The sequence below is a fragment of the Maridesulfovibrio ferrireducens genome, from assembly GCF_900101105.1.
Classification (GTDB): domain Bacteria; phylum Desulfobacterota; class Desulfovibrionia; order Desulfovibrionales; family Desulfovibrionaceae; genus Maridesulfovibrio; species Maridesulfovibrio ferrireducens.
Genome location: NZ_FNGA01000007.1, coordinates 57,672 through 115,342, shown reverse-complemented (window position 1 = coordinate 115,342; position 57,671 = coordinate 57,672). Strand labels below are relative to the sequence as shown.

54 protein-coding genes (2 of these 54 cut by a window edge) are annotated in these 57,671 nt (G+C 41.2%); 39 read left to right on the top strand and 15 right to left on the bottom strand.

The window, feature by feature from the left end:
* The 5 genes from tig to BLT41_RS17050 all read left to right on the top strand — a co-directional run.
* Positions 1-950, top strand: partial view of a trigger factor gene (gene tig / locus BLT41_RS17070; RefSeq protein ID WP_092163433.1) — the 3' portion only. Its footprint begins 358 nt before the window's first position; 950 of the gene's 1,308 nt are visible here — the last part of the coding sequence; its start codon lies off the left edge, out of view; its stop codon occupies positions 948-950.
* A gap of 285 nt (positions 951-1,235) precedes the next feature.
* Complete coding sequence (gene clpP / locus BLT41_RS17065) at positions 1,236-1,844, top strand: ATP-dependent Clp endopeptidase proteolytic subunit ClpP (protein WP_092163430.1); 609 nt, start codon at positions 1,236-1,238, stop codon at positions 1,842-1,844.
* A gap of 6 nt (positions 1,845-1,850) precedes the next feature.
* Positions 1,851-3,101: an ATP-dependent Clp protease ATP-binding subunit ClpX gene (clpX, locus tag BLT41_RS17060; protein WP_092163428.1), complete on the top strand. Its 1,251-nt coding sequence runs from the start codon at positions 1,851-1,853 to the stop codon at positions 3,099-3,101.
* A gap of 219 nt (positions 3,102-3,320) precedes the next feature.
* Complete coding sequence (lon, locus tag BLT41_RS17055) at positions 3,321-5,774, top strand: endopeptidase La (RefSeq protein ID WP_092163427.1); 2,454 nt, start codon at positions 3,321-3,323, stop codon at positions 5,772-5,774.
* 145 nt (positions 5,775-5,919) lie between these two features.
* Positions 5,920-7,077: a serine hydrolase domain-containing protein gene (locus BLT41_RS17050; RefSeq protein ID WP_092163425.1), complete on the top strand. Its 1,158-nt coding sequence runs from the start codon at positions 5,920-5,922 to the stop codon at positions 7,075-7,077.
* Here the strand turns inward: BLT41_RS17050 and BLT41_RS17045 are convergent.
* The 3 genes from BLT41_RS17045 to BLT41_RS17035 form a co-directional block, all read right to left on the bottom strand.
* Positions 7,067-7,372 carry a hypothetical protein gene (locus BLT41_RS17045; RefSeq protein ID WP_092163424.1) on the bottom strand — a complete coding sequence of 102 codons (306 nt, stop codon included), beginning with the start codon at positions 7,370-7,372 and terminating at the stop codon, positions 7,067-7,069. The two genes, BLT41_RS17050 and BLT41_RS17045, sit on opposite strands and share 11 nt — an antisense overlap.
* A gap of 194 nt (positions 7,373-7,566) precedes the next feature.
* Positions 7,567-7,875, bottom strand: coding sequence for a hypothetical protein (locus tag BLT41_RS17040; RefSeq protein WP_092163421.1), 309 nt, complete (start codon positions 7,873-7,875; stop codon positions 7,567-7,569).
* Between the two features lie 261 nt (positions 7,876-8,136).
* A complete protein-coding gene (locus tag BLT41_RS17035) occupies positions 8,137-9,465 on the bottom strand; it encodes a M23 family metallopeptidase (protein WP_092163419.1) in 1,329 nt (442 codons plus the stop codon).
* A 290-nt stretch (positions 9,466-9,755) separates the two neighbouring features.
* Between BLT41_RS17035 and hysB the strand changes: the two genes are divergently transcribed.
* The 3 genes from hysB to hysD all read left to right on the top strand — a co-directional run bounded on the left by hysB (position 9,756) and on the right by hysD (position 12,917).
* Positions 9,756-10,700 (top strand): NiFeSe hydrogenase small subunit, encoded by a 945-nt coding sequence (gene hysB, locus BLT41_RS17030; RefSeq protein ID WP_092163416.1) that lies wholly within the window; start codon positions 9,756-9,758, stop codon positions 10,698-10,700.
* A 24-nt stretch (positions 10,701-10,724) separates the two neighbouring features.
* Positions 10,725-12,182, top strand: a complete 1,458-nt coding sequence (gene hysA / locus BLT41_RS17025) for a NiFeSe hydrogenase large subunit HysA (RefSeq protein WP_092163412.1) — start codon at positions 10,725-10,727, stop codon at positions 12,180-12,182.
* Between the two features lie 261 nt (positions 12,183-12,443).
* Positions 12,444-12,917, top strand: a complete 474-nt coding sequence (gene hysD / locus BLT41_RS17020; protein ID WP_092163409.1) for a NiFeSe hydrogenase maturation protease — start codon at positions 12,444-12,446, stop codon at positions 12,915-12,917.
* Between the two features lie 57 nt (positions 12,918-12,974).
* Here hysD and BLT41_RS17015 read toward each other — a convergent pair whose 3' ends face one another.
* Positions 12,975-13,412, bottom strand: coding sequence for a CBS domain-containing protein (locus BLT41_RS17015; protein ID WP_092163406.1), 438 nt, complete (start codon positions 13,410-13,412; stop codon positions 12,975-12,977).
* Between the two features lie 366 nt (positions 13,413-13,778).
* Between BLT41_RS17015 and BLT41_RS17010 the strand changes: the two genes are divergently transcribed.
* The 19 genes from BLT41_RS17010 (at position 13,779) to BLT41_RS16920 (ending at position 31,896) form a co-directional block, all read left to right on the top strand.
* Complete coding sequence (locus tag BLT41_RS17010) at positions 13,779-14,423, top strand: protein-L-isoaspartate(D-aspartate) O-methyltransferase (protein ID WP_092163403.1); 645 nt, start codon at positions 13,779-13,781, stop codon at positions 14,421-14,423.
* Between the two features lie 23 nt (positions 14,424-14,446).
* On the top strand, positions 14,447-15,406 hold the full coding sequence (locus BLT41_RS17005) for a DUF368 domain-containing protein (RefSeq protein WP_092163401.1): 960 nt from the start codon (positions 14,447-14,449) through the stop codon (positions 15,404-15,406).
* 53 nt (positions 15,407-15,459) lie between these two features.
* Entirely contained in the window at positions 15,460-16,350 is an 891-nt protein-coding gene (locus BLT41_RS17000) for an Mrp/NBP35 family ATP-binding protein (protein ID WP_092163398.1), read from the top strand.
* A gap of 136 nt (positions 16,351-16,486) precedes the next feature.
* Positions 16,487-17,032 (top strand): CDP-diacylglycerol--glycerol-3-phosphate 3-phosphatidyltransferase, encoded by a 546-nt coding sequence (gene pgsA, locus BLT41_RS16995; RefSeq protein ID WP_092163383.1) that lies wholly within the window; start codon positions 16,487-16,489, stop codon positions 17,030-17,032.
* 40 nt (positions 17,033-17,072) lie between these two features.
* Positions 17,073-17,351 carry a hypothetical protein gene (locus BLT41_RS16990; protein ID WP_092163382.1) on the top strand — a complete coding sequence of 93 codons (279 nt, stop codon included), beginning with the start codon at positions 17,073-17,075 and terminating at the stop codon, positions 17,349-17,351.
* 9 nt (positions 17,352-17,360) lie between these two features.
* Positions 17,361-17,687, top strand: a complete 327-nt coding sequence (locus tag BLT41_RS16985) for an FtsB family cell division protein (protein WP_092163381.1) — start codon at positions 17,361-17,363, stop codon at positions 17,685-17,687.
* Positions 17,671-18,534, top strand: a complete 864-nt coding sequence (locus BLT41_RS16980; RefSeq protein WP_092163371.1) for a tetratricopeptide repeat protein — start codon at positions 17,671-17,673, stop codon at positions 18,532-18,534. The genes BLT41_RS16985 and BLT41_RS16980 overlap by 17 nt, the downstream gene beginning before the upstream one ends.
* Before the next feature lie 88 nt (positions 18,535-18,622).
* Positions 18,623-19,423, top strand: a complete 801-nt coding sequence (locus tag BLT41_RS16975) for a hypothetical protein (RefSeq protein WP_092163369.1) — start codon at positions 18,623-18,625, stop codon at positions 19,421-19,423.
* Between the two features lie 89 nt (positions 19,424-19,512).
* Complete coding sequence (fbp, locus tag BLT41_RS16970; RefSeq protein WP_092163366.1) at positions 19,513-20,529, top strand: class 1 fructose-bisphosphatase; 1,017 nt, start codon at positions 19,513-19,515, stop codon at positions 20,527-20,529.
* Positions 20,529-21,605 (top strand): tRNA (adenosine(37)-N6)-threonylcarbamoyltransferase complex transferase subunit TsaD, encoded by a 1,077-nt coding sequence (gene tsaD, locus BLT41_RS16965; protein ID WP_092163363.1) that lies wholly within the window; start codon positions 20,529-20,531, stop codon positions 21,603-21,605. Before fbp ends, tsaD begins: the two co-directional genes overlap by 1 nt.
* Before the next feature lie 208 nt (positions 21,606-21,813).
* Positions 21,814-22,134, top strand: a complete 321-nt coding sequence (trxA, locus tag BLT41_RS16960) for a thioredoxin (protein ID WP_092163361.1) — start codon at positions 21,814-21,816, stop codon at positions 22,132-22,134.
* Positions 22,135-22,138: 4 nt separating this feature from the next.
* Entirely contained in the window at positions 22,139-23,062 is a 924-nt protein-coding gene (trxB, locus tag BLT41_RS16955) for a thioredoxin-disulfide reductase (RefSeq protein WP_092163352.1), read from the top strand.
* Positions 23,055-23,786 (top strand): outer membrane protein assembly factor BamD, encoded by a 732-nt coding sequence (locus BLT41_RS16950; RefSeq protein WP_092163350.1) that lies wholly within the window; start codon positions 23,055-23,057, stop codon positions 23,784-23,786. The genes trxB and BLT41_RS16950 overlap by 8 nt, the downstream gene beginning before the upstream one ends.
* A gap of 196 nt (positions 23,787-23,982) precedes the next feature.
* The gene (locus BLT41_RS16945) at positions 23,983-24,795 is read left to right on the top strand and encodes a histidinol dehydrogenase (protein ID WP_092163348.1); all 813 of its coding nucleotides are present in this window, start codon (positions 23,983-23,985) and stop codon (positions 24,793-24,795) included.
* Positions 24,796-24,851: 56 nt separating this feature from the next.
* Positions 24,852-26,903, top strand: coding sequence for an elongation factor G (fusA, locus tag BLT41_RS16940; protein WP_092163345.1), 2,052 nt, complete (start codon positions 24,852-24,854; stop codon positions 26,901-26,903).
* 93 nt (positions 26,904-26,996) lie between these two features.
* Positions 26,997-27,500 (top strand): DUF2062 domain-containing protein, encoded by a 504-nt coding sequence (locus BLT41_RS16935; RefSeq protein ID WP_092163343.1) that lies wholly within the window; start codon positions 26,997-26,999, stop codon positions 27,498-27,500.
* Positions 27,501-27,675: 175 nt separating this feature from the next.
* Positions 27,676-29,964: a chemotaxis protein CheA gene (locus BLT41_RS16930; protein ID WP_092163341.1), complete on the top strand. Its 2,289-nt coding sequence runs from the start codon at positions 27,676-27,678 to the stop codon at positions 29,962-29,964.
* Positions 29,958-30,821 carry a CheR family methyltransferase gene (locus tag BLT41_RS16925; RefSeq protein ID WP_170830406.1) on the top strand — a complete coding sequence of 288 codons (864 nt, stop codon included), beginning with the start codon at positions 29,958-29,960 and terminating at the stop codon, positions 30,819-30,821. Before BLT41_RS16930 ends, BLT41_RS16925 begins: the two co-directional genes overlap by 7 nt.
* 7 nt (positions 30,822-30,828) lie before the next feature.
* Positions 30,829-31,896, top strand: a complete 1,068-nt coding sequence (locus BLT41_RS16920; RefSeq protein ID WP_092163339.1) for a protein-glutamate methylesterase/protein-glutamine glutaminase — start codon at positions 30,829-30,831, stop codon at positions 31,894-31,896.
* A gap of 104 nt (positions 31,897-32,000) precedes the next feature.
* On the opposite strand, the gene BLT41_RS16915 is transcribed toward BLT41_RS16920, so the two are convergent.
* Entirely contained in the window at positions 32,001-32,345 is a 345-nt protein-coding gene (locus tag BLT41_RS16915) for a DUF190 domain-containing protein (RefSeq protein WP_092163335.1), read from the bottom strand.
* A gap of 43 nt (positions 32,346-32,388) precedes the next feature.
* Positions 32,389-32,769, bottom strand: a complete 381-nt coding sequence (gene crcB, locus BLT41_RS16910; RefSeq protein WP_092163326.1) for a fluoride efflux transporter CrcB — start codon at positions 32,767-32,769, stop codon at positions 32,389-32,391.
* 73 nt (positions 32,770-32,842) lie between these two features.
* Here crcB and BLT41_RS16905 point away from each other — a divergent pair, with 73 nt between their 5' ends.
* The 4 genes from BLT41_RS16905 to aat all read left to right on the top strand — a co-directional run bounded on the left by BLT41_RS16905 (position 32,843) and on the right by aat (position 37,150).
* Positions 32,843-33,421 carry a class IV adenylate cyclase gene (locus tag BLT41_RS16905; protein WP_092163325.1) on the top strand — a complete coding sequence of 193 codons (579 nt, stop codon included), beginning with the start codon at positions 32,843-32,845 and terminating at the stop codon, positions 33,419-33,421.
* Positions 33,422-33,547: 126 nt separating this feature from the next.
* Entirely contained in the window at positions 33,548-33,856 is a 309-nt protein-coding gene (clpS, locus tag BLT41_RS16900; protein ID WP_092163324.1) for an ATP-dependent Clp protease adapter ClpS, read from the top strand.
* A gap of 6 nt (positions 33,857-33,862) precedes the next feature.
* Positions 33,863-36,205: an ATP-dependent Clp protease ATP-binding subunit ClpA gene (gene clpA / locus BLT41_RS16895; protein ID WP_092163323.1), complete on the top strand. Its 2,343-nt coding sequence runs from the start codon at positions 33,863-33,865 to the stop codon at positions 36,203-36,205.
* A 219-nt stretch (positions 36,206-36,424) separates the two neighbouring features.
* Positions 36,425-37,150 carry a leucyl/phenylalanyl-tRNA--protein transferase gene (aat, locus tag BLT41_RS16890; protein WP_092163321.1) on the top strand — a complete coding sequence of 242 codons (726 nt, stop codon included), beginning with the start codon at positions 36,425-36,427 and terminating at the stop codon, positions 37,148-37,150.
* Positions 37,151-37,228: 78 nt separating this feature from the next.
* Here the strand turns inward: aat and BLT41_RS16885 are convergent, their stop codons facing one another.
* Entirely contained in the window at positions 37,229-37,720 is a 492-nt protein-coding gene (locus tag BLT41_RS16885) for a hypothetical protein (RefSeq protein WP_092163318.1), read from the bottom strand.
* A gap of 103 nt (positions 37,721-37,823) precedes the next feature.
* Between BLT41_RS16885 and uvrB the strand changes: the two genes are divergently transcribed.
* The 5 genes from uvrB to BLT41_RS16860 all read left to right on the top strand — a co-directional run bounded on the left by uvrB (position 37,824) and on the right by BLT41_RS16860 (position 45,659).
* Positions 37,824-39,830: an excinuclease ABC subunit UvrB gene (gene uvrB / locus BLT41_RS16880; protein WP_092163316.1), complete on the top strand. Its 2,007-nt coding sequence runs from the start codon at positions 37,824-37,826 to the stop codon at positions 39,828-39,830.
* 27 nt (positions 39,831-39,857) lie between these two features.
* Positions 39,858-40,895, top strand: coding sequence for a potassium channel family protein (locus BLT41_RS16875; RefSeq protein ID WP_092163315.1), 1,038 nt, complete (start codon positions 39,858-39,860; stop codon positions 40,893-40,895).
* 82 nt (positions 40,896-40,977) lie between these two features.
* Complete coding sequence (locus BLT41_RS16870; RefSeq protein ID WP_092163313.1) at positions 40,978-42,825, top strand: BRCT domain-containing protein; 1,848 nt, start codon at positions 40,978-40,980, stop codon at positions 42,823-42,825.
* A 42-nt stretch (positions 42,826-42,867) separates the two neighbouring features.
* Positions 42,868-43,644 (top strand): 4-hydroxy-tetrahydrodipicolinate reductase, encoded by a 777-nt coding sequence (gene dapB / locus BLT41_RS16865; protein WP_092163311.1) that lies wholly within the window; start codon positions 42,868-42,870, stop codon positions 43,642-43,644.
* Between the two features lie 149 nt (positions 43,645-43,793).
* The gene (locus tag BLT41_RS16860) at positions 43,794-45,659 is read left to right on the top strand and encodes a potassium transporter Kup (RefSeq protein WP_092163308.1); all 1,866 of its coding nucleotides are present in this window, start codon (positions 43,794-43,796) and stop codon (positions 45,657-45,659) included.
* A gap of 31 nt (positions 45,660-45,690) precedes the next feature.
* Here the strand turns inward: BLT41_RS16860 and BLT41_RS16855 are convergent, their stop codons facing one another.
* The 4 genes from BLT41_RS16855 to BLT41_RS16840 all read right to left on the bottom strand — a co-directional run bounded on the left by BLT41_RS16855 (position 45,691) and on the right by BLT41_RS16840 (position 49,348).
* Positions 45,691-46,065 (bottom strand): Hpt domain-containing protein, encoded by a 375-nt coding sequence (locus tag BLT41_RS16855; RefSeq protein ID WP_244512321.1) that lies wholly within the window; start codon positions 46,063-46,065, stop codon positions 45,691-45,693.
* Between the two features lie 12 nt (positions 46,066-46,077).
* Positions 46,078-47,505 (bottom strand): RtcB family protein, encoded by a 1,428-nt coding sequence (locus BLT41_RS16850; protein ID WP_092163306.1) that lies wholly within the window; start codon positions 47,503-47,505, stop codon positions 46,078-46,080.
* 76 nt (positions 47,506-47,581) lie between these two features.
* Positions 47,582-48,013: an ACT domain-containing protein gene (locus BLT41_RS16845; RefSeq protein WP_092163302.1), complete on the bottom strand. Its 432-nt coding sequence runs from the start codon at positions 48,011-48,013 to the stop codon at positions 47,582-47,584.
* A 27-nt stretch (positions 48,014-48,040) separates the two neighbouring features.
* Positions 48,041-49,348 (bottom strand): phenylacetate--CoA ligase family protein, encoded by a 1,308-nt coding sequence (locus tag BLT41_RS16840; RefSeq protein ID WP_092163296.1) that lies wholly within the window; start codon positions 49,346-49,348, stop codon positions 48,041-48,043.
* Between the two features lie 455 nt (positions 49,349-49,803).
* Here BLT41_RS16840 and rsfS point away from each other — a divergent pair, with 455 nt between their 5' ends.
* From rsfS to BLT41_RS16820, 3 genes are read left to right on the top strand one after another with little or no spacing between them, the layout of a single operon-like run.
* The gene (gene rsfS / locus BLT41_RS16830; RefSeq protein WP_092163290.1) at positions 49,804-50,184 is read left to right on the top strand and encodes a ribosome silencing factor; all 381 of its coding nucleotides are present in this window, start codon (positions 49,804-49,806) and stop codon (positions 50,182-50,184) included.
* 30 nt (positions 50,185-50,214) lie between these two features.
* Entirely contained in the window at positions 50,215-51,747 is a 1,533-nt protein-coding gene (gene gpmI / locus BLT41_RS16825) for a 2,3-bisphosphoglycerate-independent phosphoglycerate mutase (RefSeq protein WP_092163287.1), read from the top strand.
* A gap of 2 nt (positions 51,748-51,749) precedes the next feature.
* Positions 51,750-51,992, top strand: a complete 243-nt coding sequence (locus BLT41_RS16820; RefSeq protein ID WP_092163285.1) for a hypothetical protein — start codon at positions 51,750-51,752, stop codon at positions 51,990-51,992.
* An 81-nt stretch (positions 51,993-52,073) separates the two neighbouring features.
* Here BLT41_RS16820 and BLT41_RS16815 read toward each other — a convergent pair whose 3' ends face one another.
* The 4 genes from BLT41_RS16815 to BLT41_RS16800 all read right to left on the bottom strand — a co-directional run.
* On the bottom strand, positions 52,074-54,332 hold the full coding sequence (locus BLT41_RS16815; RefSeq protein WP_092163283.1) for a carboxyl transferase domain-containing protein: 2,259 nt from the start codon (positions 54,330-54,332) through the stop codon (positions 52,074-52,076).
* 9 nt (positions 54,333-54,341) lie between these two features.
* Positions 54,342-55,760, bottom strand: coding sequence for a biotin carboxylase N-terminal domain-containing protein (locus tag BLT41_RS16810; RefSeq protein ID WP_092163281.1), 1,419 nt, complete (start codon positions 55,758-55,760; stop codon positions 54,342-54,344).
* 413 nt (positions 55,761-56,173) lie between these two features.
* Complete coding sequence (locus BLT41_RS16805) at positions 56,174-56,773, bottom strand: tetratricopeptide repeat protein (RefSeq protein WP_244512320.1); 600 nt, start codon at positions 56,771-56,773, stop codon at positions 56,174-56,176.
* A 174-nt stretch (positions 56,774-56,947) separates the two neighbouring features.
* Positions 56,948-57,671 carry the 3' portion of a Y-family DNA polymerase gene (locus BLT41_RS16800; protein WP_092163278.1) on the bottom strand. Its footprint extends 548 nt past the window's final position, so the window shows 724 of its 1,272 coding nt (coding positions 549-1,272); the start codon falls outside the window, past its right edge; the stop codon is at positions 56,948-56,950.

Below are 57,671 nucleotides of genomic sequence, written 5' to 3'. Positions count from 1 at the left end.
ACCTCGGCCTTGCTGTTGATGAAGAACGTGCGGAAGTTGCTGAAAGTGAACTGAAAGACGTTGAAACAAGACTTCTTCAGAATATGGCTACAATTGCACCTATCGACGATGATCGTCCTGCAAAAGACGGCGAACTTGCTTCTGTCACTTTCTCTGCTGAAATGGACGGACAGCCTATTCCCGGTGTTCAGGCTGACAACTTCGACCTTCCCATCGGTGAAGGACATTCTTTGATAGAATTTGAAGAGTACGTAAAGACTCTTAAGTCCGGCGAATCCGGACAGACTGATATTACTTTCCCTGATGATTTCATCAACGCTGAATTAGCAGGTAAGACAGCAACTATGAAAGTTACTGTTCATGCAATTAAAGAGCGTAAAATGCCTGAATTGACTGATGAGATCGTTAAGCAGATCGGTGGTTTTGAATCCGTTGATAAAATGCGCGAAATCATTAAACAGTCTTACACCGCTAATCGTAAACAGCTTTGTAAGAGCGCCGCTCTGACCAAACTGATCAGCAGCATTGTTAAGGATCTTGACTTCCAGCTTCCTCCTTCTCTTCTTGCCGACCGCACAGACCGTATGGTTGCTGACGTTATTACCCGCGCTGAACGTGCAGGACGCAGCTTTGAATCTATTGGTAAGAGCATGGAAGAACTTCACGCAGAACAGGCCCCTCTTGCTGAAGAAAGTGTCCGCACTGAAATCTTCCTTCTTACTGTTTCCAACCGTGAAGAACTCACCGTTGAGCCTCAGGAAGTTGAGGGAGCTCTTCAGCAGATTGCTCAGCAGACACGTCAGGACTTAAATACTGTTAAGTCTTATTATGAAGAAAATAATCTTCTTATGCCTCTGAAAGATAGACTTCTTGCTGATAAAGCTGCTGAGTTCATCTACGAAAATGCAAGTGTTACTGAAGTAGAACCTGAAACAAAGGGTGATAAGTAATACTTACGTTTTGCTATAGACAAAAAATGGCGGCACGGTTTACAAAAACGTGCCGCCTTTTTTCTTTATCCGGGAAAAAGGTTGTCTATGATCGTATATCTCGTTAACTACTGAAATTAGAAAGGGCTGAAATCGGTTTTGTTCCGATTTATACTTGTACTTGGGCTTTCAAATGATTAGAATATTTTTTTGGTAAAATGGCCCTTATGGAGGGTGGTTGAATTCATAATTGTGAGAATTTTACCCTTCTTAATTATATTACATTTCTTCTCCCGGGAGATATTGATGTCTGGAACTATACCTATTGTTATTGAAACTACCGGACGCTCTGAACGCGCTTACGATATTTACTCACGCCTTCTAAAAGACAGAATTATAGTACTTGGAAGCGCGATTGATGATCATGTTGCAAGTGTTATTTGCGCACAGTTACTTTTTCTGGAATCGGAAGATCCTGAAAAAGAAATTTATATGTACATCAATTCCCCCGGCGGGTCCGTAACTGCCGGCTTGGCAATTTATGATACCATGCAATACATTTCAGCACCTGTAGCAACCCTTTGTATGGGGCAGGCTGCAAGCATGGGCGCATTTCTTTTATGTGCCGGAGAGAAAGGAAGTCGCTATTCTCTGCCGAACAGTCGTATCCTTATTCATCAGCCTTTGGGCGGTGCACAGGGACAGGCTACTGATATTGAAATTCAGGCGAAAGAGATTCTTAGACTAAAGGCGAACCTGAATGCCATCATGGCTGAGAACACAGGAAAGAGCCTTGATGAAATTCAGAAAGATACGGATCGCGACTTTTTCATGTCAGCCGAAGAGGCCATTGAGTATGGTCTTATTGATAAAGTTCTAACTTCGCGTGGCAAACTTGAAGCCAAGGAAGGTTAATTCCTGATGAGTAAAGATAAAAAAGGTTCAGGACAGGACCTTCATTGCTCCTTTTGTTCTAAATCTCAGGATGAGGTTCAGAGACTGATTGCCGGACCTGATGTTTATATCTGTGATGAATGTGTTCAACTTTGTAATGACATCATGGCACAGGAAGCGGTTAGCGAGGAGTTTGATGCAGGAAATCTGTTGTCTCCTCAAGAAATTAAAGAATTGCTTGATGAATATGTTATCGGACAGGACCATGCTAAAAAGATTTTGGCGGTTGCAGTTCATAATCATTACAAGCGTGTATTTTATACTAAATCAGGTACTGACGATGTTGAAATTGATAAAAGCAACATCCTTTTAATCGGCCCTACCGGATCTGGTAAGACTCTGTTAGCTCAGACTCTCGCAAGAGTTTTAAAAGTACCTTTTGCAATTGCTGATGCTACAACTCTCACCGAAGCAGGTTATGTTGGTGAAGATGTTGAAAATATTCTTGTTCAGCTTTTGCAGAATGCTGATTATGATATTGAATCAGCTTCCCGCGGAATTATCTATATCGATGAAATAGACAAAATATCCCGTAAGGGTGACGGCCCGTCTATCACTCGTGATGTTTCCGGTGAAGGCGTTCAGCAGGCATTGTTGAAAATAATTGAAGGAACCGAAGCTAATATTCCTCCCAAGGGCGGGCGTAAGCATCCTCAGCAGGAATTTATCAGACTTGATACTTCGAATATCCTATTTATTCTCGGCGGTGCTTTTATCGGGCTTGACTCGATTGTACAGCAGAGATTGCAGGGATCCGGAATCGGTTTCGGAGCAAATGTTGAATCCAAAAAAGAAGTGGGTATCAGCGAAATGTTCCGTAAATCAGAACCCGCTGATCTCGTTAAATTTGGTTTAATTCCTGAATTTGTTGGTCGTATTCCTGTTCAGACAGCTCTGTCAGAGTTGACTGAAGAAGACCTTGTACGCATTCTTCAGGAACCTAAGAACGCATTGATTAAACAATACAAAAAAATGTTTGATCTGGATGGCGTCCGTTTGACTTTTACAGCGAATGCTCTTGTCAGCATTGCCAGTCTGGCTGTTAAAAGAAAAACAGGTGCCCGTGGTCTTAGAAATGTTCTTGAATCAATCATGCTTGATATAATGTATACACTTCCTTCCCTCACTGGAGTGAAAGAGTGTGTTATCAACAAAAGTGTGGTTGAAACGGGAATGGAACCCTTGCTGTTCTTTCAAAATGAAGTAAAAAGTGCATAAACTTCTCAGCGCCTCCAGTCGATAAAACTGGGGGCGCTTTTTTTTAGTTCGCCCGCCTTGATCAATTTTCTATATAATTTTTTCAATTTTTGTTATTTATTGATATTGCAATAAATATTCGTTTTTCGGTTTGACAAAACTGTTGTGGGTATTATTTCAAGTTCTTAAAGGTTTATAGTTAATTTTGAAAACTTTTCCAGATTAAAAGCAGGAGGATAAATGTCGTCCACAATATTCGAAGGTGGCAACGAATCCGCCGAAAAAAATATTCTTCCAATGATGTCACTACGGGAAGTAGTAATGTTCCCGCGTTCTATAGTACCTCTTTTTGTAGGGCGCGAAGCATCTATAAAAGCCATTGAAGAAGCTATTTCGGAACATGACAAAAAGATTTTTCTTGTCACCCAGGAATTTCCAGAGAAGGAAAAACCTGAGCCTGAAGACCTTTTCAGGGTCGGTACTGTAAGTAAAATTCTCCAGATGCTCAGACTTCCTGACGGCACAATTAAAGTCCTTTTTGAAGGTCTTTATCGTGCACAGTGGGATCCTCAGGCTGACGGGAAAACTTTTGATGATGTTTTTCCTCTGGTCAGTCTGGAAACGATTGAAGATCTTCCGGCTGATGTAAATGTTACAGAGGCGCTTGTCCGTTCTGTTCACAGCGCTCTTGAGAGCTTTGGAAAAGTTAATAAAAAGTTGGCTCCTGAAACTGTTCTTGCTATTTCGACCATTCGAACAGCTGGAAAGTTAGCTGATTCAATCATGCCTCATCTTAAAGTCGAGTTTGCCAAGAAGCAGGTTATTCTTGAAATGACAGATCCGCTTAAGAGGCTTGAGGCTGTTTATGAACTTTTGCTGGGCGAAATTGAAATCGTTTCCATCGAAAAGCGTGTGAAAAATCGCGTGAAAGGGCAGATGGAAAAGAACCAGCGTGAATATTATCTTAACGAACAACTCAAGGCCATCAACAAAGAGATGGGACGCGAGGATGATCCGCAGTCGGAAGCTCAAGCTCTTGAAGAACAACTTGACGCTAAAAAGATGGACGATGAATCCCGCGAGCGCGTTCGTAAAGAAATTAAAAAACTTCGCCAGATGGCTCCTTCTTCCGCAGAATACACAGTTGTCCGTAACTATGTTGACTGGATTATGGAGCTGCCTTGGAACGATTATAAAAAAGTTGAACTTAATATTGCAGAAGCCCGCAAGATTCTGGATGAAGATCATTATGGTCTTGAGAAGCCGAAAGAGCGCATCCTTGAATATATGGCTGTTCAGTCTCTTGTTGAAACAATAAAGGGACCGATTCTCTGTTTTGTAGGTCCTCCCGGAGTTGGTAAGACTTCTATCGCCCGTTCCATTGCAAGAGCTATGGATCGTGAGTTTGTTCGTCTGTCTCTCGGTGGAGTGCGTGATGAGGCCGAGATCAGAGGTCATCGCCGTACATATGTCGGAGCGCTTCCCGGTAAGATCATTCATTCACTCAGACGTTGTGAATACAGCAACCCCGTTATCTGTCTTGATGAAGTTGATAAAATGAGCACTGATTTCAGAGGCGATCCTTCTTCTGCATTGCTTGAAGTTCTTGATCCTGAGCAGAACGGAACCTTTAGTGATCATTACCTTGATTTGGACTATGACCTTTCAAAGATCTTTTTCATAACTACTGCTAATGATCTGAATTCTATTCCGGGTCCGTTGCAGGACAGAATGGAAATTATACGTCTTCCGGGGTATCTTGAAACTGAAAAAGCTCAAATAGCCAAGAAGTTTCTTATGCCTAAACAGATCTCTGAGCACGGTTTAAAAACTGATAATATTGCTGTTTCTGATAGTGCTATGCTTGAGATTGTCCGTACATATACAAGAGAAGCCGGTGTTCGAAGTCTTGAACGCGAGATTGCTAAAATATGTCGTAAGACTGCAATGAAGATTGTTGAGGCTGACGATAAAGCTCAGAATATTCATGTCACAAAAAATAATCTTGCAAAGATACTGGGTGTTCATAAATTCAGTCATGGCTTCAGTGAAGAAAAGTCTCTTATAGGTGTTGCAACTGGACTGGCTTATACTCAGGTCGGTGGCGAAATGCTTATGGTTGAAGTCGTTCTTATGCCGGGTAAAGGGAAAGTTGTTATCACCGGGAAGCTTGGCGAAGTTATGCAGGAGTCTGCACAGGCAGCTCTTTCATATATCCGCTCACGCTCGGACCTGTTCGGTTTGAAGCCTAACTTCCATGAGAAGATAGACATTCATGTTCATGTTCCCGAAGGGGCAACCCCTAAAGACGGTCCTTCTGCGGGGATTACTCTTTGTACAGCGATGGCGTCAGCGTTTTTGAACGTGCCGGTGCGCCACGATCTAGCCATGACAGGTGAGATTACGTTGCGTGGACGAGTCCTTCCCATCGGGGGGCTTAGAGAAAAGCTGCTTGCCGCTCATAGAGGACTTTCAAAGGTAGTTCTTATTCCTGCTGAGAATGAAAAAGATCTTAAGGAAGTTCCAGATACAATTTTGAAAGATCTGGAAATTATCCCGGTTGAAAATATGGATCAGGTTTTAAGTCATGCTCTTGAAAGTCTGACGGCGGAAGAATTATTCAGAGGAAAGAATAACATTACTCCTATCGCCTTGACTCTTATAAAGGAGGAGTATCAGCCTCCTACTCATTAATTTATATCACTTAAATTGTTTGTGTGAAGGGTGTTCTCTTAAAGGGAGCACCCTTTTTTTATAAGCATTTTTTAACAGGTTTATTATTAATCTTAGTTTGTGTTAGTGTGAGAAGAAAGGTGAATTGATATAAAAAAGATAAATTATGAATCACATAAAATTAAAAAAGATAATTGTAACATTCATTTTTATCATAGCACTTGGGATAGCTGTGCGGACTGCTGTTTTAGCTTCTACAAGTGCGACTGATCGTAATGAACTTGAAACAGTTTTTAAGGGTGCTGTACAGGAGCTTCATATTCCGGGAGGGGTTATGTTTATTCGTAGTCCTACCGGAGAGCGATGGACTTTTTCTGCTGGCGTAAGGACTATCAGCCGTGGTGGGCCATTGGTTCCCATGACTTCTAAGTTGAAATTCAGAATAGGAAGCATAACTAAAACATTTGTTGCGTCAGTAATGCTCATGCTTGTGCAGGAAGGAATTGTAAGTCTTGATACGATTGTGCGTGATGTTTTGCCCGGAGTTATCGAAGGGGATGATAAAATTACAATTCGTCAGCTTTTACAAATGAGAAGCGGACTCGGAAATTTTTCAACCAATAAATTATTTTTAAAAAAATTTAGAAAACAGCCTTGGAAATCATGGTCTCCTGCCGAACTACTGTCTTTTAGTCCTGAGAAAAAATCTAGATTAGTTTCTAATGTTTCCTTCGATTCAAGTTATTCTTTTGAGTACAGTAATTCAAATTACGTTGTGCTTGGCTTAATTATTGAAAAACTCACCAAAGACAAAATTGAAAATCAGATATACCGCAGAATTTTGAAACCATTGAAGCTGAAAAATACGTCCTTTCCAACCCGCAGTTCCAGTTTGTCCGAGCCTTACGCAAAAGGGTATGATTTCAATCCGGTAACTGGCGAAGTTACTAACTTGAGTCAGAGAATTAATCCTTCGTGGGCATGGTGTTCTGGAAACGGTGTTTCAACGGCACAAGATATAATGAAATGGCTTGTGGCTTATTTAAGCGGTTTCAAAATTGATGATAGTTTATTGAGTGAGCAGATGAAACTGATTCCGACAGGGTTTTCGGGCGTTTCGTATGGTCTTGGAGTAATGAGTAAGCATGGAGCCATTGGTCATAATGGTAATTATGCAGGAATATACACTTCAATTGCATGTAGATTCAGAGATTATGATTTTGTTATTTTAACAAATGGCCAATCAACCGGAGGAGGGAGTAATGCCACAGCCGAGTCCGTTTTTTGGCAGGTTGTTAATAATTCGGGTTTTTTCAAAAACTAAAACTTAGTCCCACCCCAACGTCACGTCCTTTTTTTTCAGGGGAAATCCTCTGATTGTTTTTCGGTGTGTTTTCGTTATGTTCAAAAAGGAGTCCTGCGCTAACACCTTCTGATATTTTAACATCATCGTGCGGTTTAAATTGTTTTTCAATATTATTTTTCATTAGAGATTTTTTATTATTTGAATCTTGTTTAACGGTTAAATCATTTCCCAGATTAATTTCAGCGGCCTGAACTTGAATTGCTGCTATGGATAGAATTATGGATATTATTAAAGTAATGGTGAATTTAGACATATGATATTTTTCTTGAGTTGGTATAAAATTGATATAATTTTTTGTTTCATTATTAATTTAAGAAATATGAGGCATTAGTACAAAATCAATAAATTTAAAGTATGAATAATGAGAATTATAATATTCTATAATGTTTTCGTTGTAAATGGGTGCTCATTAACACGGCGGGGAGCACGTAACCAATTCGAATTTGTTTAAAAGCTGAAACTGAATCCAAGTCCAAGGCCGAATCCCTGTTTCTCTGGGGTATAGCTCTGACTGTTTTCAGGAATATTCGAATCAAGTCCGAAGATGAACCCGGCGCTTACTCCCTCAGATATGTTAAAACTATTAGTAACTTTAGAGTTATTAGTTAAACGACTTGTATTGCGGGAATTGTTTTTTTCAGTATCAAGCTTGATAGTAAGCTCTTTCCCCGCATAACGTTCTGCAGCCTGAATTGAGGCTGTAGTCAGTCCTACAAGTATAATAGCTGTTATGATTATGATGATCGTTTTCCACATAAAATCACCTTCCTTTTATGGGGCGCGGAAAAATGTTCTGAGACCTCCTTTCTGTATATGATTGATACAAGAAACAGACCGTTTTGGTATAAAACTAATAAATTTAGGGAGTGCGAAATGGGGATTTTTTTTAAGGGAAAAAAGTGCACTGATAATTCTAAATTCAGGAAAACGGATCTGGATTGTAATGTAAAAAAAGAGCCTGAAGACTAAGGTCTTCAAGCTCTTTTTTTGTAGCATTATGTTTTAATAATTAACTATTTAGTTTGATGGCTGGTCCATTTTACTGGTGATATTGTTTTTTATCCATGTTGCGTCCCACCATTCATATGGATTGACGGGAATTCCGGAACAAATAACTCCATAGTGGAGATGATCCCCACCGGCCATACCGGTTGCTCCTGTTTTTCCTATTATCTGTCCGGAGTCTACGACATCTCCTACAGCAACGTCGATCTGGCTGAGGTGTGAGTACAGAGTTTGCAGTCCTAAGCCGTGATCAATAATTACTGCATTTCCATATATCCCGAAGTCCTGAGCGGCCAGAATAATGCGTCCTTTGTTAGCCGCTGGAATAGGAGCATGCCTTGTGCTTGCGAGGTCTATTCCCAAATGAGTCTGGTTATCTATTTTTTTGCCATTGTGCAGGTAGGTTCTACGATCTCCAAAGCTGGCACGTGATGCGGAATTCGGCAATCTTAAGAATCTATTTTCAAAGAGAAAGGTCGGAGAGGTATCGAGCCCGAGTTTTCGTAGTTCAGCTCTGTTGGTTACACGTAATTCGCGATTAACTTTCAGAAAGAGATCTACCGGATTTGTAACTCCCGGGAAACTGCTTTCAAATTGAGGCATTTTTGTGCTCAAAAAGCGGTCTGAAATATTAATGTTGTCGTGTTTATATTTTTTTGCGTTCGTATGATACCAAAAGGTGCTGGTTCTTTTGTTTTTGGCTGCATCTTCAGCTATTAAAACTGGATTGAAGGTTTTCACATCAGAGTAAAACGGCATGGCAAAAAGGCACGCATATTCGCCGTTAGGCTGTTTATACCCCGGGAAAAAATCATCTCCCGACTTCACGCCTGTTTTCATTGGAGTTTCATCAAGTGTATAAAGAATCAAAGCGCAGCCGCCTTGAGTCAGGTTATGAGTGCTTGTCTGTACTGTTATTTTGGGGGCAATGGTATCAAGCGTGTAGTTGCCTCTGGCAATAATTGCATTTCCGCTGCCGAATCCGGCAAGCGAGCTGTCTACAGCCCATACAGCAATCTCAAAATCACCTTGTTTAATTTGTTTTTTCTTGATTATGATTTCTTGATTATAATCAAAAGTTCCTTTCGGCAGAGTTTGTTCCTTAAGAGTGGTTTTCTTTTTGCCTTGGGTTAAAACAATTTTTACAGCTTTAAGACCTGACTTTACATCATCTATGTTAACTGTGATCGGCGTTGTAAAAGTTATAAAGCCATTGTCCGGGGTTATTGTAATTTGTGGCGCGTCTGTATCTTTATATAATAGATATGCTCCTCCACTGAGAAGCCCTAAAGTTATAATCAATATTATGAACGGAACCACTCGACTCTTGTTTCTTGCCATTACGTATCCTTTAGTTCGTTAATTAAGTCTGAAAAAAATGAGAATCTGTTTAACAGTGTTACTCTAACAGCAAACAGGTGGTTTGTTCAATGTACAACATTGGCAAGTTTCAGCACGCCTATTAGTGCTATAGATTTATCTGATGGCTTTGTTAAATTTGTATTGGTATATTGTTGACGTAAAACTCTGGAGTGTGTATGTGATATTAAAAAATAAAGTCAATGTGACGCTATTTTTTAGTAAGTAAGGACAGCGCCTTACTAGCGCCGGCAACTACCAAGGAGGTAGGGATGAGTTTGACCAGGCGAGATTTCGTGAAATTGTGCACAGGAACAGTGGCTGGCTTTGGGATTTCCCAGATGTTCAACCCGAGCGTTGTGCAAGCACTTGAGAAGTTTGTACCACATGTATTCTGGATACAGGGACAGGGCTGTACCGGATGTTCGGTTTCACTTCTAAATTCAGTGCATCCTTCCATTGCGAAGGTTTTGCTAGATGTAATTACACTCGATTTTCATCCGACCATTATGGGGTCTGAAGGTGAAGTTGCTTGGGGACACATGACAGATGTGGCTAAAGAGCAGAAGGGTAAATACATTGTTATTTTTGAAGGATCAGTACCAGTGGCAGAAAATGGCCACTATTGTATCCTCGGTGAAAAAGACGGCAAAGAGTATACCATGCTTGAGACTACTCTTGAAATGGCCAAGAACGCTGCCGTTGTTGTTAACGTCGGTACTTGTGCTGCTTATGGTGGTATTCCTGCTGCTGAAGGTAACGTTACTGGATCTACTTCCGTAACAAAAGTACTTGCTGATAACGGTATTAAGACTCCAGTAGTCAATGTTCCCGGTTGTCCTCCACATCCTGATTGGATGATTGGAACTCTTGTTTACGCTATTAATGCGATTGAAGAGAAAGGACTTGAAGGCGGACTTGGTGAAGTTGTCAAAATTCTTGACTCCGAAGGGCGTCCTACACCTTTCTTTGGCGAAAACATTCATGACAATTGTCCTTATCTTTCTAAATTTGATGAGGATGAATTTTCTAAAGTTTTCACTGATAAAGAAAACTGTCGTTACGAACTCGGCTGTAAAGGCCCGAGCGCTAATGCCGATTGCTTTAAACGCAAATGGAATGGCGGTGTTAACTGGTGTGTAGAGAACGCAGTATGTATTGGTTGCGTGGAACCGGGTTTTCCGGATGAGATGTCCCCATTCTACGAAGCCGGTTAATAGCTAATAGGAGTATTTTTCCTAATGTCAAAATCAAGTACACCCGCTAAAGACGGGAAAATAAAGATTGCCATTGACCCGGTTAGCCGGATTGAAGGTCACCTCAAAGCTGAGGTTGTTGTTAAAGACGGGAAAGTTGTAGATGCCTGGCTTTCAGGTGGTATGTATCGCGGTTTTGAGAATATTCTAGTTGGTCGCGATCCTCGCGATGCAGCTCAGTTGACTCAGAGACTTTGCGGTGTATGTCCTACAGCTCATTCAACCGCAGCTTGTTTAGCTCTTGATGATGCTTGTGGCGTCAAACTCACCAAAAATGGTAGAGTCACAAGAAACCTCATCTTTGGTGCTAACTATCTGCAGTCTCATCTTCTGCATTTTTATCATCTTGCAGCTTTGGATTTCGTTAGAGGACCAGGCAAAGCGCCTTTCGTTCCTCGTTTCGATCAGCCAGATCTTCGTTTGGATGAAAAAACCAATGCAGTAGCAGTTGATCAGTATATTAAGGCTCTTGAAATTCGTCGTATCTGCCATGAAATGGTAGCTCTCTTCGGTGGAAAAATGCCTCATGTTTCTGGTCAGGTTGTTGGTGGAACTACTGAAATTCCTACTAAGGAAAAGCTTGCAGAATATGCCAGCCGCTTCAAAGAAGTTAGGAAATTTGTAGCTGAAACCTATCTACCTACCGTTTATCTTATCGGATCTGTTTATAAAGATCTCTTTAAGATCGGTGGTGGTTACAAGAACTGTATGTCATACGGTGTATTCCCAATGGACGAAGAGGGTTCTAAGACTCTCATCGATTCCGGTGTATACATTGATGGTAAAGATGAGAAATTTAACCCTGCTCTTATTAAAGAGTTTGTTAAATACTCATGGTTCGAAGACTCTTGTTCAGATCTCCATCCGAGCAAAGGTAAGACCATTCCGGATGTTCACAAAGAAGGAGCTTACAGCTTCATCAAAGCTTCTCGTTACAACAAGAAGCCTGTTGAAGTTGGTCCTCTTGCTCGTATGTGGATACACAATCCAGAACTCAGTGATATCGGTAAAAAACAGCTTAAAGACCTTTACGGTATCAAAGCTGTCAAATTCCGCGATCTCGGAGAAGATCTTGCATTCTCTCTCATGGGTCGTCACGTTGCACGTGCTGAGGAAGCTCTCATTGTTGCTGATGCAATCAATGATACTTGGCTCAAGGAAATTAAAGCCGGCGAAGATACATACGTCGAGTCTAAAGTTCCTGTAACTGGTGAAGGTATCGGATTCACTGAAGCTCCTCGCGGATCTTTGCTGCATTACATAAATATTCAGGATTCTAAAGTAGCTAACTACCAGCTTATGCCTGCTACTCTCTGGAACACAAACCCTCGTGATGACATGGGGCAGCGTGGACCTGTTGAGGAAGCTCTCATCGGTTGTCCAGTTCCAGACACTGGAAGTCCTGTAGACATATCAAGGATCATTAGATCCTTTGATCCATGACTAGGCTGTGCCGTGCACGTGTTGCACGCAGACACTGGTAAGAAAACTGTTCATCACATTCAGGAAGGATGCTAGGTTAGCTGGTATAACCATAGCGGGGACGTAGTCCCGTATTTTCTATAGTGAGAACTATTTCAGGATCATAATAGCTCCCGGGCGCAGGAATTATCCCGTGTCCGGGAGTTTTCTTTTACATTATTTGTCCTGAGTTGTTGATATAACTGAGAAAAGTTTTATTGAATCGTTTCAAAGGATTAAAAAATGAAGAAGCTACTTGTTTTGGGGGTGGGAAATATTCTACTCATGGATGAAGGCGTTGGCGTTCATGCCATTGAGGCTTTGCGCAAAGAAGAATGGCCTGAAAATGTTCACATGGTCGATGGCGGAACATTCACACAGGATCTTTTTCATGTACTGGAAGGGTATGATGGCCTTCTGGTGCTTGATATTGTTCACGCAGGAGAGGCTCCCGGAACAGTCTATATGTTTGAAGAAGATGATCTCATTCAAAATGATGATCAACGTTTATCTTTACACGATATTGATTTGATTGATTCTTTGCACATGGCAGAGATGGTAGGGAAAAGGCCAAGAATGCGCGTTATCGGTATGGAACCTAAAAGTTACACCGATTGGGGTCTGGAAATGACTCCTGAAGTTCAAAAAACATTCCCGCATTTTTTGGAAGTTTCAAGAAAAGAAGTGAATAGATTTATTGAAGAATTCAATAGTTGATTGAATTATAGGCGGTCCCGGAAGATAACAGCCGGGACCGCCTTTAATATTAGTATTTTACTCTTCGGTTTGTTCTAAAGCTTCCATAAGGCTTATAGTCAGCTTCAAGAAGTCTGCTTCAGTCAGAATACCTGTCAGTTCACCTACTTCATTTACCACGGGTAAACATCCGTATTTGTGGTTAAGCAGCAAGTACGCAGCCTCTTTCAGCAGTGTTTCTGAGGTAACGGTCTTAATACCGGTTCTCATTATTTCCCCTACGGGAATACCTGAGTCAATTTCACCCTGAGTTGTGGGATCAATTCCTGCTAAATGTGAAATAGTTGCTCCAAGTATGTCTCTGTGGGTAATCAGGCCGATAAAAACACTCTTTTCGTTTACGATCGGGATATGTCTGATTCTTTGTAGATCCATCAAGGAGCGGGCCATTCTCAAGGTGTCATTTTCATTGAGAGTGAACAGTTTGTTTGTCATCAGATCAGTAACTTTCAGCATGTGATCCTCCTTTTCCTTACCTATAATCTCTCTTTATGAACCTTTTGTGTCAAGAGGCGTATGCATAAAATTGAAGTTTAAATGGTTGGATGCTGTATTCTGGTTGACTTGCCCGGTAAAATCTGATTTGCAACTGCGAACGATAAAATTTAAGTTGGCACAGGTTAGAAGCTTGATGTCTTTAAGTTTCTGACGTTTATTATATAGTATTTTGATAATACCTCAAAACTGAGGGCTAACATAAAAATTTTTGCAGACGGTCGATTTAGGGAGAAATAGAGTTTTAGTTAATAATATTATAAGCTAACTCTGTTTTTGTTTTATTGATAATGTTTGTTTTGAGGCAAAACCTCATCGGGGGAGAGTGTGCGGATTGATCCAAAGTTCAGCAGAACTAAAATGGTTGAAGAGCAGATTGTAGCCCGTGGTGTGGTTGATCAAAATGTTTTATCAGCTATGCGTAAAGTTCAAAGGCATCTTTTTGTGCAGGGAGCTCTTGCTGACAGGGCATATGCAGACAGTGCTCTTCCTATCGGGGAAGGGCAGACTATTTCTCAGCCGTTTATTGTTGCTTACATGTCGGAACTTTTACAGATTCAGTCCGGACATAAAGTTCTGGAAATTGGAACCGGTTCTGGATATCAGGCAGCAGTTCTGGGTGAAATGGGTGCTGAAGTTTATTCCGTTGAAAGAATACGTAAGCTTTTTATTGCCGCGCGAACTCTTCTTTTTGATTTGAGATTTTTTAATATTCGTCTAAAACTTGATGATGGTACAATGGGATGGCCTGATGAAGCTCCTTTTGATCGGATTATAGTTACAGCCGGTGGGCCGGAAATACCTCAGTATTTGATAGATCAGCTTGCCGATCATGGCAGAATGGTTATACCTGTTGGGAACGAAAAGAGAAGACAGCAACTTATTCTGGTTACAAAGGAAGACGGTAAAGTCACAGAGACAGATATGGGCGGATGTGCATTTGTTGATCTTGTGGGGAAACAGGGCTGGTAATCGGGTATTTTGTTGGAGAATAAATGAATTTAATTCAAGCATGGAACAACGGTCCCGGGCCAAACTCTATTCGTGAGTATCTGATTTTGATGCTCAAGGGATTGTGTATGGGAGTTGCCGACATTATTCCGGGAGTATCCGGCGGAACAATGGCCTTCATCACAGGTATCTATGATCAATTGATAGATTCCATCCGTTCATTTAATGGAACCTTCATTAAGAAATTAGTTACATTTGATTTGATAGGCGCTGTGGCTGTGCCTCATTTGAAATTTATAATTCCACTCCTTTTCGGCATTGTTCTGGCCATGGTTTCAATGGCCCGCATAATTCATTCTCTTCTTGGCAGTCACCCGGTTCAAGTTTGGTCTCTCTTTTTCGGGCTTATTGCTTCTTCTATTTTGGTGGTAGGCCGGAGAGTCGGTAAGTTTTCCTTTAAAAATATTTTATCCGGTGCACTCGGGGCTATTTTCAGTTTCGTTCTGGTCGGATTGATTCCTGTTACGACTCCTGATACTTTGTGGTTTGTTTTTATATGCGCTTCAATATCTATTTGTGCCATGATTTTGCCGGGAATAAGCGGGGCCTTTATTCTGTTGCTGCTCGGTAAATATGAGTACATCACAGGAGCACTTCGAAATCCGGCAAGTCCAGAAAATACAGCTATCCTGATAGCATTTGTATGCGGGTGCGCTTGTGGAATTTCTCTATTTTCTCGCGTTCTTCATTATTTTCTTGAAAAGCACCATGGTATTACGATCAGCATCCTTACAGGATTTATGGCTGGTGCCATGCGTAAAATATGGCCGTGGAAAGAAGTTCTTGATTCAGTTGTCATTCGCGGTAAGACTTATGTCTTGAGTGAAGCAAATATTTTGCCTCCCGCTTATAATGAGGAGTTTGCGACGGCTGTTGGATTAATGGTTGTCGGCTTTGCATTTGTAATAATTTTGGAATGGATATCTTCAGCTCAAAGGAGCTGATTTGGGTCGGGAGTAATTCTCCCTTAAGTTAAATACACAACAAAGGTATAAAAATGAGTTCATCATGTGGATCCTGCTCAACAGAAAAGAAAGAGGGCGATAAACCAAACGCTGCTCATGCTCTTCAGAATGAGTTAATTTCTTCTACCTTGAAGAGAATTAAATACAAAATTTTTGTTATGAGCGGAAAGGGCGGAGTTGGTAAAAGTTCTGTGGCAGTTAATATTGCTGCAGCCCTTGCGGATAAGGGATTTAAAGTCGGTATTCTGGACGTTGATATTCATGGTCCAAGTGTACCGCATTTGCTTGGAATCACCGGGCAGCTTGAAGTTGAACGTGGAAACCTCGTTGTTCCCAAGAAAGTGAATGATAACCTCCATGTTGTTTCAATGGAATCTTTGCTTAAAGACCCTGATCAGGCTGTTCTTTGGCGTGGTCCTATGAAAACTTCCGCTATCAGACAATTTATTTCGGACGTTCAGTGGGGAGATTTGGACTTTCTGGTTATTGATTCCCCTCCAGGAACCGGTGATGAGCCAATGACTGTGCTCAAGACTATTCCGGAGTCTTTAGCTGTTGTTGTAACTACTCCACAGGAGATTTCTCTTGCGGATGTAAGGAAAGCTATTAATTTTCTTCAGTATGCCAAGGCTAATATCATGGGCGTTGTAGAAAATATGAGCGGCCTTATTTGTCCTCATTGTCATGAGCAGATAGATCTGTTTAAAAGAGGCGGCGGTGAGCAGTTGGCTGAAAAATACGGATTGCCTTTCCTTGGTGCAATTCCTCTAGATCCTACAGCTGTTGTTGCAGCGGATCTCGGTAAACCTGTTGTTCTTCTTGAAGAGAGCTCTCCCGCTAAAACAGCATTCAGAGATGTTGCTGATAAAATAGCAGAGGCTGCTGAAAGTAGTTTGGAAATTGCTTCCAGCACTCACTCTTAGGTTTTTATAGACGATTTTAGTTGCAGGGAGTTTAAATGACAATCTCCCTGCAATTTAAAATCAGGCCATCCTTCAGGGTATAGTTTATAAAGCTAATGAGCTCTGATTAAATGTATTTACCGAATCGGGACACGCTATGATCAATCTCGCTAATTCCCTTACTCTTGGACGTATTCTTACGGTGCCAGTTCTCGTGGCTCTTCTTTATTTTCCTAGTAAGATCACGATGTTTTTAGCTGCGTTGCTGTTTTTTTTGGCATCGTTAACTGATATTTTTGACGGAATGATCGCACGTCGGCAAAATCAGGTTACGACTCTGGGCAAATTTCTTGATCCATTGGCTGATAAGCTTTTGATCAGTTCTATTTTAATTATGCTAACTCAGCTTGGTTATGTAGATGCGTGGATAACTGTTGTTATTATTTGCCGCGAACTGATTATTACAGGATTACGTGCTATTGCTATGGATATGGGGTTGGTTCTTGCCGCGGATAATTTCGGTAAGATGAAAACAATTGCTCAAAGTCTGGCTTTAGGACCGCTATTGTTACATTATCCTTATTTCGGAATAGATATGCATGCCCTGGGAACTCAGATTCTTTACGTAGCATTAGGATTGACTGTGTTTTCTGCTGGTAATTATATGTACAATTTGCATAAAATTTGGTTAACTAACGAATAATTTTTTAAAAGCAAATAAATAATACTCAGCTAGGTGCATCATGAACCGTACTGAACGACATAATCTTGTGCTCAGGCTCAATAATTGTCTTGAGACTATTCTTGAACTTGAGCAGGAGTTGGAAAAGCTTGATTTGAACCGTAATTTTCTTGAGGAACTTGAGCTTCTTAAGGATTTTATGCAAAAGGTGGAGAAGGTTCAAGTTAGTGAGGACGATGTTCAGAGAATTGAAACAGCTACAGGCAGTTTTTTGAAAGAACTTAAAGAACCTCTTAGTCAACTTGATTCATCTAATAAACTTTTTATGCGTCTACAGTAGGAGCTTATAGTGCTGAGGCGTAGACTTTTGCTGGGCCTTCTGGTCTTAATAAATGTTGTGTTACTCTTACGGCTGGGTCTTAGCGAGCAAGGGGTTTTCGGGTACCTAGAGTTAGATAGAAAGGTGCAGGAACTTGAACTTAAAATTGAAGATGCAGACAGTCGCACTCTTGAGTTAAGCAGAGAAATTCGACGGTTGAAATCTGATAGAGCTTATCAGGAAAAGATTATCCGCAGCCGGATGAATTATGTTAAAGAGAATGAATTGTTATATATTTTCCCCGATTCCGGGAAGCTAAAGCCACAGGGAGAAACCTCAGATGCAAAGCAAAATTGAGTGGTATCAGGAAGTTTTGGCACTTGAACCCAGCTCTAAAGTTTTTTTCCCTTTAGCTCGCCTCTATGTTGAAATCGGTAATCTTGAGAAAGCTGTAACCTCACTTAGAATGGGCCTTGATAGGCATCCTGATTATCTCGAAGCTCGTTTGTTACTTGTTGAAACTCTTACCAAACTCGGTAGAGATTCAGAAGCAAAAGCTGCAGTTGCACCGCTTACCAGACTTTTTTCTTCATACCCCTCATTTTGGAAAATGTGGGGAGATTCTGTTGCTGAAGGAAATACTGATGTCGCTGGAGCGATGGCATTTCTTTTTTCAGCGCTTCACGGCACTCCTTTGTCCTGGGCTGACGTTATGTCTGAAGGGATCAGGAAATTGACAGGTATCGGGGGGGCTTCTACAGATAGCGGGCCGTCTGATACTGCTAAAGGCGTTTGTTCAGATTCTAAAGAAACTGATGTTCTTGCTGATAGTGAAATTCTGTCGCGTGAAATAGAGCAGGCTTCTGCCGATGTTGAAGTTGATGGTGAAATTGATGACGATTCACTGACCAGCCATGTTGTTATGGATAGTCTGAGGACTAGGACTATGGCTGATGTATTAGCTTCTCAAGGTGAACTGGTGGGAGCTTTGGATATCTACCGCGATCTTCTTGCTAGCGCCGATGTTTCTCATAAAGATGAACTGCTTATGATTATGGCTGATATCTCTTCTCGAATCAGTACTGAACAAAATCATTGTAGTGGTGATGATTGTGATGATCCATATGTTAAACACGCTAAAAGTAAATTGATGAGTACTCTTGAGCTTCTTGCCGAACGACTTGAAGCCAGAGCAACCCGTTAATTTCCTTTCTTTTTATTTTTAAATTATTTAAAAATCAATTTTATATAAAAATGCCGTTTGATTTAATTATTCGGTATTCGGGTTAAATATGAGATTTAAAAATTCAGTGCGATTTGTCGCACTTTTTGCTTTTTCCATTTTGATGATATTTGCCGGAGGCTGTGATTACGGAAGTAAAGTCTGGCATGATGCACAGGACACCGTTAATCCTAATCCTACAATCGATCTACAATCCGCAGGTATCGAAAATCCTGATGATAATAAGCTGGCTCTTTTGTTTACTCCAGTGGATGAAAAAATTCTTTCGTTGACTTCTTTTCTTTCCAATATAGATTCCCATCCTGACGAAGATTGGTTTAAACTCTTATTTATGCGTTTTCCTTGGATCACCGGTGTCTTCACTGTTGATGAAGAAGCAAATATGCTGGTTAAATTGCCGGAAGAAAGCATTAAGCCGTTTAAGCCCGGACCGCTGGTTGAATATGAGGGGGACTGGTCTGAGATAAAAATGAAGTCTTTCATTAGTTATTCAGAATTCGGTCCTGAGATGTATCTTTGTATACCTTTTTTTAAAGATGCTGATTTTAAAGGATTGGTAGTCGTTCACTTTGATCCAAGAATTTTGCTTAACTTTTGTCCTGCTCCTCAGAAATTGATAATTATGCAGCCTGATGGCGGCGGTATATGGACTGGAGATGAGAATTTAGACAAAGAAGCTTTTTTAAAGATAGATTGGGATGCACTTCTTGATGAAGACGTTCATGGGGTTACTAAAGTAGGCGAAGTCAGATATGTTTGGCTGTCACGCTATGTTAGTGATACTCAGATAATGTATGTTACGAAGGCTGTCTCAGAATCTGATGAAGATGACGGATTTTTGATTTTCTAAAGTTGTTTAGTGATGTATATTCTAATTTGTTTCTATCTAATTAAATCACTGAACGACCGTGCACCAGGGACATTCCTTAAGGAGGATAAATGACCCAGCAGATAACAGTCACTGAACACCTTTTATTGCATCAAAAGCAGATTCCAGGTGCTACAGGACAGTTTACGCATCTTTTTAATGAGCTAGTTCTTTCGGCTAAAATTATATCACGGGAAGTTAACAAAGCTGGCCTTGTTGATGTTCTAGGGTTTACCGGAGAAATTAATGTTCAAGGCGAGGAAGTTAAAAAACTCGATGAGTACGCGAATCGAATTTTAATTCATCGGATGGCTCGATCTGGAGTCCTCTGTGCGATGGCTTCTGAAGAAAATGCCGATATCATTGATATTCCTCACGGCTTGCCTCAGGGAAGCTATATAATAATTTTTGATCCACTCGATGGGTCTTCAAATATTGATGTTAATGTTAATATTGGAACTATTTTTTCGATTTATCGTCGTAAAAGTAAAGTGGGGACTCCTGTACAATCCTCTGATGTACTTCAGTGTTGTGACGAACAGGTAGCTGCCGGATATATTTTATACGGCTCGTCTACTATGCTTGTTTTTACTACAGGAGATGGAGTTCACGGTTTTACACTTGATCCGGGTGTAGGTGAGTTTCTGCTTTCGCATCCTAATATTAAAATTCCTGAAATCGGAAAAATATATTCAGTAAATGAAGGTTATTGGCCTTATTGGAGTGAAGCAACTAAGAAGGTTGTTAACCATTTCAAATCCGCTGATAATGTTCACGGACACCCATACAGTCTGCGCTACATAGGCTCTTTAGTTGCTGATTTTCATCGCAACCTGATCTATGGCGGTGTATTTATGTATCCGGCTGATCACAGAGAACCTTCTAAGCCTGTTGGTAAACTCAGGCTTATGTGTGAAGCTGCGCCTATGGCTATGCTTGTTGAGCAGGCTGGTGGCATGGCTACAGATGGAACGAAGCGCATTCTTGATATTGTTCCTCATGAGCTTCATCAACGAGTTCCTCTTTTCATTGGTTCAAAACACGAAGTTTCAATTATACGTGATATCTATGAGGGGCAGGACGGCTAATGCTATGTCTTGGAATTGAAAGTTCTTGTGATGAAACCGGACTGGCATTGGTGCGTGACGGAAAATTTATTGCCGAAAAATTGGCTTCTCAGGTAGATGTGCATGCTCTTTTTGGTGGCGTAGTTCCTGAAATTGCTTCTAGGGAGCATTTGAGAGCTTTGCCGGCTTTGTATAATGAACTTATGCAGGAGCAGTCACTTACGGCTGATGATATTGATGTCGTAGCCGTAGCCCGTGGTCCCGGACTTCAAGGGTGTTTGCTGATGGGGTTGAACTTTGCAAAAGGTCTGGCTCTTTCTACCGGCGCAACCTTGATAGGTGTTAATCATCTCTGGGCGCATCTGACCGCAGCCGGTCTTGAGCAGGAGTTGCAATATCCTTCGCTCGGATTGCTGGTTTCCGGAGGCCATACTCATATTTATCTTATTAAAAGTTCGTCCGAGTTTATCCTTTTAGGTCGAACTCTTGATGACGCCGCTGGCGAAGCCTTTGATAAGACTGCAAAATTGTTAAACATTCCTTATCCTGGCGGTAAGATTGTTGATGATTTGGGCCGAGCTGGCAATCCTGACCGTAAAATGTTTCCGACTCCTTATATAAAAAATGATAATCTGGATTTTAGTTTTAGCGGATTGAAAACAGCTGCAGCTCTTTATGTTCAAGCTAATCCGGAATTGCGACTTTCTACCATGGGTATTCCTGATTCAGAAACAGAAGATCCGGAAATAGTAAAACGAAGAAATGATATGTTTGCATCCTTTAATTACTCGGTAGCAAAAACTCTAAGTGTAAAAACTGTGCGGGCGCTAGAGCGTAATAAAGGCGTTAAGTCACTTATTGTTGCCGGAGGGGTTGCCGCTAATTCTGTGGTTCGTACCGTCATGGCTGAAGTTGCTCGCAAATTTTCTATTCCTCTTGTTTTGCCTTCGCCTAAATTTTGTACGGATAATGGTGCAATGATAGCTTTTTCCGGGTATCTTTTGGCTAAAGAAGGTTTCAGGCACGGTTTCGATCTTGAGGCTATTCCCAGAGGACGTGTGGTTCCCGAAGATTGGACACGTGTTGCAGAAATGTAGTTCAGGTATATTGCCATTCTCTCTATAGGTAGTTATCTTAACGATACTATACGAGTGCGATAGTTGGATACTGCTTGACACTTTGACCAACGATAATTAAATTTCATAATTGAGTTGGGGCCTTAAGCCTCCACTTCAGAAATTAAAATTCGATGTAATCTCTTCGCAAGGGATATTATTACTGAAATACTAAAACAAGGAGTACGTCATGGCTTTACAGGTAACCGATTCTAATTTTCAAGAAGAAGTTCTAAATAGTGACAAGCCTGTTCTGGTTGATTTCTGGGCGCCTTGGTGTGGACCTTGTCGCGCAATGGGTCCTGTAATTGACGAACTCGCTGAAGAGTTTTCCGGACAGATTAAAATTTGTAAGATGAATGTTGATGATAATCCTTCATCTCCCGGTAAGTATGGTATTCGCGCTATTCCTACTCTTATTCTCTTTAAAGATGGAGAAGTTGTTGATCAGACTACAGGAGCTGTTTCTAAAAGCAGTATCAAGGAAATGATTACCAGCAAGGCTCTTTAATTTCATGAAGTCTTATGACGCCATTGTTATCGGGGGCGGCCCAGCCGGAATGGCGGCCGCCCTTTATCTCGTACGGGCAGGTGTAAAAATACTTGTCGTGGAGAAGCTTGCGCCTGGTGGTCAGATGCTTCTCACTGAAGAGCTTGAGAATTATCCCGGTTTTCCCGGAGGCATCAAAGGTTACGAACTTGCTGACTACATGGCTGAACATGTTCAACAATATCCCTTTGATAAAATATATGACGAAGTTCGAGAGATTATTCCGGGGAAGGATTCTCACGAGATTGTGGTTGATGGTGTTCATTTTAAGGCCAGAGCAATCATTATTGCTACCGGTGTGGTTTTTAGAAAGCTCAAAGTTCCGAATGAAGAAAAACTTCTCGGGCGTGGAGTTTCATATTGCGCACTATGCGACGGTAATTTTTATAAAAATAAAGTTGTTGCTGTTGTCGGCGGTGGAAATTCTGCTCTTGAAGAGTCACTTTACCTTGCAAGGCTTGTAAAGAAGCTTTATCTCATTCACCGCAGGGATGAGTTTAGAGGGTTGAAGTGTTATCAGGATAAATGCAACGCAGACCCTACAATTGTTCCGGTTCTAAATTCCGTAGTATCCCGCATTGTCGGAGATAACGAAGTGGTAGGTATCGAAGTTAAGGATGCTGTTACCAATGAATATTCTGTTTTAGATGTTGATGGTGTGTTTATATTTGTTGGATTTAATCCTCTAAGTACTTTTTTTCCTGTGGAGCTTCAATTGGATCATTCCGGTTTCATTAAAACAACTTGTGAAATGGAAACCAATATCCCCGGCATATATGCGGCTGGAGATATACGGTCCAAAAATTGTCGGCAGGTAGTTACCGCAGTAGGTGACGGCGCAACTGCGGCAACAGCAGCTTTTGCGTATTTGGAACATAATGATGCGTAATAGAATATTTTGTTTTGTTTTGTTTTGTATTTTGATTTTCAGCACCACCGGATGTGGTGTTATCGATTACTATTTTCTTCCTAAGCCCGACGATACTGCGCAGGAACTTTATGAAGCCGGTGTAGAATCCATGAAGGATAAAGATTATACCAATGCTTCCGATTTTTTTGCGAAGTTAAAAGATCGTTATCCTTTCAGTCCGTTCACAGTAAAAGCTGAAATCAGCCTCGGTGATGCGTATTACCTTGATGGTAAATTTTTTGATGCTTCGGAAGCTTATAAAGAATTTGCAGCTCTTCACCCAGGTAACGAAGAAATTCCATATGTCCTTTTTCAAATAGGACTCAGTAACTTTTCGTTGTTCAGTTCAATAGATAAGCCTCAGCATAGTGTGAGCGAAGCTCTTGAATATTTTTATCGAGTTGAAGAAGCTTACCCTGACAGTGAGTACGCAACTGCGTCAAAAGATTATATTGTAAAATGCAGACGGGCTCTTGCGGATCAAGAACTGTTTATTGCGGACTTTTTCTGGAGATCAGCTAAATTCGGCGCTGCGTGGAAAAGATATGCCTTTGTAGTACGTAATTTCAAAGATCTTCCTGAAGTGCGCAAGTATGCTATAAAGCAGGCTGAAATGTCGTATTATGAATATCAGAAAACGCTTTCCCAGGCTGAAAGGGAAAAATTACAAGGTACTTGGAAGGAACTTGTAGATTGGTTGTAATTATACCCTTAAATTAATCGTAGTTTGTAATTAGAATGTATTTACCCGGCTGACTTTTGTCTGTCGGGTATTTTTTTAGCAATTTTATCTCATTGTTTTACTGAATTTTTAAGTCTATATTTGTTGCCAAGATGATCCTTTAGGTTTTCACGCCTATAATCTTTAAAAGAACTTAAATGTAGCAGGCTGATAAATTATGACCGAAGATAACTTTGCTTTTCCTGAATGGCTGGATGATTTTCAAATTACTGATGAAGTTTTTGCTGTAGCCTATGAGGCTGTTTTGCCTCCTCAAAGAGCTTGGATGAAAAAGACAATTGCTCAGGTTTATGCTGTCAATTCTCCTGATTCACCGCAAAGCAAGTGGACCGTAAATACATGGAAGGGCGGTTTTGAAACTGAGATAGCAAATTCGCCGCTTGATTGTGTACTTATGCTTGTTGACAAGGGAGCTACTTCCGCAGTTAGAATTCTTGCCGCACTTGCCCCCGCTTTAGCGGTCGGGGTTCAGAATATTTTAGTTGTCTTCGTCGGAGAAGGGGAACTTTCTCAGCCTGTTTTGACGGGGTTTGAACTTGCCGGGCAGGAAGCTGTTGTTTCGCTCTCCGACGATAAATTCTCAGAGCTGATTTCGTTTGTATATGAATCAGAAGTGTCAACCGCAATTCTTGATCTCAGATCATGCCCGACTGATCTCAGCTATTCTGAGAACGTACGATACTGGCGGGCTCCGAATATTTCGGTTATTTCAATCTGCGCGGACGAAGATGGTCCTGATATGGACGTTGTTAAGTTTGCTCACCCTGATGTGACAATCGAAGAAACGACAATAGAAGACCTTGCTGAATCCGGCGGAGACGTCGCAATTGTTCCTGCGGAACTTATAGGGGAAGCTTTGGTTGATTTTAAAATGGTACTTTCTCATGAGCAGGAAGGTTGCTGGATGTGGAATAATCTTACAGACCGATTCTTTAGAAAAGATTCTGTAGCGCTGGCTGTTTGTTTATAGACAGTACATGGTTTAATCTTTTTATTTGATAAGATTTTTATCTGGAAGGTAATTTTATGAGTGATAACTCTGATTTTTCTGCAAAGAGTATTGAAAAAATACGAAATATTGGAATTATTGCACACATAGATGCCGGTAAAACAACTGTTACCGAGCGTATGCTGTATTTTTCAGGCAAAATTCACAGACTGGGTGAGGTGCATGAAGGCACAGCCACGATGGATTATATGCCGGAAGAACAGGAGCGCGGAATTACGATTACTTCCGCTGTAACTGCTTGTTTTTGGGGTAAAAATACAATCAATATAATTGATACTCCCGGGCATGTCGATTTTACTATAGAAGTGCAGCGTTCACTTAGAGTTCTTGATGGCGCTGTCGGTGTTTTTTGCGCTGTCGGGGGTGTTGAGCCGCAGTCTGAAACCGTTTGGCGGCAGAGTGAAAATTTCGGAGTTCCAAAGCTTGTTTTCATAAACAAAATGGACAGGCTCGGAGCTGATTTTGAAGCTGTTCTAGAATCCATGGTGGAGCGGCTTAAAATAAAAATTCTTCCAGTTCAAATCCCAGATGGTGCCGGGGATGAATTTGCAGGAGTTTTTGATCTCATCCGTCTTAATAAAATTGTATATGACGAAGATGAGAATGGTGAAATATTTGAGATATCGGAGCTCAGTGAACAGGAATTGGAACGGGTCTCTCCTTGGCGTGAGAGAATGTGCGATACACTTTCTGAGTTTGACGATGAATTTTTAGAGCGATATTTAAATGATGAAATAGATCCCGATTATATAGAATCTGTTATCCGCAAAGCGACATTACAGCTTGAACTTGTTCCAGTCTTTGCCGGGTCCGCTTTAAAAAATGTCGGAGTGCAGCCTTTAATGGACGGGATCGGTAAGTACTTACCAAGTCCGCTTGAAGTCTCTCAGGTTAAAGGAGTTGATCCTCTTACAGGTGTTGAAAGGACGGTGGACCCGTCTGTATCGGCTGATTTTCAGGCTCTGGTTTTTAAGATTGTTATGGATTTAGGGCGCAAAATAGTGCTTATGCGAATCTATTCCGGAAAAATAGACGCGGGCGATACCGTTAAGAACGTGACTCAAGGGACCGTTGAAAGAATTGATCGTCTTTTCAGGATGCATGCCGGTCGTAAGGAAAAGCTGGAAGTTGCAGGAGTCGGTGATATTGTTGCTGTGGCCGGTCTTAAGAATTCCCGCACTGGCGACACGCTTTCTACTTCCGAAAAGCCCATTATACTCGAACAGATTGAATTATATAAGCCGGTTATTTCGTTGGCAATCGAGCCAAGAAACTCCGATGAATCCGAAAAACTGGATGATGTTCTAGATAAATATCTACAAGAAGATCCTACTCTTAACCTTAAAACGGATGAAGACACCGGACAGATAATTTTATCTGGTATGGGAGAGCTTCATTTAGAAGTTGTGCTGGAAAGAATGCGCAGGGAGTACGGGCTTGCACCTAGAGCCGGTAAACCGCAAGTTGTATATCAGGAAGTTCCGGGCAAATTGGCGGAAGCTGAAGAAGAATTTGACAAGCAAATAGGTGATGAGAAACATTATGGCTGTGTAAGATTGTCTGTTGAGCCTTCAACGCGTGGTGATGGACGAAATGTCAGTTTTGAAATTGATACTGGACTGTGGGCTTCTGAATGGCTAGATGCTGTGGCGGAAGGTATAGACGATTCCCTTCAGTGCGGAGTTCTAAAAGGATTTCCCGTTCAGGATATTAGAGTGCGTATTTTAGAACTTAAAAAGAAAGATGGTGAATCCAGCGAGCAGGGTTATCATCTTGCGGCAGGGCGTGCGCTTAAGAAGGCTTTAGCAGCTTCAGCTCCAAAGCTGATGGAACCGATTATGGATATTGAAGTTTCCGCTCCTGATGATTTTATAGGAGAAGTGATAGGGTTGCTGGGATCTAAAGGGGCCCGCATTGAAAATATGCTTGACCGGAATGGTCAGAAAGTTGTGCAGGCTCTTGCTCCGCTCAGTAAAATGTTCGGATTTTCCACTGAGTTACGGTCGTCAACGCAAGGCCGTTCAGGATTTGTAATGAAATTTCATAGTTTTGATGTTCTTGATAAGTAGTCAATATTTTAGTATTTTTTATGAGCCCTAGCTAGCTATATTAGTTCGCTTATTTTGATTAGTTTATAATTGTCAGGTAAAGAAGGGATTTTGATGCCAAAAGAAGTCAGCAGGTATGCCAGATTAAAAAGATTTATTCGTTTGTATTACCTTAAAGTTGTGCGTCTTAACGCCTCTCCTCATCAAGTTGCGATGGGGGTGGCCAGTGGTGTTTTCGGTGGATGTTTTCCCGTTATTCCGGGGCTTCCTTTGCAAACAGTTATAGCTGTTATTGCTGCTTTTGTTACCAGAAGCAGCAAAGTTGCAGCTATTGTCGCCACTTGGATCTCAAATCCTCTTAACTGGCTTTTATTTTATTATATTCAATTTAAAATTGGATCATTTTTGCTTCCAATAGATGTTAAATTTGACCCTGCAACATGGCAAGTGTCAGACTTTATGGCGATTGGGTGGCAAGGGGTTACTATTTTAATGTTCGGTGGCTTTATTTTAGCTATTCCTATGTCCATCGCTTCATATTTTATTGCTCTATTTTTTATTAGAAGACATAGAAAGCGCAAGGCGTTGCGTATGCTGGCAAGAAGAAAGAAATTGTGATTTGGTTAATACCAGCCCAGTGATTTTCCTGTCGGTTTAAACCTCCCTCAAGGGAGGTTTTTTTTTGAAAGTTCTATTTTTAATACGGTTTATTGTAATACTTCTTGAAAGAATTGAATTAAATGTTTAAAAATATAAAGAGATTTTATTATGAATACTGACGGGGAGACTTCTTATGTCCGATGATATGACTACTCAGGTTTTTAAAGAGGAGGCTTTTGAGCTTTTAGGTGAGCTTGAATCCTCTCTTTTAGAACTTGAAGATCTGCCAGATGATATGGATTTGATCAATCGAGTCTTTAGAGCTCTTCACACGATCAAAGGCTCTGGTTCCATGTTTGGTTTTGATGCGATTGCCGGTTTTACTCATCACGTGGAAACCGTTTTTGATATGGTTCGAAACGGCGATCTTCCAATTACCAAAGAATTGCTGACCTTGGTTTTGTCTTCCCGCGACCATATTTATACAATGCTGCAATCTCCTTCCGGTGAAGGAGAAGCAGGTCAAGGCGATAGTATTCTTGAAGGCCTTAGGACAATTGCATCCGGGGACTCCGCTGACGAAGTGTCGTCTGATACTGAAATGAATGCTGCTGTTGAAGTTGACACTGAATATTTTGAAGCAGAAAAGTCTAAAATCGAAGATTCTAAAATTGACGACACTGATGTCGAAGAAGTGCTGATTTCAGATAACGCCGTTGTTTGGAAATACCTTTTTAAAATAATTATCAGTTCTGGTGAAGCGGATGATGTTTCAAAAGATGCTTTGTATCCTCTTTTTGAAGAGCTTGCCCGTATCGGAGAAATTAAATCGGAAGTAGTTTTTGCTGACTTTGAAAATAATTCAGCACATTCTGGAATATGGTGGGAAGTTCTTTTTTTAAGCAACAGTGACAGCTCCTCTATTGAAGAAATTTTCTTTTTTACCGACGTTCCTATTACAGTGAAGGTTTGCGAACAGGATCAAGCTAAATTAGATGAATATCTTGCTGAAATTAAGGTTGAAATAGATAAGCCTGATACAAGTATTGAAGAACTCGCAGTTCACGACAGCTCGGATGACCAGGATTTTGGCCCTCCCGTGATTGACAAATCTACAGATGTTAGAAAACTGGGTGAAATCCTTGTCGATAGAGGCGATCTTACTCAGGATAATCTTAATGAGGTTCTTGCTGATCAAAAACCCATTGGTGAATTGTTGGCAGCCAAAGGTGTTGTTGCCCGGGATAAAATTGACAGTGCTTTAGCCGAGCAGAGCGCCAGTAAAGAAACTGTTGCTACCCGCCGTAAAATGGATGTGACCTCTTCACTCAGGGTTTCAGCGGAAAAGCTTGATTTGCTGGTTGATCTGGTTGGAGAATTAGTAATTGTTCAGGCTCAGATATGCCAAGTTGTCGGTGAAAAAAATGATCCTTCCCTTACTGCTCTTTCGGAAGAACTGGAACGTCTTTCGGACGAATTAAGAGATAGCACCCTCGGAATAAGAATGCTTCCTATCGGTACAACTTTCAGTAAATTCAGAAGGTTGGTGCGTGATCTTTCTGATGAACTTGGTAAAGAAATTGAGTTACATACAATCGGGGCAGAGACCGAATTAGATAAGACAGTGATTGAAAGGTTGGGCGATCCTTTAATTCATTTGCTGCGAAACTCTATTGATCACGGTGTGGAACTTCCTGCTGTCCGTGAATCAAAAGGAAAGTCTCGTCGTGGGAATATAACTTTAACCGCGGAACATTCCGGCGGAGAAGTTGTTATTTTGATCAAAGATGATGGTAAAGGTATATCGAAAGATGTCATTTTTGCGAAAGCCGTAGAAAAAGGCATTGTTACTGCGGATGCAGAGCTTACAACGAAAGAAGTTTTCAACCTCATTTTTGAGCCTGGTTTTTCTACAGCCGAGAGCGTTACAAGTGTTTCCGGCCGAGGGGTCGGAATGGATGTTGTAAAGCGCGCGATTGATTCATTGCGAGGGCGCATTGATATAGACAGTCAGGAAGGGAAAGGCTCTCTTATTACAATCAGGCTGCCATTGACTCTTGCTATTATTGATGGATTGCAGGTTAAAGTTGAAGATGGGTATTTTGTAATTCCTCTCTCTCTTGTTGAAGAGTGTGTTGAATTGACTCGTAAAAATGTTGAAGAAGCAAATGGTCAGCAGTTTGTTAATTTGCGTGGGGAAATTGTTCCTTACATTCGTATCAGAGAGTGGTTTGACATAGAGGGAGAATCTCCACTTATAGAACAAATTGTAATAACCGGACTTGAAGGTAGTAGAATAGGTGTAGTTGTTGATACAGTAATAGGTGAACATCAAACAGTTATTAAAAGCCTCGGTAGAGTTTATAGAGATGTGGAAGGTATATCCGGTGCAACTATTAAAGGCGATGGAACTTTAGCTTTAATCTTAGATATACCAAAGCTTTTCCGTACTGTTCTGGCAGAAATAAAGGCAGCATGTTAAAATCTACAATGAAAGATATTGATGAGGTTGTTTCTATCACTCCTAAAATGAAGGATACTGATTTCAAAAAATTCAGTAACTTGATCAAGAGTGAATTCGGAATTAAAATGCCTCTTTCGAAAAAGACCATGCTTGAGGCAAGGCTTCAGAAAAGATTACGCGCTTTAGGGATGATATCCCATTCTGAGTATTGCGATTTTTTATTCAGTCCCGGTGGACTTGAAAAAGAACTTACTTCGCTTATTGATGTTGTTACGACTAATACAACTGATTTTTTTCGTGAGCCTAAGCATTTCGAGCTTCTCCTCACCACTGTTTTGCCTGAATTGATCCGGCGTAGTTCTGCTCCTGTTAAAATTTGGTCTGCCGGCTGTTCCAGTGGAGAAGAACCGTATACTTTGGGTATTGTGTTAAGCGAGTTTGCTGAAAAAAATCCTGATTTTAATTTTTCAATTCTAGCAACGGATATTTCAAACGAGATACTCAATAAAGCTATAAATGCTGTGTACCCTATGAGTAAAGTTGATGTTATTCCGATGGTTATGAAAAAAAAATATCTGCTTAAAAGTAAAAACAAAGCTAATCAGTTAGTTAGAATTGCTCCTGAAGTAAGGCGCAAGGTGGAGTTTCGCAGATTAAATTTTATGGAAAGTTTTCCATTTAAGGATGAAAAAGATATAATATTTTGTCGCAATGTTGTGATCTATTTTGACAGGGCTACGCAATATACTCTTTTTAATAAATTTTGTGCAAAGCTGTCTAAGGGTGGATTTTTGTTTATTGGTCATTCCGAAAGTATTTCAGGAATGGAATTACCTGTGAGGCAAATTGCCCCTACTGTTTACCAGAAGATTTGAGGGAAGAATGAGAAAGAAAACTCGTGTATTGATAGTCGATGATTCTGCGCTGGTTAGAAGTACTCTGCTTAGTTTGTTTAAGACAGATGCTGAGATTGAGGTTATAGGCAGCGCATCTGATCCGTTTGCGGCTGCTAAGATAATGGAAACAGTTATTCCGGATGTCATCACTTTAGATATTGAGATGCCTCGAATGGATGGACTGACTTTTTTGCGTAAGTTGATGACTCAACATCCAATTGCGGTTGTTATTTGTTCAACTCTTACTGAAAAAGGATCGGAGAGTTATATGAAAGCTCTTGAATTCGGTGCTGTTGAAGTCATAACCAAGCCTAAGGTTGGAACAAGGCAATTTTTCGAAGAGTCCAGCATCAGGGTTTGTGATGCTGTTAAAGCCGCAGCTTTGACTAAGCCTAAAAAACTTACAGCTAAACCAATGATAATTCAGCCGAAACTTACTGCTGATGCAATGCTCCCGAAAGCAAGAGCTAATTGTCTGAAGACAACTGAAAAAGTTGTTTTAGTCGGAGCTTCAACCGGCGGAACAGAAGCGTTACAAACTTTTCTTCAAGGTATGCCGATAGATAGCCCGGGGATTGCCATTGTTCAGCATATGCCGGAACATTTTACTGCTGCATTTTCCCAAAGACTTGATACTATCTGTCAAATAAGAGTGAAGGAAGCCGTTGATGGTGACAGTATCCTTAGAGGACAGGCCCTCATCGCTCCCGGTAATAAGCATATGTTGCTCAAAAGGTCGGGCGCCCGCTATTATGTTGAAGTAAAGGATGGACCGCTTGTCAGCAGGCATAGGCCTTCTGTAGATGTCCTTTTTCGGTCTGGAGCTCATAATGCAGGTAAAAATGCAATCGGTGTTATTATGACCGGAATGGGTGATGACGGTGCAAAAGGTATGAAGGAAATGCACGATGCCGGAACATATTGTATCGCGCAGGATGAAGCTTCATGTGTTGTTTTCGGTATGCCTCATGAGGCCATCAAGCATGGCGGAGTTGATAATGTTTTAACATTGAAAAGGATTGCAAATGAGGTTGTGGCTAAGTGTCGTAGCTAATAAGGTTTGTAATTTCTATCAATTTTGACGAAAGTTTTTTAACTGTCAGGATACTTCTTAAAAGCATCCTGACAGTTTTGTATTAATTACCGGGTGAGTTTTATTTATTTTTTACCTTCGTTGTGTTTATGAAAAACAACTTTTACCTCTTCCGATGTAACTAATCCTTCGGTCAAAGTTTCTTTTAAAAAATCTTCGAAAGGTAATATCTTTTCAGCCGTGTCTACAATTTCTATGATCATGGGCAAATCTTCAGAAAGTCTTAGAATAGAAGTTGTCCGAACCTGACTGTTAACACCATACCCCATTACTCCACGATAAACCGTAGCACCTGCAAGTCCGCGCTTTCTGGCTTCATTAACAATTACTTCAAAAGTGGGGCGATGATTGATGCGGTTTTCTTCTCCGGTAAAAATTCTGAGTCGTATAGCTTTTTCAGGCAGATTCATTCTAAGCTCCGTTTTATAAATATTTAGCGAATTTTTCAGAATTTTAGGAAACGAGCATTCTTCCAAGTGCCAGTCCGGCTATTACACATAAAAACCCAAGCGCACTCTGTCCCCCTATGTTGAGGGCTGCGAGTGGCCATTGTCCGGTTTTGACTAATTCGGTTGTTTCAAACATATATGTTGAAAAGGTCGTAAATGCACCCATAAAACCGGTTAGGATCATCAATCTCATTTCTGGCGAAAGTCCTAGCCTATCCTCGAATGTTCCGCTAATAATTCCAAATAGTAAACATCCGAGCATGTTGACGGTAAAAGTTCCTGCCGGAAAAGACGTACTGAAAAAACGTTGAGCAGCACCGGAAACAAAATATCGGCAAAGTGTGCCGGCTGCACCGCCTGCCGCTAGAAAAAAATACTTTTGCATACCTTATGTCCTGTATTATACTATTCAATGCTGAAAAAATCAGTACCACTTCAAGCTATAAGAGAAAAGAGAAATGGCTTTTGAGATAGAACTTAAATATTTGAATGCGGATCATGATCAGCTTAGAAAATTACTTAAAAACCTAGGTGGAGAGTTTCTTTCACGTCATTATGAGCGTAATGTCGTTTTAGATGATCCCGCGAGAACTTTATTTAAAAGGTCTGCGTTGTTACGAGTCAGGCAGGCTGACAAAATAACTATGACCGTCAAGCGAGTTCCTGTTAACTTTGTTCCGGGAAAAGCTAAGGTTTATATTGAACATGAAACAGAAGTTTCAGATTTTGATGAAACTGTTTCCGCTCTTGAAGTTTTAGGGTATATACCTGTATTTAAATACGAAAAATTCAGAGAAGAATGGAAGTTTGCGGATTGTTTAATTTGTCTTGATCTTTTGCCTTTCGGATCGTTTATTGAAATTGAAGGTGCGGAAGAATCTATTCTTTCATGCGCAGTGAAGCTTGAGCTTAAAGATTCGGATGCAAGCAAAAAAACATACCACGAATTAAACAGAAACTATCGTGCGAAGGCAGGACTTGAACCTGACGAAAACTTTGTATTCAGTCCTGAAGAATTGAAACTTTTACAACCATAAAGTTTAAAAAATGGTTTGTTTAAACGTCAGAATTAAATTTTACTGTTATTTCTTGCTCGACAGGGCAGGAATTAGTTCTTATTGTAAGCTAAGCTAAAAATAAATATTTTAATTATGTAGTGGAATATGTCTAAATATAATGAAGAATTTGATTCAGATGTAATCTTTAAAGATGAACTTAAAGAACCTAGAAAGTATAAGGTATTATTGCACAATGATGATTATACTTCTATGGAATTTGTTATTGCAGTGCTCATACAAGTGTTTAGAAAAACTGAAGAAGAGTCCACTGAAATTATGCTTAAAGTTCATAATGAAGGGTTCGGAATCTGTGGAATATACACTGCTGAAGTCGCTGAAACACGCGTGGAAATGGTCAGGCAGCTTGCAACGCAAGCCGGCTTTCCTCTTAAATGTACAATAGAAGAGGTCTGATAATATATGCTTAGCAAAGCCCTTGAACAAGCTCTGACTTCTGCGGTTAATGAAGTCAGACTTAGAAATCACGAGTTTCTTACTCTTGAACATTTGCTTTATGCCATTGTTCAGGAAGAAATAGGCGCGGATATTCTTTCTGGTTGCGGTGCTGAGCTTTTACAGCTCAGGAGTCAACTCGAAAGATTTTTCGATGAAAACCTTGAGCCGCTCCCCAGTGGAGTAGAAACAGAAGTCATTCAGACTCTCGGTGTAAGACGGGTTCTTCAGAAGGCCATCTGGCAGAAGAAAGCAGCCGGTAAAGATGTTGTTGAAGTCGGAGATGTGCTTGCAGCCATGTTCGAGGAAGAGGATTCCTACGCGGTTTATTTCATGAAGACTCATGATATCAGTCGTTTAGATGTTCTTGAATATATTTCACATGCCCTTAGCAATGAAAATGATTGGACGGAAGGTCTTAATATCAGTCCCAATCCCGGAGCTGGGCACAATCACGGGCATAATGATCCCGGTCAGAAGCCTGGAAGGCCGCAAGGTAAACCCGGCGCTGGCAATGACGATAAAAAGTCTCCGCTCGAAGAATTTACAAGCAACCTGACGATGAAGGCCCGCGATGGTAAAATCGATCCTCTTATCGGCCGCGATTCCGAGGTTGAAAGAACTTTGCAGGTGCTTTCCCGCAGACGTAAGAATAATCCTATTTTTGTAGGTGATCCCGGCGTAGGTAAAACCGCCATGGCTGAAGGGCTTGCTCTTGCCATAGCCAAAGGAAAGGTTCCAAAGTCCTTTGAAAACGCAGAAGTCTTTGCTCTTGATATGGGCGCTCTTCTTGCGGGAACAAAGTACAGAGGCGATTTTGAATCCCGCCTGAAAGGTGTGCTTGGCCAGATTAAGCATATTCCGGGCGCGATTTTATTTGTGGATGAGATTCATACTATCGTCGGAGCCGGAGCTGTCAGCGGTGGATCAATGGATGCGTCCAATATTCTTAAGCCTTTTCTGGCATCCGGTGAAGTCCGCTGCATAGGGGCGACAACTTATGAAGAATATAAGAATCATTTTGAAAAGGACCGGGCTTTATCTCGTAGATTTCAGAAAATAGATATTACTGAGCCTTCGGTAGAAGAGACTATTGAAATTCTTAAAGGTCTTAAACCTTATTATGAAGAACATCATAAAGTTGTCTATTCTCCATCGGCGATTAAAGCTGCTGCTGAGCTTGCAGCGAGGCATATCAATGAACGCTTTTTACCCGATAAGGCTATCGACGTAATTGACGAGGCCGGAGCTTTTTATGGCCTTAGTCAGCGTAAGCGCAAAGGTGACAGGATACTTGTTTCCGATGTTGAGAAGGTTATTTCAAAGATTGCGCGTATTCCTACACGGCGTATCACCATGTCTGACCGTACCCGGTTGCAGGAGCTTGATGTAAATCTCAAGTCCGTTGTTTTCGGGCAGGATGAAGCTGTCGATCTTATTTCTAAGGCAATTCTTCGTTCAAGAGCGGGTATGAAGCAAGTTGGCCGGCCTACCGGTTCATTCTTGCTTACCGGTCCTACAGGGGTTGGTAAAACAGAACTTGCCAGACAGCTTGCCACAACGATGGGTATTCATTTCATGCGTTTTGATATGAGTGAATATATGGAAAAACATGCTGTTGCCCGGCTTATAGGTGCTCCTCCCGGATATGTGGGATTTGATCAGGGTGGTTTGCTCACTGAGGGAGTTCGCAAAAATCCTCACTGTGTTATTCTTTTTGACGAAATTGAAAAGGCGCATCCTGATGTTTTCAATATCCTGTTGCAGGTTATGGATTACGCAACTCTTACTGATAATAACGGTAGAAAAGCCGATTTCAGAAATATTGTTCTGCTCATGACTTCCAATGCCGGTGCTCGCGAAATGACTAAAAGCGGAATCGGCTTTGGGGCAGGTGTTCAAGGTGTAGAAGATAAGGGGCTTTCAATTAAAGCCGTAGAGAAGGTTTTCAGTCCTGAATTTCGTAACAGGCTTGATGCGATTGTTTCCTTCAATTCTCTTAAGCTGGATGTGATGGAAATGATTGTGGATAAGTTTATCAAAGAACTTAACCAGCAGCTTTCCGATCAGAGAATAGTTGTTGAAATTGATGATAAATCCAAACGCTGGCTTGCAGAAAAGGGGCATGACCCAGCATACGGCGCGCGCCCGATGGCTAGGTTGATTCAAACCTCCATTAAAGACGAAATTGCTGACGAAATTCTTTTCGGTAAGCTTGTTAAGGGCGGACATGTTGTTATTTCTACTAAAAAAGACAAAAAAAAGGGTGAAATATTATCCTTTAATTTTAAAACAGCTAGTAGTGATTAGACATTAAATTTATCTTTTTGATGAATTTAACAATTTAGTTGTATGTATTTTATAAAATAAATCATTTATGTGTTGCCTTATTTTAGAATGGGACAGTATGAATATTTAAAAGGCGGACGTTTTACGTTCGCCTTTTTTATTTGCAGGTTGAAATAATTAGATAATAGATTACAGTGAATAAAAGTTAATTTTACAATTTTATAATTTCAGGGGATTTTTATGGTTGTGTACAGGCTCATTGAGGAACCTATTTTTCCTCACCCAGATGAGGCCGAACCTGATGGACTGCTTGCGGTGGGAGGAGATTTAAGTTCGGAGAGACTTCTTTCTGCTTATGCTTCGGGAATCTTTCCATGGTATGATGAAAACTCTCCGCTTTTATGGTGGTCGCTTGACCCTCGTCTGATCTTGAATTTTGATAAATTACATGTTTCAAAACGAATGAAACGTAAAATAAAAAAGAAAGAATATCGTATTACTCTTGATACGGATTTTTTAGGAGTTATTTCTAATTGTGCATGTAAAACTCGTCCGGGGCAGGAAGGCACCTGGATTTTACAGGAAATGATAGATGCTTATGTTAAATTGCATAAACTTGGATTTGCCCACAGTGTTGAAGTTTGGAACAAGGAAGGAAAACTTGCAGGCGGACTTTATGGTGTTTCGCTTGGCAGGGTTTTTTCAGGTGAGTCCATGTTTTTTCTTGAGCCGGATGCGTCTAAGATAGGGTTTTCTTATCTGGTTCGCTATTTGGAAAACCGAGAATTTCATTTTGTGGATTGCCAGCAGCCTACCGACCATCTCAAATCTTTGGGAGCTGAAGAATTACCACGAGATGAATTCCTTGTAAGGCTTGAAGAGTCTCTTGAATATTCAGCGCTGAGGGGTAATTGGGCGTTTTTACCGGGCGAGTATGAAATAATTACGGAAAATCTTTGCAGCTAAGGTTTTTTATTTTATCAAAAAAATGGAGGTTTTCGAAAATCGAAAACCTCCATTTTTTATAATTTGTCGTTGAATAAATTAATCTTCTTCGCGTGTTTCAACAAGCGGGCGATGAGCACTAAGATTATAAAATCCTCTGAGTGTAAAAGGTAGATTGAAATGAGGTACCTTTTCAAATTTAATCAAACCGAGGTCTTTTCCTTCATCCATAGAGCAAAGAGCTGGAAGGCCGGAAGGTATTGGAAACTGCATCGGGTTGGAGTTGATTGAATCCAGTCTTGAAGAGTAATGCTCTTTAAGATAGTCAATAACCTGATTGCGTTCATCCAGCGTAAAGGACTCCATAACTATTTTACGGTCTTTTTCTGCATTCGGCACAGCATCAAGCATTGCCGGAGGTCCGAAAATGTTGTCCCATGAAATTTCGTTTTCTTCGTTTGACGACCATTCCGGTCTGAACAGGTGTACTTCAACATCACGACGTCCTTTAAAACTGCGGACGATCATTGAGACAGCATAGCCTCGTGCAATCGGAATATCACCATTCTGTATTTGAATTATAGGAATCATTGCTACCTCGTGAAATGAGTGTTTTAATGCTTTTAGTTTATTCAAGAATTTAAATATCATAACTTTTTTAGTTTAACTACACAAGTCGGGAAAAAATATCAGGATGTCAGAAAAATTTCAGCTTGTCAGCGACTTTACACTGAAAGGCGATCAGCCGGAAGCAGTCAGACAGCTTCTGGAAAACCTTAATCATGGTGTTAAAGATCAGGTTCTACTTGGTGCCACAGGTACGGGTAAAACTTTCGCAATGGCAAATGTTATCAGCGAACTAAATCGTCCTACTCTTGTAATGGCTCCCAATAAAACCTTGGCGGCTCAGCTTTTTAATGAGTTTAAAGCATTGTTTCCTCATAATGCTGTAGAATATTTTGTCAGTTATTACGACTACTACCAGCCTGAAGCATATCTTCCTCATTCTGACACTTTTATTGAAAAAGATTCATCAATTAACGATGATATTGATAAACTAAGACATTCTGCGACGCACGCACTGCTGACACGGCGCGATGTAATTATAGTTGCTTCTGTGTCGTGTATCTACGGCCTTGGTTCTCCTGAATTTTATTCGCGCATGATAATTCCGGTTGAAGAAGGGCAGGAATTTTCCATGGAAAAGCTCATGGATCGTCTGATTGAAGTTCAATACACCCGTAACGATTATGATTTTCATCGCGGAACATTCAGGGTGCGCGGCGATGTTATTGAAATTATTCCTGCTTACAGCCGGGAACAGGCTTTAAGAATTGAATTTTTCGGTGATGAAATAGAGTCTATTCAGGAAACTGATCCGCTTACTGGTGAAGTTACTGGACGCAGACGCAAAACCGTTATTTATCCGGCAAGTCACTTTGTTTCTGATAAAGATAATCTTGAGAGAGCTGTTGAAGATATCCGGGTTGAACTTTTCGATACACTCAATAATTTTAAACGTGAGAACAAACTTGTTGAGGCTCAGCGCATTGAGCAGCGAACTATGTATGATCTCGAAATGATTGAAGAGATGGGGTTTTGCAGCGGAATTGAAAACTACTCGCGTCATCTTGACGGGCGTAAAGAAGGTGACCCTCCGGCGACATTGCTTCATTATTTTCCTGACGATTTTCTCCTTTTTATGGACGAGTCTCATATTGCTGTTTCTCAGGTTGGAGCCATGTATAACGGGGACCGTTCCAGAAAAACAACTCTCGTGAACTTTGGGTTCAGACTTCCGTCGGCTCTTGATAACCGTCCGCTTTGTTTTGATGAATTTTTAGAGAAAGTAGGCCAGACTGTTTATGTGTCGGCAACTCCGGGACCGTGGGAAATCGATCGTGCGCAGGGGCTTGTCGTTGAGCAGATTATTCGCCCGACAGGACTTCTAGACCCTATTGTTGAAGTTCGTCCTTCCAAGGCGCAGATGGATGATTTGATGGCAGAATGTAAAATTCGGGAAAGTCGAAATGAACGGGTGCTGATTACAACTCTGACAAAGAGAATGTCGGAAGATTTGACAGACTATTTTAATCAAATGGGCGTTGAAGCAAAGTATCTCCACTCCGATATTGATACAATGGAGCGCATGGCTATAATTCAGTCATTGCGGGCTGGAGAGTTTACCGCCCTCGTTGGTATCAACCTGTTGAGGGAAGGTCTAGATATCCCTGAAGTTTCCTTGGTAGCAATACTGGACGCTGATAAGGAAGGTTTTTTAAGATCAAATCGCTCATTGATTCAGACCTTCGGCAGAGCTTCTCGTAATTCGGAAGGGTTGGTAATTCTCTATGCAGATAGAATCACCAATTCTATGCGGACTGCCATGGATGAAACTTCACGCAGACGTTTGAAGCAGATTGATTACAACAATGAGCATGGAATTACTCCGCAAACCATACGTAAATCACTGGATAATATGCTCGGAACTCTGTATTCTGCTAAAACTTCAGGTGAAAAAGCTAAGATTGCAGCTGAAGAACTTGCTGAGTATGGATTTGATTCTGTGAAAATTGAGAAAATGATTCGTAAGCTTGAAAAAGAAATGCGTAAATATGCAAGTGAACTTGAATTTGAAAAAGCCGCTGAGTTAAGAGACCGTATTCAGCTTTTACGTGATAAACTTATTACTCTGGGTTAACCCCCGTAAAGTTATGGACAGCCAGGAATGAAATCCAAATCCATATATGTGAGAATGCTCAATCTCAGAAGAGAATTCGGTATGTTCTGGGGACTTGCTGCTGGATTCATTTATATGACTCTGGTTTTTATAGGTGGCATTATTGGCTACATGTGGCTTGAAGGATGGAATCTTTTAAATAGTTTTTACATGGTTGTAATTACCCTTTCCACCGTTGGCTTCATGGAGGTTTTACCTCTTTCTGAAAACGGTCGAATTATGACTGCTCTACTCATTCTTGGTGGGGTCGGTGGTTTTGCCTATTTGATCGGTGCCTTTTCGCAATTACTAGTCGAAGGACGTTTGCAAGTTATTCTCGGGAGACGCAGAATGCAGAAGACAATCGGAAAATTTAAAGATCATATCATTGTCTGCGGATACGGCAGAATCGGGGCTATTGTAGTCGAAGAAGTAATGAATGAAGGGTATGATATAGTTGTCATCGAGAATAATCCCGAATTGGTAGCTCATATGGAAGCTGCGGGGATAACCTGTCTTGAGGGAGATGCCACTAAAGACGATACTTTAAAACTGGCCGGCTTAGACAGGGCAAAATCTCTTATAGCAGCTTTATCAGATGAAGCTGCTAATGTTTATGTCACTTTGATTGCCCGTCAGTTTAACTCTAAAGTTAACATTATCGCTCGCGGTAATAATAAAACCAGTATCTCACGCCTTGAATTTGCGGGAGCAGATAGGGTTGTGCTTCCGCATACAATTGGCGGGATACGCATGGCTCAATCCGTGTTGCGTCCTACAGTTACCAACTTTCTTGACATTGCAATGCGCGGAAAGATTGATCTGCAAATGGAAGAACTTTTTGTTACTGATACTTCTGAATTTGTGGGTCAGGATCTTATTGAATCTAAAATTCGTCCTCGTTTCAATTTAATCATTATTGCTATCAGAAAAAATACCGGAGAGATGGTTTTTAATCCGGGACCAAAAGAAGTTATCGAAGCCAAGGATACTCTTTTGACTGTCGGCAAACTTACCGATCTTTCAGCTATTCAAAAGATTTTATAGTTGATTGAATCAGATCATTCCGTTAAACCCCTGAAATACATTCAAATTCTTATCAAACATAATTATCAAATATTAGTATATCGTGAAAAAAACAGACGAAAAAAAAATTGCTGAGCTTGTAAAAAGGCTCGAAAAACATAACGAAGATTATCGCCGCGGCATGCCGACCATTAGCGATGCCAGATATGATGAACTGACTGAGGAACTCCGTGATCTTGCACCTGAGCATTCTTATTTAACGAAAGTAGAACCTGAAAGTTTCAGCAATAAGATCGAGATAAGGCATCCTAAGCCTATGCTTTCAACTGAAAAGGCTTACACAGTCGAAGAGCTTGAAAGGTTTGTTCAGCGAGTTAAAAAGGAAGCTAAATCGCTTGGCATTCAAACTGTTGAATACAGAATTACACCTAAACTTGATGGTCTCGCTGCCCGTGATGACGGGAATATTTTTGCTACCCGCGGTAATGGTGAAGTCGGATATGAAATTTCGAGCGCTTTTGCCAAGGGCATAATTGCTGTTGGTGGACGTGGTCAGGGTGTCGGCGAAATTGTGTGTAGTCAGGATTATTTCGACGAGCATCTTTCAGATGTATTCGAGCATCCACGCAATATGGTTGTGGGTATTGTTACCTCAGATAACGTAAATGAAGCATCAAAACAGGCTCTGCAAGACGAGGCTATCCGGTTTGTTCCTTATAGCACTTTGCCCAAAAAAGTCGTGACCAGTGAAGAGCTTGTGCGGGATGTCTGGAAGATTACAGATGAGCTTTGGGAACAGGCTGACTATCCGCTTGACGGAATGGTCGCTGAAGTTACAGATAAAAAATTGCAGGACGCTCTGGGAGCGACAGCTCATCATTACAGGTGGCAGATTGCCATTAAGAAGAAAGGTGAATCTGCTGTAACCACTGTTAATGAGATTCGCTGGCAGGTTGGTCGTATGGGCGCTGTTACTCCTGTTATGGAAGTGGAACCTGTTTCTGTTTCCGGCGCGACAATCAGTAATGTTACGGCTCATAATGCCGGAATGTTACGGGATCATTCCATAGGGAAAGGCGCAATTATCAGAATTATTCGTAGCGGTGAAGTTATTCCCAAGCTTGAAGAAGTAATAAAACCAGCTGATTCGGTTGAACTTCCTACTCGTTGCCCTTCTTGTGAGGCGGAACTTTATTGGCAGAATGATTTTTTGAAATGTCCTGATTTTAATTGTCCGGCCAGAGCTGAACAGCGTCTTGAATATTGGTTCAAAACTTTGGGAAATGCTGACTGGTTCGGTAAAAAAACTATTTCAAGACTTGTAAAAGCAGGTCGTAGCTCCCTTGAGTCTGTTTATACAATGGGAGAAGAAGACTTTAGTAAACTCGGTTTCGGCCCTGTTCAGTCTTCCAATCTGGCAGAAGCAATCTATATAAGTCGAACCAAAGAGACTGATGATTGGAGATTTTTGGCCGCATTCGGTATACCTGATTTAGGTAAGGCTGACAGCCGTAAGTTGCTTGGAAATTTTAAGCTTGAAGATATTGTTACGGTAAAACAGGCGCAACTGGCAGAGATTCATGGTTTTGGCGCGATTACCAGTTATTCTGTTACAGCTGGAATTGAGGCTATTAAAAAAACTATTCTGCATATGCTTGAATTTAATTTTAATTTGCGCCGTACCCCGCTTGAAGCTGAAACAGAGAGCATTGAAAGCCCCATTACCGGTAAGGGGATAGTCTTTACCGGAAAGATGATTCAAGGATCTCGGGAAGATATGCAGGCTATGGCCCGTAGATTGGGTGCTAATGTGCAGACATCTGTCACCGGAAAGACTAATTTTCTGGTTTGCGGAAGCAATGTTGGCGAGAAAAAAATGGAAGCCGCCCGAGCTAAGGGCGTAGAGATAATGACTGAGAGTGAATTTATGGATATAGTCAGCAAGGGCTGATAATAGGTTCCTTTTAAAACCCTAAAATTTTAGGAGCACAAAATGACTGATATAGTAATTATTGGAGCAAAAGGGCGCATGGGGGCAACTTTGGTGCGTCTTGTCCAGGAAAGCGATGAGCTGAACCTGTCGGCAGTTATGGAACGTTCAGGGTGTGAGCAGGGTCTTGATGCTCTAGGGTGTGTCTGCGGAACATCTCCTGATGAAGTTTTGGTTAAAGTTCCCGGTGCGGTTATCATTGATTTTACAGCTCCGGCGGCAACATTGCGACTTCTCGAAACTGCGTCAATTACCGGAAATCCGGTTGTTATCGGAACTACAGGTATGACTGCGGATGATTTGGTTAAAGTTGAAGAGTTCGCGAAAAAAGTTCCTGTATTCCTTGCCCCGAATATGAGTGTCGGCGTTAATGTTCTGCTTAAAATTCTGCCTGAACTTGTACGCATGTTAGGGCCTGCTTATGATATGGAAATGACTGAAATTCATCATAATAAAAAAGTTGATTCTCCAAGCGGAACAGCTCTTAAGCTGGCTGAATGTATGGCCGAAGCTCGTGGTCTTGTTTACGATGAAGTTAAAAAACATAGTCGCGACGGCATTGTCGGCGCGAGAACAAAGGATGAAATTGGTGTGATGGCTGTTCGCGGCGGAGATGTTGTCGGTGATCATACCGCTTATTTCTTCGGCCCCGGTGAACGTATAGAAGTTACACATCGTGCTCATTCCCGCGATACTTTTGCTCAGGGCGCGCTTAGAGCTGCCGCGTGGCTTGCTGATCAGAAGCCCGGAAAAGTTTACTGCATGGCTGATATTTTCTAGTCACAATTGTCTTAAAAGGTTAATAAGGTCGTATCGGTTTATCCGATGCGGCCTTTTTTTTGTTAATAAATTCAGATTAACTTTTTATATTTTAGCTAAAGTTAAATTAAAGCTTTAAGTTTTAGCGCTTGTAACCAGATTTAATAAATATGAAAAAAAAGAATAATGTTTCAAGACAGGCGGCTTTATCGATTGGGGCTCTCGGAGTTGTTTTCGGTGATATCGGAACCAGCCCTCTCTACGCCTTGAAAGCCTGCTTCAGTGGGCATCATGCAATTGCATTAACGTCTGCAAATGTGCTTGGTGTTCTTTCGCTGATTATTTGGTCTCTTTTGGTTGTCATCAGTCTCAAATATGTAACGTTTGTAATGGCTGCGGATAATAAAGGTGAAGGCGGGATATTCGCACTTTATGAGCTTGTAAGCCAGAACAAGAGCGGACGTTCAGTTTCCGTGATGCTTATAGCTACACTTATCGGAGGAGCTCTTTTGTACGGAGACGGGGTAATAACTCCCGCTATTTCTGTCCTTTCCGCTATTGAAGGGCTTGATATCGCAACCACACTGGCTCACGGTTATATTACTCATATTTCCTGTGCAATTTTGCTGATTCTTTTTACCTTTCAAAGTAGCGGGACTGATAAAATTGGGCGTTTGTTCGGCCCGGTTATGTTTGTTTGGTTCATTGTTATAGGTGCTTTCGGAGCGCTGTCGATGTTGAATAATATTGTCGTATTAGAAGCTTTCAGTCCGTTGCATGCTGTTCGTTTTTTTGCTGAAAACGGGATTGCCGGAACACTTGTTCTTGGAGCGGTTGTCCTGTGCGTTACAGGAGGAGAGGCTCTTTTTGCAGATATGGGTCATTTCGGGCGAAGACCTATCACTCTTGCATGGTATTTTGTGGCATTGCCGAGCCTGCTCTTAAATTACTTAGGGCAGGGCGCTCTGTTGATAAATAATCCAAAACTTATTGTTAATCCTTTTTTCAGTTTATTTCCAAAAACAATACTTTTACCGATAGTCGGGCTTGCCACATTGGCCGCAATTATTGCCTCACAGGCTATTATTTCAGGTGCTTTTTCACTCACGGCTCAGGCTGTACATCTAGGTTTCATACCGCGTATTCGTATTTTCCAAACTTCTGAACTTAATCCGGGGCAGGTTTATGTTGGATCTGTTAACTGGATTATGGCTGCGCTCAGTATCTTTTTAGTGATCTCGTTTAAGCATTCAGAAGAACTTGCAGGAGCTTACGGAATAGCAATTACCGGAACTATGGTTATTACAACTTACCTTTTCTGGTTTTATTTGAGAAATATTCGTAAATGGAATGTAGTTCCGGCTGCAATCTTGATCAGTTTTTTTGCGTGTTTTGATTTAGGTTTTTTTATTGTTAACTTCACTAAAATTGATGGAGGAGGATGGTTTCCTATCCTGCTGGCCTCGATTGTTGCCTATATAATGTACGTTTGGCTATGGGGCAGGGAGGAAGTTTATGATCATGTTATGGAAAGAGGGCTGCATATAACCGATCTTGAATCTGAAATTGAAAAGTATATTCTCGCAAAAATACCTGGCGAAGCCGTGTTTCTTGCCGCATCGGATTATATTCCTCATGCTTTTTTACAACATCTTAGAAGGAACAGAGTTGTACCTGAAAAACTTATTTTTTTGCAGGTTAAGACTTTAAACGAGCCATATGTTGATTCAGGACAGCGGATTTTTGTGAAAAGACTGAAAAATAATGTTTCATGGATGACTGTATCGTACGGGTTTATGGAAAAACCGAACGTGCCTGTGTCAGTTTTTCAAGCTTGGAATCAAATTGGAATTAGAAAAGAGGAGTGTAATTACTATGTTGGAAGGGTTTTTATAAAGTATGATGAAGAGCGCACAGATCATAAAATTAAAAGGAAACTTTTTATTTTCTTAAGCTCAATTTCAGATAATCCAGTTGATTATTTTAAAATACCTGAAGAGCTGGTTGTTACTATAGGTACTGGAGTCAAGTTGTAGAGGGGAATTAATTATCCAATTCTTTAATTCTTTATTTGATAAATTCGCTCATAAAGTCATAAACTGATTTCATCTCATGCTCAAGAACGAGCATGTCTTTGTAAGCTTGGTCGGTATTTCCGCCCAGTGCACTTCGTTCTAGATCGAGGCAGGCTTCTTTGACTCTGTCGGCACCCATAGTTGCTGCAGCTCCTTTTAGAGAGTGAGCCAGAAACTTTAGCTTGTCCATTTCACCCGTTTGAAGGGCGTCTCTAATTTTGTGAACCCTATTCGGTTCATCGCGAAGAAACACAGAAAAAAGTTTTTTAAGGAACTCTTTTTTGGTGGATGCCATGGATTTTAGCCAAATATCATTAATTACGTCGTTAGTTTTCATTTTAGGACGATAGGTTAAAACCAAATTCATTTCTACAAGTTTTCAGCCTTTAACACATATAATTGGCTTAAGGCGGGCGATTATTTTTGAAATTCCCGCTTGTTCAGCGACGTTTATTACTCTTTCAACATCTTTATATGCTTTTGGAGCTTCTTCCGCCAGTCCTCGTATTGATCCACTTTTAATAATAATTCCATTAAGATTGAGTCTGTCTTGAATGTTTTTTCCTTTAAAAGATTTTAATGCTTTGGTTCGGCTCATTACTCTTCCCGCACCGTGACAGGATGAGGAGAAGGAAAGCTCAGCAGAAGCTGTTGTGCCTGCCAGTATGTATGAGGAGGTTCCCATACTGCCACCGATTATTACTGGCTGGCCATATTTTTTGAATTCATGCGGAAGTTCCGGTGAGTTGGGGCCCAAAGCTCTTGTCGCTCCTTTACGATGTACATAAAGCGTTTTCATGTGACCGTTAATGAGGAATTCTTCTCGGTTGCAGGTGTTGTGGCTCACATCATAGAGAAGTTTGAGATCTGCTTTCGGTAATATGTCTGCAAAACAGTTTCTCACCAGATGGGTTATCCTCTGTCTATTGGCAAGGGCGCAATTTATGCCTGCTCCCATGGCTTTAAGGTAATCTTGTCCCAGACTTGATTTTATAGGCGCGCACGCAATGTCTTTATTCGGTAGTTTTATACCATATTTTGCAGCACTTTTGACCATGAGAGGCAAGTAATCTGTTGCTATCTGATGGCCTAAACCCCGCGAACCGCAATGTATGCTGACAAGGATTTCATTTTCGGCAATTCCGAATGCTTTTGCTGTTTGTTCATCAAAAATTTTTTCAACATATTGAACTTCAAGGTAATGATTTCCTGACCCCAGAGTTCCGAGCTGATCAATCATTCTTTGTTTTGCTTTTTTAGAAACTTTAGAAGGATCGGCCTGTCTGAAAACTCCATTGTTTTCGATGCGGCGCAAATCATCAGGAAATCCCATCTTTTGTCCGACTGCCCATGAAGCTCCGCCTGAAAGCATTTCGTCCATTTGATTGTTTGTAAGTTTTAATTTTCCGCCGACTCCTGTTCCTGAAGGTATATTTTTAAAAAGAGAATCTGCGAGTTTTTCTGAGACTTCTTTCAGGTGATGTTTCTTAAGTCCTGTGGTCAGCGTTCTTACTCCGCATGAAATATCGAAACCTACTCCTCCGGCTGAAATAACGCCTTTTTCAGGGTCAAAAGCACCGACTCCGCCGATAGGAAATCCATAACCGGAATGGGCGTCCGGCATAATGCAGACCGGGCCGACAACTCCGGGCAGAGATGCAACATCCCGCATTTGTGAAACTGTTTTGTCATCGAGAGCGTGTAGGATTTTTTCATCGGCAAAAATTACAGCATCAGTATTCATAGGGCTTATTCTTTTAATTTTCCATCTGCATGACCCTAATTTAGTGAGCAGTTCAAGATTCATTTAAATCTCCTGAAATTAAAAAAGGGCCGGGAAAAATTCCCGGCCCTTCAAGTAAATCATAATGACAGGTTGTTTGCTACAGTTTTGAAAGTTCTTCGCTGGGGATTGTCTGGATATTATTCTCAGCAAGCAGTTCAATTGCCTGATCTGTTCGATCAAAGCGAAAGATAATGACGGCATTATTGCCGGTCTGCTGAACAAATGCGTACATGTATTCAACGTTGATGCTGGCATTTCTGAGCATTTCCAGCAGGGCGTGAAGTCCTCCGGGATGATCGTCAACAACAACTGCGACAACAGTTGTTTTACCAACAGTAAATCCAGCGTCTTTCAGTGTTTTCTGAGCTTTATCAAAGTCAGAAACTATGAGTCGCAGAATGCCGAAGTCTGAAGTGTCGGCAAGGGAAAGAGCGCGGATATTAACTTTTGCTTCGCTGAGAAGTCTGGTTACTTCTGCAAGTCTTCCGGCACGATTTTCAAGGAATATAGATAGCTGATCACATTTCATAATGTACCTCGCTTTTATTGGGTTCGGTTATTGGTTCTCGTTGCGAAGGTCGACAATTCTTTTGGCTTTACCGGTCGAACGCTCAATAGAGTTAGGTTCTACCAGTTTAATCCGAGCTGTTACACCAAGGAATTCTTTGATATTTCTTTGTATCTTTCTTTCGAGGCTCTGTAAATTTTTAATTTCATCAGAGAACGCGGTTCCTGCGACTTCAACTTTGATAGTAAGAATATCAAGGTTTCCATCTCTATGGATTTCCAGCAGATAATGTGGAGACAATCCTTCGGTTTCGATGAGAATAGATTCAATCTGAGACGGGAATACATTTACGCCGCGAATGATCAACATGTCATCGCTTCTGCCTTTAACGCGTTGCATTCTTGCAAGAGTTCTGCCGCAACGACAAGGTGTGTAAGTGATTTTTGTCAGGTCGCGGGTGCGGTAACGGATGAGCGGGATGCCTTCTTTTGTGAGTGTGGTTACAACTAACTCACCGACTTCACCTGGTTTGGCCAGTTCACCTGTATCCGGATTGATAATTTCAGGAATAAAATGATCTTCCATGATATGCAGACCGTCCTGTGCTTCAGCACATTCCATTGCGACACCGGGCCCCATTATTTCAGAAAGTCCGTAGATATCAAGAGCTTTGATATCAAGCTTATCTTCGATCTCTCTGCGCATGGATTCGGTCCATGGTTCCGCTCCGAAAATACCTACTTTAAGTGGTAATTCTCTGAAATCGATACCCATCTCTTTTCCTGTTTCGTACAAGTAAAGAGCATAAGAAGGGGTGCAGCAAATTGCTGTTGCACCGAAATCTTTAAGAAGCATAATCTGGCGTCTTGTTCCGCCGCCGGAAATAGGAATGATCGTTGCTCCGAGAGCTTCTGCTCCGTAATGTACGCCGAGTCCTCCGGTGAATAACCCATATCCATAAGCATTATGAATGATGTCTTCGGGAGTTGCTCCCGCCATCGCGAACGCGCGAGCCATCAAACCCGCCCAGTTTGCAATGTCGCGTTTGGTGTAGCCCACGACAGTCGCTTTCCCGGTGGTTCCTGAGGATGAATGAATCCTTACAATGTTTTCACGGGATACCGCGAACAATCCGAAAGGATAATGATTGCGCAGATCCTGTTTTTCGGTAAAAGGCAATTTCTGAAGGTCGGAAAGGGAATTGATATCATCGGGTGTAATTCCGAGTTCTTTAAACTTTTTTGTATAGAAAGGGACATTGGCATAAACGCGTTCACAAAGTTGTTTCAAACGTTTAAGTTGAAGTGCTTCCAATTCTTCTCTAGGCATTGTTTCTTTATCTATATCGAAGATCATTAATTGCCTCCACTCCTGTTTACTCCTTAGTATAAAAGGAGATCTATGTGAAAAAAAAGAGCCACAGGGGTGTACCCATGGCCCTGAAAGTTTTATTATTGCTTATCTCCGTAACCAAAAATTGGCTATTAGTCATTTTCGAAAAAGATGAATCTAAAAAGAAAAAAACTGAGATTAAGCCTGCTTGCTTATATCTCATAAGTAGTCACTCGCAGTCAAGTTTGAATGTGCGGTATCTTATTTTCAGTGTTTTTGATGGTATTGATTGCGTACCGGGCATAAATTCTCTATATAATCATATTGTAGGTTAAATACTGTGAGTGGGACTGTGCATGGTTGTTCATGACGGATGAATATCGCGCAGGGGATTTAAAACCCTATATCCTGTTTTTCGCAGTTTCTTCAAAGTGCGTTCCTTTGTTTAAGGGGGCGCCGAGTTAATAAAATATAAAAGAATGAAAACTAAAAGTAAAAAATTTAAAGAGATCGAGACTCAGGACAAACTTCAGCTTGTTGCAGAATGGCTGGATGAAAAACAAGCAATTGACCTTATAGCCATTGATGTAACCGGGATTTGCCCGATTTCAGAAATCGTAATGGTTGTCAGTGCTAAAGGTATTCGTCACGCTCAGTCATTGGCTGATAACACTCTCGAGAAGCTTTCAACTGGAAATATTGAGTATCTTGGAATGGAAGGTTACCAGACCGGAGATTGGATTCTTCTCGATTTGAACGATATTATCATCCATATTTTCCAGGAAGATAATCGCGGTTTTTATAATGTTGAAGGATTGTGGTCCGAAGGGACTAAAATTGAATTGGATATTAACCGGTAGGCCATAAGCCTCCGTTTTGAGGTCTATATCATGTCAGAGCAGTCCGGTTCTCCCACAGTTCTCCTTATTCTAGACGGGTGGGGAATTGCCCCGGCTGGTAAAGGTAATGCTGTGCAGCTTGCCAATACTCCGGTTTTGGACAGTCTTTTTAAGACTTATCCTAATACGCATCTCAAATGTTCTGGTAGAGCTGTCGGTTTACCTGATGGTTTTATGGGGAATTCTGAAGTTGGTCATACCAACATCGGAGCCGGACGCGTTGTTTATCAGGACATGACTCGGATTGATATTGATATTGAAAAAGAAAAATTCGCTACGAATGATGCGATATGCGATTTAATTGATAATGTGAAAGCCTCCGGTGGGCGTCTCCATTTTATGGGGCTGCTTTCGGATGGTGGAGTGCATTCACATATCAATCATCTTTTTGCTTTGCTTAAAGTAGTTAAGGATGCCGGAGTAAGTGAAGTGTTCGTCCATGCTTTTATGGATGGACGAGATACTTCGCCTACTAAAGGTAAAGAATATATGCGCCAACTGGTTGATAAGATGAATGAAATCGGAATCGGGAAGGTTGCGACCATCTCGGGCCGATATTATTCAATGGATCGCGATAAGCATTATGAACGGAATGAAATTTCCTATCGCGCTTTGGTTCTCGGCGAAGGCGTCGAGGCTTTTGATCCGGTTAAAGCGATTGAAGATGCCTACGAAGCAGGTGAAACTGATGAGTTCATTAAGCCGCGAGTTCTCGTTGAAACTGATGGGCTGATGCTTGATGAAGATGGTGTTTTCTTTTTTAATTTCCGGGCAGACCGCGCTCGTCAGATGTGCAGGATTTTAAACGACGAAGATTTTAATGAATTTGAACGTCCTGTTGTTCCTGCTTTTAGCGACTTCGTGACCATGACTCGTTACGAAGGCGATTTTCCTTTTCCCGTAGCCTTTCCTCCGCAAAATATTACTAATCCTATTGGGGAAGTAATTTCGAATGCAGGACTCAAACAGTTGAGAATTGCTGAAACGGAAAAATATGCACATGTTACATATTTTATGAATGGCGGAAGGGAAGAACCTTTCCCGAATGAGGATAGAATCCTTGTTCCTTCGCCCCGTGAAGTGGCTACATACGATCAGAAACCGCAGATGAGCGCCGAAGAAGTTACTGAAAAACTTATTAACGTTCTGCCGGATTATTCTTTGTGTATCTGCAACCTTGCCAATCTGGACATGGTTGGACATTCTGGAATAATCCCTGCGGCTATTTTAGCCTGTGAAACTGTTGATGCCTGCGTAGCTAAAATTATTGAAGCCGTTACAAAGCTTGGCGGGCAGGTTTTTCTGACTGCTGATCATGGTAATGCGGAAGAGATGATTGACGCTGACGGCGGACCTCAGACAGCCCACAGTTTGAATGAAGTTCCTTTAATTTTCATAGGTGACGTCTTTAAAGGGCGAACTCCTTCTTCCGGAGCATTGTGTGATATAGCTCCTACCATTCTGAATTTAATGGGCATTCCTGTTCCAAAGGAAATGACCGGTAAAAATCTTATTGAGAGTTAAAAATGTCTGAATCTGGAAAACCGTTATCTCCTGTCCGCCCAAGCGGGATGGAAATAATTTTTCTATATCCCTGTCCTTTTTGTGAAAGATCTGTTCCCTTTGTTGCTCCTACACGGCCTGTTATGGTTCAGTGTGATTCGTGCCGTAAGAACTTTCCAATTGTTCCGGTCGATGAAAAACTAGTCAGGTTTTACAAAACTATGCTCGCAAATGGGCATGCTGCAATCGATCCTGATTTTTTCTAGTCGATCACTTTAAAAATAATAAAAAAAAGCCTCTTTCTGCTAAGCAGAAAGAGGCTTTTTGATTTTGTTCGGGGATGCTTATTATCTGTAATACAGGTTTCTTCCACCAACGGTAAGAAAAGCCTGATGCAGATTTCTGCGGATGTCTCTGCGGTCCCAGATGTCTTGAATATGACCACGGGAGAGAGCGTTGTAAGCGGAATGGTAATCCGGTGGAATGTCGAGCCCTGTAGTTTCTTTAATAACTCCGGGACCTGCAAAACCGAGACGGGATGAACGAACTGCATACTGATATGGTGAACAGCCTAGGAAACTGGCTACAGGTCCTGCGTATGAGTTTGTATCATATAAAACGATATAGAGTCCGCCTGATTCAATGTAACGGCGTACTGCGAGAGTACAGCGCGGCATTTGGATCAGTCCGTTTGTTCCTTCCTGAATCCTGATTCCGGCAGTTCCGTGAACATAGGCCAGAAATGGATATCTTTTTTTACCGGCAAGTTCGAGGGCGCGAATAAACTTTTCACCTTCCGCAGCGCCGACTGATCCACCTCTAAAAGGGGCGACAAGTGTAGCGCAGGTGACTTTGGTGTGTTTAATATGACCTTCAAAAGTAATACAACCACTCTGTAGTCCGGTTTTTTCTTTCGCCGCGTCCAGCCTGTTCTGATAGTTAGGAAAGTTGGTCGGGTTGGATGCACAAATTGATTTATTGAATTCGCGCACAGTTCCCCAGTCAAATACATTGGCAAGATACCAACGGTATTCCATAGGGAAGTGATGGCCGCAAGTAGGACAGACCCCGCCGAATTCGTCAAACAGATCACGTGACCATATTTCAAGGCAGCCGTCTTTTTCAGCATTAGGGCAGGTTATTTCCCTGTCTTCTGAAGCTCTGGGGCTGACAAAATGTCTATAATCTGCTGGTGGAATATCGTCATCTTTCTGTGCAGAAAGTTTTGTCAAAGCAAATTCGACTTCGGAGCTTTCCTTGGTGGAAAATCCGACTTTGCCTATAACTCGTTGTTTCAATTGGTCAACTTTATTAGTTATGACATGAAGTTCGTCTTTAGTTTCTTCAACAAATCTTTGAAGTTTGGATTGGTATTTTCTTATTAAATCATAGCGGATAGTGGAATAAGCAGCAGCCATAGCATCCACTTTCGCAGAATTGATTTTTTCTACCAGAGTTCTTTTATCTTCGTAGGCATCTTGAGCCATGCGACGGTATTTTTTATATCTCTTCCACAGCAAGCGGTCTTTTTCATTGCTGTTGATAGACCAGCGTACAAATACAGATTCATCCGTCAGTTCTTTTTTATTACGGCTTTTAATTGCTACGCCACGAAACGGACTGAGGCCTTTCACGCTTAAAACTACTTCATCAGTGGCTCTGATAACTTCAGCTCTGATAGTTTTATAAAATTCAAAATGTTCAGGGCGGGAACCTAATGCGGGTTCCTTGATAATACCGTCGATGTAACCGAATCCGAGGTTGTCTTTCGCAGTAATGCGCTGATTTTTGGCGCAAGACTCGATCAACTCAGTCGGGGCACGTTGTCCACCGCGAAGCCTTCCTTCGATTGCAGCCGCACCCTCAGGGGATATAACCGAGTAATAACCGTGGGAAAGCATTAGGCGTTTATCTGCCATAGCAATGGCTTCTGCGCCGCCTGATCCACCCTCTGAAATAACGGAGATGATCGGAACATCCAATCCGCACATTTCATAGATGTTTTCAGCAATTTGCTGAGCAGCACCCGGGTAGTCTTCAATCGGGAATGAACCGGGAGTAAATACATAGGTATGGATGGGAATATTTTCGCGGGCAGCGACTTTCATATAGCGAAGTGCGTTAGCATTTCCCCAAGGTTTGATACAGCCACCGTTACGGAATTCCTGTCCGTGTCCTTTTTCCTGTCCGACTACCATGACGGGCTGATTATGCACTTTTTTGCCAATTCTTCTAGAGATGTAGGCTCGCGCAATAACCATACCGGGGTCGATGCTCATGTCATCCTTGCCGCCGACAACAGTGTAGTTGTCATAAACATTTTCAAGAATATCTTTAAGACAGATTCTTTCGGAATGACGAACAATACGGACTTTATCCATGGGAGTAAGGGTATTATCAATATCCTTTTCCAGAACAGCGAGGCTTTCAGCTACGGTGTTAAGTTTATCCCACAGTTCTTCCTGAGTCAGATTAATATTTCGATCTAGGAAGGTGTCAAGCTTTTGGGCAAAAGCAGTAAGGCGTCTATCCTCGGTGTCTCCGAGGATGTCGCGCGCATACTGGACCCGCTTGATTAATCCATCCAGTTTTTTTTCTATATCCATAATGTATAATTAGAATTCCAGTAGATTGTTTGTTTTCTTGGCCAGAAACTTCAGGTTGGACTTAAGTGAAATGTTCTTTCTGTCCTTTCCTGTCAGTACGAATTCATTAAGGAATTCGTGTCCGCGTTTTTTGGCTTCGTTCAGGTCTTTTCCCCAAATAATGGCTAGAGCCAGATTCGGGTCAAATTCGGTAGGGATCTGATAGGGCAGTTCTTTAGGAATATGAGTGTGCATTTTGAGCCACGGATGTTCTTTCCAATGAAGTTCTTCAATTTCTCCAGCCCAAGGAGAGAACTTGTCATCGGTGTCTTCTGCGATAATTCTATATTCAATCCCGACACCGTTAAGTGTTATGTCGTCTTGTGTGTAGCCGAGTTCTTCTCCAAGTGCGAGTCTGATCTGTTCTTTGATCAAATTCACATTAGAGTCACCGTTAATACTTGAAATCTCAGCTGAAACACCATTTTCAACCTGAATACGAGTATTTACTTCCATAAGGAAAGGGTCTCCCTTTGGAGTTACAATCCATTCCCATGTGCCTACGCTGTCATAGTTGATTTCGTGAGCCATACTTAATGAATGGGCAACAATATCTTCAATAACTTTTTGAGCGTCAAAGGAATAGGTCATGCCTTCCGGGAAGAATCCTGGAGCTACTTCGATTCTTTTCTGTCTGCCGGGGCTTTGCACCGAACAGTTTCTGGTGCCGAAGTGGACGTGATGTTTACCGGATTTTTCAGAAACAATCTGTACTTCAAGGTGGTTGAAGTTGAATATGCGCTGTTCAATAAGAACACCTTCATCATTAAAGGTACGCAGTGAGTAGTTTCTGATTTGACGGTAAACTTGGCGGAATTCTTCGATGCTGTAGACTTCATCGATTCCCATTCCACCGCCGCCTGCTGACGCTTTAACAAGAACTACAGGGCTTTTAACACCTTGTTCGTTTTGGAATTCAAATAAATTAGAAGCAATTTCTTCTGCTTCTAGTTCATCGTAAATGGCCCGGTCAGAACCGGGAATTGTAGGTACATCAAGTTTTCTGGCTAAACGTTTGGTGTTAATCTTGTCACCAAGATCACGAATAACCCGCCATGAAGGGCCGATGAAAATCATTGGCCTGTCTCTTTCTGTTACTCTGCGGGCAAAACGGTAGTTTTCAGAGAAAAAACCGTAACCCGGGTGAACCGCTGTACAAAGCGTTTCATCCGCAACAGAAAGAATATCACCGGCATCGTTGTAGGATCTGATTTTGTAAAGTGATTCTTCCCCGCCGAGCTCTCTTGCAAGAGTGACATGTCCAGAATCTTTATCCTCAGTCGTGTATACACTGACAAAATCGAGATCGAGATCTTTACATGCCTGCATGATACGCACGGCAATCTCGCCTCTGTTTGCAATTAATATTTTATCTTTTTGAGATTTCAAAGCGACTCTCCTGAGTCTTGCGAGTTTGTTCGATATATTAAGGTGAATAAACCTATTTTTTTTTAAAAATACGCAATCTTTTTAAGCCAAATGGTGAACCTGTCAAGTTAAATGAAACTAACGCTTACGAAGGTATAATTTTATTTAGGTTAAGATTTACAAAAAATACAAGTAATTATAGCTCGTTATCCAGTTGGATAACAATAAAGATGCTTGATTTTCTAAATTCTATCAGTTTTGCAGTCTGTTATTGTTTTAAGCAAGGTTGCCATATTAAACTACTATAGGTTGATCTGATAAAACAAAGACAGCCTGTCGTCAAATTTGTAAAAATCTTCGCAAGGGGTGTTTTTTCAAAAAAAAATCCCGCACTCTTTTAAAGGGTGCGGGATTTTAAGGTGTTAATAATAATCTTACATAATGTCGAACATATCTAATAGGCTTGATTCATTATCTTTTGCAGTTTTAGAACTTTCTCTGGCTTTAATGGTGTCTTCCATTATTTTGGAAACAGAAACAACTTCATGTCCTTCCGGAAGAGGTAATTCTGCTACAAATCTTTCAGTATCATTTAGTTTTTGAGGACTAAACTTTTCTTGATACACTGACATTCTAGTATAGATAGTAATGTGCTCAAGAGCTTTTTCAGGCTGACCGAGCTCTTTATAGGCGCGGGCCAGTTTTCTGTGTGCAAGTCTTTCTTGACCTTCATCAAGATTCATTTCGAATCCTTTGAGGATGATATCGACTGCTTCCTGATTTTTACCTTCACGAAGGTAACAGTCTCCGAGCATTATGTAGCTGGGACCGAATTCGGGGTTGGCATCAAGAGCCTTCTTAAAATAGGTCGCTGCGGATTCGTCGCAGTTAAGCATGAACGCGACAGTTCCTGTCTGATGAAGGCCGGCAGCCTCCTCTTTTGTTCCGCATCCTGTGAGAAGGATGGCAAGAATCAGGGGGGCGCCCATAAGTTTGACGGTTTTTATTAGCCGGGCAGATGAATTATTCATCATATATAGGATTATTCCTTTTTTACGAAAAATGGTTTCAGTAGCTTTTCACTTCTTTTTTGTTCATGCCCTAATCTTTTGGAATGAGCAAGTTTTAGCATATATGGGGAGCAGTGCAAAAGTAATGTTCTGTTGATCTCTGAATTGGTAAGAAGCATGCTGTAAGGTTGGAATATATTATTTTATTTCAGGAAGTTCCGTCCAGCATGTAGTATAATCTGGAGATTTAAAATTTCTGCTCATCTGCCAAGATTGATTAATTCCTTCTGAAGCATAGTTCAAAGTTCCTTTGCCGAATCTGGTGTTTGCAGCATCCAGAATTTTCATTAGATTATTTTGCTTTTCGTTTCTGATATTATTTGTAAGCTCTAAAAGATTTGCCTGCCGATTACTTTTATTAATGATATCCAACAGAACTACTCCTGTTTTTTTAAATCGGTATCCGGTCTTGTAAATTGATCTAAGGCTTTTGATAGCGGCTGAAATAAGTTCAGGGGTGTAGTCCGTTGCTATTTGAAATTTTATTGTTGCGGAATTTGAGTATTGCGGAAGGGTATTGTGTGGATTGGTTTCAATAAAAACCATTATTCCTCCGGCAAGAGATTGCTGTTTTCTTAATTTTTCAGCAGCTCTGGTCACGTAAGATGCAACGGATTCTTCCAGCTCAGGCAAACTTAAAACGGGTTTTCCGAAAGATCTGGAGGTAACAATGGTTTTCTTTGTGGGCTGAGATTTATCTAAAGTGAAACAGGGGATACCGCGCAATTCCATTGCTGTCTGCAGTCCCGTAACTGTCAGATTTTTTTTAATCCATAAGTCGGGCAGTTCTTTAAAAAGATACGCATTTGTAATGTTACGATCTGATAATTTTTTACCGTTTTTTCTGCCGATCCCCCAAATG

Coding starts and splice junctions, on each gene's coding strand:
- clpP (WP_092163430.1), top strand. CDS start 1,236: ATGTCTGGAACTATACCTATTGTTATTGAAACTACCGGACGCTCTGAA.
- clpX (WP_092163428.1), top strand. CDS start 1,851: ATGAGTAAAGATAAAAAAGGTTCAGGACAGGACCTTCATTGCTCCTTT.
- lon (WP_092163427.1), top strand. CDS start 3,321: ATGTCGTCCACAATATTCGAAGGTGGCAACGAATCCGCCGAAAAAAAT.
- BLT41_RS17050 (WP_092163425.1), top strand. CDS start 5,920: ATGAATCACATAAAATTAAAAAAGATAATTGTAACATTCATTTTTATC.
- BLT41_RS17045 (WP_092163424.1), bottom strand. CDS start 7,372: ATGTCTAAATTCACCATTACTTTAATAATATCCATAATTCTATCCATA.
- BLT41_RS17040 (WP_092163421.1), bottom strand. CDS start 7,875: ATGTGGAAAACGATCATCATAATCATAACAGCTATTATACTTGTAGGA.
- BLT41_RS17035 (WP_092163419.1), bottom strand. CDS start 9,465: ATGGCAAGAAACAAGAGTCGAGTGGTTCCGTTCATAATATTGATTATA.
- hysB (WP_092163416.1), top strand. CDS start 9,756: ATGAGTTTGACCAGGCGAGATTTCGTGAAATTGTGCACAGGAACAGTG.
- hysA (WP_092163412.1), top strand. CDS start 10,725: ATGTCAAAATCAAGTACACCCGCTAAAGACGGGAAAATAAAGATTGCC.
- hysD (WP_092163409.1), top strand. CDS start 12,444: ATGAAGAAGCTACTTGTTTTGGGGGTGGGAAATATTCTACTCATGGAT.
- BLT41_RS17015 (WP_092163406.1), bottom strand. CDS start 13,412: ATGCTGAAAGTTACTGATCTGATGACAAACAAACTGTTCACTCTCAAT.
- BLT41_RS17005 (WP_092163401.1), top strand. CDS start 14,447: ATGAATTTAATTCAAGCATGGAACAACGGTCCCGGGCCAAACTCTATT.
- BLT41_RS17000 (WP_092163398.1), top strand. CDS start 15,460: ATGAGTTCATCATGTGGATCCTGCTCAACAGAAAAGAAAGAGGGCGAT.
- pgsA (WP_092163383.1), top strand. CDS start 16,487: ATGATCAATCTCGCTAATTCCCTTACTCTTGGACGTATTCTTACGGTG.
- BLT41_RS16990 (WP_092163382.1), top strand. CDS start 17,073: ATGAACCGTACTGAACGACATAATCTTGTGCTCAGGCTCAATAATTGT.
- BLT41_RS16980 (WP_092163371.1), top strand. CDS start 17,671: ATGCAAAGCAAAATTGAGTGGTATCAGGAAGTTTTGGCACTTGAACCC.
- BLT41_RS16975 (WP_092163369.1), top strand. CDS start 18,623: ATGAGATTTAAAAATTCAGTGCGATTTGTCGCACTTTTTGCTTTTTCC.
- fbp (WP_092163366.1), top strand. CDS start 19,513: ATGACCCAGCAGATAACAGTCACTGAACACCTTTTATTGCATCAAAAG.
- tsaD (WP_092163363.1), top strand. CDS start 20,529: ATGCTATGTCTTGGAATTGAAAGTTCTTGTGATGAAACCGGACTGGCA.
- trxA (WP_092163361.1), top strand. CDS start 21,814: ATGGCTTTACAGGTAACCGATTCTAATTTTCAAGAAGAAGTTCTAAAT.
- trxB (WP_092163352.1), top strand. CDS start 22,139: ATGAAGTCTTATGACGCCATTGTTATCGGGGGCGGCCCAGCCGGAATG.
- BLT41_RS16950 (WP_092163350.1), top strand. CDS start 23,055: ATGCGTAATAGAATATTTTGTTTTGTTTTGTTTTGTATTTTGATTTTC.
- BLT41_RS16945 (WP_092163348.1), top strand. CDS start 23,983: ATGACCGAAGATAACTTTGCTTTTCCTGAATGGCTGGATGATTTTCAA.
- fusA (WP_092163345.1), top strand. CDS start 24,852: ATGAGTGATAACTCTGATTTTTCTGCAAAGAGTATTGAAAAAATACGA.
- BLT41_RS16935 (WP_092163343.1), top strand. CDS start 26,997: ATGCCAAAAGAAGTCAGCAGGTATGCCAGATTAAAAAGATTTATTCGT.
- BLT41_RS16930 (WP_092163341.1), top strand. CDS start 27,676: ATGTCCGATGATATGACTACTCAGGTTTTTAAAGAGGAGGCTTTTGAG.
- BLT41_RS16925 (WP_170830406.1), top strand. CDS start 29,958: ATGTTAAAATCTACAATGAAAGATATTGATGAGGTTGTTTCTATCACT.
- BLT41_RS16920 (WP_092163339.1), top strand. CDS start 30,829: ATGAGAAAGAAAACTCGTGTATTGATAGTCGATGATTCTGCGCTGGTT.
- BLT41_RS16915 (WP_092163335.1), bottom strand. CDS start 32,345: ATGAATCTGCCTGAAAAAGCTATACGACTCAGAATTTTTACCGGAGAA.
- crcB (WP_092163326.1), bottom strand. CDS start 32,769: ATGCAAAAGTATTTTTTTCTAGCGGCAGGCGGTGCAGCCGGCACACTT.
- BLT41_RS16905 (WP_092163325.1), top strand. CDS start 32,843: ATGGCTTTTGAGATAGAACTTAAATATTTGAATGCGGATCATGATCAG.
- clpS (WP_092163324.1), top strand. CDS start 33,548: ATGTCTAAATATAATGAAGAATTTGATTCAGATGTAATCTTTAAAGAT.
- clpA (WP_092163323.1), top strand. CDS start 33,863: ATGCTTAGCAAAGCCCTTGAACAAGCTCTGACTTCTGCGGTTAATGAA.
- aat (WP_092163321.1), top strand. CDS start 36,425: ATGGTTGTGTACAGGCTCATTGAGGAACCTATTTTTCCTCACCCAGAT.
- BLT41_RS16885 (WP_092163318.1), bottom strand. CDS start 37,720: ATGATTCCTATAATTCAAATACAGAATGGTGATATTCCGATTGCACGA.
- uvrB (WP_092163316.1), top strand. CDS start 37,824: ATGTCAGAAAAATTTCAGCTTGTCAGCGACTTTACACTGAAAGGCGAT.
- BLT41_RS16875 (WP_092163315.1), top strand. CDS start 39,858: ATGAAATCCAAATCCATATATGTGAGAATGCTCAATCTCAGAAGAGAA.
- dapB (WP_092163311.1), top strand. CDS start 42,868: ATGACTGATATAGTAATTATTGGAGCAAAAGGGCGCATGGGGGCAACT.
- BLT41_RS16860 (WP_092163308.1), top strand. CDS start 43,794: ATGAAAAAAAAGAATAATGTTTCAAGACAGGCGGCTTTATCGATTGGG.
- BLT41_RS16855 (WP_244512321.1), bottom strand. CDS start 46,065: ATGAATTTGGTTTTAACCTATCGTCCTAAAATGAAAACTAACGACGTA.
- BLT41_RS16850 (WP_092163306.1), bottom strand. CDS start 47,505: ATGAATCTTGAACTGCTCACTAAATTAGGGTCATGCAGATGGAAAATT.
- BLT41_RS16845 (WP_092163302.1), bottom strand. CDS start 48,013: ATGAAATGTGATCAGCTATCTATATTCCTTGAAAATCGTGCCGGAAGA.
- BLT41_RS16840 (WP_092163296.1), bottom strand. CDS start 49,348: ATGATCTTCGATATAGATAAAGAAACAATGCCTAGAGAAGAATTGGAA.
- rsfS (WP_092163290.1), top strand. CDS start 49,804: ATGAAAACTAAAAGTAAAAAATTTAAAGAGATCGAGACTCAGGACAAA.
- gpmI (WP_092163287.1), top strand. CDS start 50,215: ATGTCAGAGCAGTCCGGTTCTCCCACAGTTCTCCTTATTCTAGACGGG.
- BLT41_RS16820 (WP_092163285.1), top strand. CDS start 51,750: ATGTCTGAATCTGGAAAACCGTTATCTCCTGTCCGCCCAAGCGGGATG.
- BLT41_RS16815 (WP_092163283.1), bottom strand. CDS start 54,332: ATGGATATAGAAAAAAAACTGGATGGATTAATCAAGCGGGTCCAGTAT.
- BLT41_RS16805 (WP_244512320.1), bottom strand. CDS start 56,773: ATGATGAATAATTCATCTGCCCGGCTAATAAAAACCGTCAAACTTATG.